Origin of the sequence: Listeria booriae, from assembly GCF_000766865.1 — a bacterium.
GTDB lineage: Bacteria > Bacillota > Bacilli > Lactobacillales > Listeriaceae > Listeria_A > Listeria_A booriae.
The window spans coordinates 57672-115342 of sequence record NZ_JNFA01000003.1; the positions used below are offsets into that span (position 1 = coordinate 57672).

Below are 57671 nucleotides of genomic sequence, written 5' to 3' on the forward strand. Positions count from 1 at the left end.
TCATTGCAAAAGACTAGGAAGAGAGGTTGGACGGCACATGGAAAAAAACTTGATTGTTCGCGGTGCGCCGCAGGAATTTGAATGTAAAATTGGAGCTTGGAATGACTTGGAAGGGCATTTGGCGCGGCGGAATGTGACGCGTGTTCTCGTTGTGCACGGCGGTGTTTCGTGGGAGAAGGCAAGACGGTTTTTTCCTGAGCTTGCGGATGTAGTGGCTGTTTTTGAGCAGTATCGCGGGGAATGTTCGTTTGAGGAGCGGGACCGGATTGCGGAACTTGCGACGGCGGCGAATGTGGATGCGATTATTGGCGTTGGTGGCGGGAAAGTCGCGGATTTAGCGAAAGCAATTGCGGTACATTTGGAACTGGCGGTCGTTATTTTGCCAACGCTTGCTGCGACGTGTGCGGCTTGGACACCGCTTAGTGTGATGTATGACGCGCATGGCGAGATGTTGCAATATGACATTTTTGCGCGGAGTAACGGGCTTGTCTTAGTTGATCCTGAGGTGATTTTAGATTCGCCAGTGGAATTGATGATTGCTGGAATTGGCGACACGCTCGCGAAATGGTATGAGGCAGACGTGATTATTTCGCAACTCGAAGAACGGTCAGTCGAGATTGATATATCATTATATACTGCAAAACTTTGTCGGGATATTTTACTGGAATCGAGTGCTGCGGCGCTTCAGTCCATGCGTGAAGGAACGCTGAGTGAGGCGTTTGTAAAAGTGGTCGAGACGAATATTATGGTCGGCGGCATGGTCGGCGGATTTGGCGATGATTACGGTCGAACTTCGGGTGCACATTCGATTCATGACGCGTTGACAGTACTTTCAGAGACACATCATTTGCTGCACGGGAACAAAGTTGCGTACGGCGTTTTTGTGCAATTAATGTTGGAAAACAGGCAAGGCGAAATCGCCAAATTAGTTCCGTTTTATACAGAGCTTGGCTTGCCAACGAGTTTGAAGGATATGGGGCTTTCTGATTTATCAGATGAAGCATTGGTTCGCGTCGCGGAACGAGCAACAGCACCAGATGAGACGATTCATTTGATGCCGGGCGTGATTACCGCGGACATGGTACTGGCGGCGATGAAAGACTTGGAGTTGTTTATTGCGAGTTTGGAGATTAAGTCGAAATGATAACTAATACATCGTTTGGTAGCATACCACAAAAATAGACAATAAAAAGGAGCAAAGCAGTTCACCATACTGCCTCGCTCCTTTTTGATTTATAAAGAATTCTGTAAAAGCTTCTGCGCATTCTCAAAAAACAGCTTTTGTTTAAACTCCGCAGAGTACAAATCCGTGTCTTCCAACACTTTAGCCAAGCTCAATACTGCAGGCGTTGGCGTGTAAGGCGTATCAGACGCATACACGATTTTCTCAACATCTATAAAATCCATCAATGCCGGCAATTGTTGTGGTAATACAAATCCTGCCACATCAAAATATAAATTTTTCATAACATCCTTAAGGTTCACTTGCGCGTCTGTTAATGCAGGATTCAGCGCTTGTGCTAAACCAACACGTTCAACAAGTAGCGAGAGAACGGCGCCACCATGCGGAATAATGAAACGAATATTGGGGTAGCGAGTGAAGATTTCATTTTGAAGCATATTCATTACTGTGCGTGTTGTATCAAAGAAGAACTCCATAATCGGTGTTGGAATCTCTCCAGCAACGTTTTTGTCACGTGTCCACGGTTCGTTAGGGTGAATAGCAACAATAGCAGATCGTGCATTCAACTTAGCCATAATCGCGTCCAACCTCGCATCACCAAGATAGACCCCATGTGCGTTTGTCGGAAGTGTAAAGCCAATCGCATGTTGCTCATCTAACGCAGTATCAATGGTTTCTAAGCTTGCTTGGATGTATGGAATAGGCAACGATGCAAAAAAGCCAATCTTGTCTGGGTAGGTTGCTTGTTGAAGCGCGCCGTAGCTGTTCACTTCTTGAATCAGGGCAATCGTACTTTCCTTTTCGCCGGTATTAGGGTGGGGAGAAGAAATCGAAATAACGGAATAATCAATATTAGTTTGTGCCATAATATCTAGCGTTGTCTCAATTTCATACGCTGGCGTTTTGACACCATCGCCCAAGTCGTCAAAATAATCGTGCAGAAATTGTTTGTAGCCAGGGGAAAGATAATGCGCATGTAAATCAATTTTTTTGTAAGTCATTTGTTAAACCTAAACCTCCTTTTAACGGAAAAGCGCCATTAGTGTTGTTGTAAAGCCTTCAGGTTTCTGAATGTAGCCTAGATGTGCACCTGGAATATCGTAAATAGGTAAATCTAAATAATCACTGATACCATGCATAACGTCTTGAGGGAACGAACCTTTTGAATCGGTACCATTTAATAATCGGATTTTGTTACGGTGTTGTTTGAAAGCATTAAAATCTATTTCACGACTAGTATATTGGCGAATTTCATATCGGAACCAATAATCCATACCTTGCACTTCAGGGTTGTCCATATCACTTAAATCAACGCCAGGTCGGGACATCATTTTTTGGTCTAATTCTACAGTACGCATAGCTGCCGCGAATTTTTCCATACCAAGGGCAAAGTTTTCTGTTAAAGCAATAGTCACAATTTCAGCGTTTATGTCTTGCCATTTCTTCGCATCAGGCAAAAGTGTGTTGATAGGTGATTCATGGAAGGCTATTTGCTTCACAATCTCAGGAAAATCTTGCAATGTCTCCATGGCTACAATAGAACCTGATGATGATCCCATGATGAATACCTGTTCTTGACCACTTACGGCTTGTGCTAATGCTGCAACATCAGCGGCATCTGTCTTCAAGCGGTATGTACTGTGTATATCAGTCACTTCCTGTGGCATATCTTCGGTTAACTTGCTTTGACCAAAACCGCGACGATCATAAGTAACGACAGTAAAATGCTCTTTCAAGAACATGCTAGCAGGCTTAAAAATGTCACCAGTTCCATTAGCTCCAGGGATTAAAATTAAAGTAGGTCCTTGTCCAGCTGTTTCATAAAATAAATTTGCTCCATCACGTGTTAAAATTGCCATAATATAGCGCTCCTTCTAAACTTTTTGTAAACCAACGTCAAAAACTCATGCCATGAGTTGAATGATTTATAAACGTAGTATACACTCATGATATGAGTTAGTCAACATATTGTATTTTAGGGGGCGGAGAATAATATGAAACGTCGAGGATTGACGCGTGAAGTAGTTTTAGAAAAGGCGCTAGAAATCGCTTATCAAAAGGGATTTCGCGAACTTACCTATAACGGATTAGCGCGTGAACTTGCTGTACAACCACAATCACTCTATCGATGGGTTAGTAATATTGCGGATGTTAAAAGCAGTGTTTTGGCCAATTATTTGGGTAGTTTAGTAGATGCGCTCCAAGCAGAGTTAGAGAATTATTCTGGGAAAGAGGCGTTAGTAATTTTTGCGAAGCGTTTTTCTGAATTTGTAGAGGCAGACTCGATGGATCGTTTCAATGTGATAGATATATTAAGCGGTTTGACGGAATATGGGGATATAGAAATAGTGAACGAAGTATTGGTGAATTTGCGGGAACTTGGGCTTAAATCGGTGAGGGAGCTAACGAAGGATCCGGCTAAGACTCATTTGAACGAGTTACTTTTTCTGAATGTTGTCATTGGATATATCACACTGGCGAGCACGGGGCTACAACCAGCGGATTCCAAACATGCTTTTCAAGAAAATATTCAACGCATTATCGCGTTATTCTGACTCGCTAAAACTTAATTATTTTCTTCAAAATAAAGCAACAAAAAATCACGAAACAATGTTTCCGATGGCGACATGTTTCGTTTTTTTGTCGTGATAATCCCAACCGAGCGCCGTAATTCCTGATCCATCAACGCAATGCTTCGAGTCTCTTTAAAAATCGCCCCATCTAAAATCATCTCTGGCAAAATGCTAATGCCAAGCCCAGCCCCAACTAACCCCTGAATCGTATGGAAATCGCGGCTTTGAAAAATAATCTCCGGCGAAAATCCCTTACTTCGCGCAGATTCGTCCACCAAATGATACAAATCAAAATCTTGCGGGTACAAAATAAACTTCTCCTCCGCCAAGTCTTTCAGTGCTACGGAATGTTTCTTTGCTAACCGATGCCCGCTCGGCACAATCAATTTCAATTTCTCATCAAAAAAACGATGCGGCATAATTTCCTCATTTTCCTCAGGAACGGGGGACAAAAACGTCACGTCTAAATCGCCAGCAATCAACATTTGCTTTAAATCACGATTCGAACCTTCCATAAACTGATACGTAATTCGCGGGTATTTTTCACGAAACGCTGAGATGACGGCTGGTAATACTTTCGTTGCAATCGAGTTTGGTAAACCGACGCGGATTTCGCCAATTGTTGGGTCAGCATATTCTTCGACGATGGCTTGCGCTTTTTGCAGTTCGTTTAGTGCGATTTTGGCTTGTTTTAAGAAATCCTCACCTACTGCTGTTAGTTGCATATTGCGGCCGATACGGTCAAACAGCTTGATTCCCAGCTCTTCTTCTAATTTCGTTATCTGTCTACTGACGGCAGATTGCGCAACGTGTAATTCCTCCGATGCTTGTGTCATATGTTCTGTGCGCGCGACCTCAATAAAGTATTTTAATTGTCGTAATTCCATAACGTATCTCCAATCTATCTCAAAACGAGATTGTTTTATTCTATTATATATATTGTTTCGATAAATGAAAAGTATTAGAATAGACATTACATCAAAACGTTATAAGTTAGAAAAAACTGGGTACTAATAAAGAAGCGGCCTACATAATCATAACTTAAATTATCTGAAATCTTAAAATACGAGTTTTGCGGTCCGAGGAGGAATTAGGATGAAACAGACAAATATGCCTGAAAAACATGGATTGTATGATCCAAAAAACGAACATGACGCTTGTGGTATTGGTTTTGTGGCGAATATTAAAGGGCGCTCTTCGCATAAAATTGTCGAACAAGGAATTCATATGCTTTGTCAGCTGAAGCATCGCGGTGGGGAAGTTGGCGGTGATACAGGAGATGGTGCGGGAATTCTTCTTGAAATTTCTGATGATTTCTTCCGCAATGCTTGTGTCGAAATCGATATTGTGTTACCTGAAAAATACCATTATGCAGTGGGAATGTTTAATTTCCCGCAAAACACGGAGCAACGTAAAATTTTGCAGGCGGCGACGGAATGTTTTATTGAACAAGAAGGGCAAACGTTCTTGGGATGGCGCAAGTTGCCGACGGATGTGACGAAGGTTGGTCTAGGCGCGCAAAAAACGGAACCGGCTGTGTATCAGCTTTTCGTGGCGAAAGATGAGGCGCTGGATGAGGAAGCGTTTGAACGAAAATTATACCTTATTAGAAAACAAGTGGAGCGTTTTGCGGTAGGCGATGCGCGGATTACGGAAACGTTTTATGTGCCGAGTTTGTCGACGCGGACGGTTATTTTTAAAGGGATGTTGACGCCGGAGCAAATCAATCAATATTATTTGGACTTGGCGGACCCTGCGTATACGTCGGCTTACGCGCTGGTGCATTCACGTTTTAGTACGAATACGTTTCCGAGTTGGGAACGGGCGCATCCATATCGTTATTTGATTCATAATGGCGAAATCAATACGCAACGCGGGAATTTGAACTGGATGAAAGCGCGGGAAAAACGTGCAGAATCACCTTTGTTTGGGCAAGACTTGGCGAAGCTGTTGCCAGTTGTAGACGAGAGCGGGAGTGACTCGGCGACGCTTGATAATGCGCTGGAGTTTTTAGTGCAGACGGGACGGTCGTTGCCACATGCGGCGATGATGCTGATTCCTGAACCTTGGGATAAAAATAAAGCGATGACGGATCCGAAACGGGCATTTTATGAGTATCATAGTGCTTTGATGGAGCCATGGGACGGACCGACATCGATTTCATTTACGAACGGTCGCGTGATTGGGACAATTTTGGATAGAAATGGGTTACGTCCAGCGCGCTATTACGAAACGAAGGATCACACGATTATTTATTCTTCGGAGACGGGCGTTGTGCCTGTGGAATCGGAGGAAGTGATTCGCAAAGTGACGGTTGGAGCGGGAACGATGCTTTTAATCGATTTGGAAAAAGGCGAGATTATTTCGGATGATGTGATTAAATCGGAATTGACGACGGAAAAACCGTATCGGGAATGGCTGGATCAAGAGATGACGGAAATTGGGACATTGACGGATCAGGACCGTTTGGAGTACATTTCGTTGAATAAGAAGGATTGTTTCAAACTGCAACGAGCGTTTGGCTACACGCAGGACGAGTTGAGCAAAATCTTGATTCCGATGGTAACGGAGAAAAAAGATCCGACTGGCGCGATGGGTTATGATGCGCCGCTAGCTGTTCTTTCTTTCCGACCGCAGTTGTTGTTTAACTATTTCAAACAATTATTTGCGCAAGTAACAAATCCGCCAATTGACGGGCTTCGTGAAGAGTCGGTTATTTCGACGATGACGTTGCTTGGAAATGAAGGCAATATTTTGAATCCGACGGCTGTAAATGCGAATCGAATTCGTTTGGAAACACCGATTTTATCTCGGAAACAGTATGCTTCGATTGCGTTACAGAAAAAATTTGCAAAACCGACCGCGTTTATTAATGCGTTGTTTAAAGCGGAGGACAAAGAGAATTTGGCGGAAGTTTTGGCAGCACTTTTTGCAGAAGCGGATGCGAAAATTGAGGCTGGCGCTGAGCTTTTAGTTATTACGGATGACGGTACGAATGATGCGTTTATCGGGATTCCGGCGCTGTTAATCACGAGTGGATTGCATCATCATTTGGTACGAAAAGGAACACGAACAAAGGTTAGCTTAATTGTGAAAACGGCTGAGGCTCGCGATGTTCATCATTGTGCGATGCTGATTGGTTATGGCGCCGATGCGATTTTCCCATATTTGGCGATTGATGTGTTCGCGAACTTGATTAAAGATGGCCGTATTAAAGGCTTTACGGTGGATGAGGCGGAGTCACGCTATATTCAGGCGATTACGGACGGGATTTTGAAAGTGATGTCGAAAATGGGTATTTCTACGGTGCAAAGTTATCGTGGTGCGCAGATTTTCGAGGCGATTGGGATTGGGAATGATGTGATTGCGGATTACTTCCCAGGAACGGCTTCGCAACTTGGTGGGATTCCACTGGAAGTCATTGCGCAAGAGTCTTGGTTGCGTCACCGCGAGGCATTTCACGATATTGGTTTCCAAGAATTCACGCTAAACACTGGCGGTGAATATCAATGGCGTTCCAACGGTGAGTATCACGTGTTTAACCCGCTTGCGATTCACTCTTTGCAGTCAGCAACACGCGAGAATAACCGCGAAACGTATGATTTGTATTCCGATTTGATGCAGAACCAAAATAACGCGTTTTTGCGGGGGCTGTTAACATTTAATTCCCACGGGCGCAAGCCGATTCCGATTGAGAAAGTAGAGCCGGCAGAAGAAATTTTCAAACGGTTTAAGTCGGGGGCGATGTCTTACGGGTCGATCAGTCAAGAGGCGCACGAGGCGTTGGCGATTGCGATGAACCGGATTGGCGGCAAAAGTAACAGCGGTGAAGGTGGCGAAAATCCAGATCGGTTTGAGCGAGATGCAAACGGAGATTGGCGTCGGAGCGCGATTAAGCAAGTTGCATCAGGACGTTTCGGTGTGACAAGCCATTATTTGGTGAATGCGGACGAGCTGCAAATCAAGATGGCACAAGGCGCGAAACCGGGAGAAGGCGGTCATTTGCCTGGCGAGAAAGTCTATCCATGGATTTCGAAAACGCGCGGATCGACTACGGGCGTAGGGCTCATCTCACCACCACCGCATCACGATATTTATTCCATCGAAGATTTATCCCAACTGATTTTCGACTTAAAAAATGCCAATCATGACGCGCGAATCAATGTCAAACTCGTATCAAAAACGGGCATTGGCACGATTGCAGCAGGCGTTGCGAAAGGGTTTGCCGATGTTATTTTAGTAAGCGGATATGAAGGCGGGACGGGAGCCGCGGCGCGAAGCAGTATTCGCCACACGGGTGTTCCATGGGAAATCGGACTTGCTGAAACGCATCAAACATTGTTGCTTAACGGCTTGCGAAATCAAGTCGTTGTCGAAACGGACGGAAAATTGATGACCGGAAAAGACGTACTTGTTGCAGCAATGCTCGGCGCTGAAGAATACGGTTTTGCAACAGCACCACTCGTAACACTTGGTTGCGTGATGATGCGCGTTTGCCATATGGATACGTGTCCGGTTGGCGTAGCGACGCAAAACCCTGAACTTCGTAAAAAATTCGGTGGCTCCGCTGATTATGTCGTGAATTTTTTCAACTTTATCGTGGCAGAAATGCGCGAGACGATGGCTGAACTTGGATTCCGCAGTTTGGAAGAAATTATTGGCCATAAAGAATACCTAGAAACACATGAACGCAAAGAATCTCATTGGAAAGCGAAACATCTTGATTTTTCCAATATGCTATACACAGATGAATTTTACCAAAAGCAAGTCCAGTTCTGTACGAAAGAACAAGATCATAAAATCGACCAAACATTGGATATGCGCGAGTTGAAAGCTGTTGTGGCGCCGGCGATTGAACGCGGGGAGAAAGTGACAGGACGGTTTGCTATTCGCAATATCGATCGCGCGGTTGGAACGATTACGGGTTCTTATGTCAGCAAGAAATACGGCGCGGCAGGTTTGCCAGAAGACACGATTGACCTTACTTTTGCGGGGGCGGCGGGTCAGAGCTTTGGCGCTTTTGCTCCAAAAGGAATGACGCTACGTGTCGAAGGCGACGCCAATGATTACTTCGGAAAAGGACTATCAGGCGGGAAATTAATCGTTTCCCCAGACGCCCAAACTCCAATTGTAGCGCATGATTCGGCGATTGTCGGAAACGTCACATTGTATGGCGCAACAGGAGGCGAAGCTTACATTCACGGAAAAGCCGGCGCTCGTTTTGCCGTTCGTAATAGTGGCGCAGACGTTGTTGTCGAAGGCATTGGCGATAACGGTTGCGAATACATGACAGGCGGAACGGTCGTTGTACTCGGCGAAACCGGAGAAAATTTTGCAGCAGGCATGTCTGGCGGTGTGGCGTACATCCATAGCCCAAACAAAGCCATTTTCGAAGCAAAAGTAAATCAAGAACTTGTGACATGTCGCAGCTTGATGACACCGCGTGAAGAAGCGAAATTGCGCGAGCTAATCGAAAACCACGTGCGCTACACAAACAGCGAGTTCGCCCGCAACATTTTAGCCAATTGGGAAACCGAACGCAGCAACTTCGTCTTCGTGATTCCAAACGAATTCGAACTCATGCTAAACCGTATCGAAAAACTAGAAGGCGAAGGCCAAACACATGACGACGCAGAATTACAAGCGTTTTATGAACATAAAGATGGAAACTTGAACCGTCTTGTCCAACTTTAAAAAAAGGAGCTGACCAACCATGGGAAAAGCTACAGGATTTATGGAATACAATCGCATTCCAAGTCCAGTCCGCGATCCGAAAAAACGGACGCGCGACTGGAATGAATATAGTTTACCGATGCCAGAAGTCGATTTACAAATACAAGCGGCCCGTTGTATGGACTGCGGTGTCCCATTTTGCCATACCGGTGAAGAAATAAAAAACGGCGTCTCTGGTTGCCCGCTACACAACCTAATTCCCGAGTGGAACGACGCTGTATACCGCGGCGAATGGCGTGAAGCGCTAGACCTGCTTTTAAAAACCAATAATTTCCCAGAGTTCACCGGTCGCGTCTGCCCAGCACCGTGCGAAGGCTCCTGTACCGTAGCCATTTCAGAACCAGCAGTCGGCATCAAATCCATCGAAAAAGCCATCATTGACCGCGCATTTGAAGAAGGCTGGATTAAACCCCAAGCCCCACTAAAACGCACAGACAAGCGCATTGCCATCATCGGCTCCGGCCCAGCAGGTTTAGCGTGCGCCGATCAACTAAACAAAGCCGGCCATACCGTTACCGTTTTTGAAAAAAGCGATCGCATCGGTGGGCTACTCATGTACGGCATTCCAACGATGAAGCTAGAAAAAGACTCCGTCAACCGTCGCGTGAACCTAATGGCCGAAGAAGGCGTTGAGTTCGTTACCAATATCGAAGCCGGCAAAGACATCACGATGGAGCAGCTACAAACCGAATACGATTCCGTCGTGCTAGCAACAGGCGCAGGCAATGCCCGTGACGTCCAACTTCCAGGCCGCGATGCCAAAGGAATTCATTTTGCGATGGACTATTTAACCCAAAGCATCAAGGACAATCTCGACAACAACGGCGTCCAAACCATGTCAGCAGAAGGCAAAAACGTCATCGTTATCGGCGGTGGCGACACAGGAGCCGACTGCGTTGCAACAGCCTTACGTCAAGGCGCCAAAAGCATCTACCAATTCGGACACCGCGACAAGCTCCCAGATGCCCGCACCATCAAAAACCCATGGCCACAATTTCCAAAAGTATTCCAAATGGATTACGCACACAACGAAGCCAAAGCGGTTTACGGCGATGACCCCCGTCAATACCTAGTCAGCACAACCGAATTCATCAAAAATGATCGTGGCGAACTGACTGGCCTGCGTACAATTGACGTAGACGACATCGACGCTGAGCGCAACATCAAACCAGTACCGAATTCCGAGAAAATTTGGGATGCGGATATCGTATTAATTGCCGTCGGATTCGCAGGCACAACCAAATCAGTATTCGAAGACTTCCAAGTAGCAAAAACAAACCGTCACACAATCGATGCTAGAAAAGGTTTTTACCGTACCAACGTAGAAGGCGTCTTCGCATGTGGCGACGCAAGATACGGCCAAAGCCTTGTTGTAACAGCGATTAACGAAGGAAGAGAAGCCGCCCGCGAAGTAGATTTCTATTTAATGGGCGAAACATTCTTACCATGATAAAAAATCTGTCGACCTCCAGTAGCGTAAAAACTAGGGGACATCGACAGATTTTGTTTTTGCTTAGGGGGAGAAAGGGGTAGGATGGTTTTCGAGGAGGCGAAAAAAATAAGTAGATCCAAAAAAGACAAATTTCTTGGAGGTCGACAGATTTGGGGTGTTGAGGTATGATGGGAGTAAGAGTTGAGAGGGTACCTGTTTTTATCTAAGTAATGTGTAATGTAAATAGAAGAAACAATGAAAAAAGCTTCTGATGATTTATCAGTTTTTATCTAAGTAATGTGTAATGTAAATTGGGAAAAGTAACGGATGAACAATTAGCGCTGTTATGTGTTTTTATCTAAGTAATGTGTAATGTAAATCAATTTGAACCAGGTCTTTATCTTCTCTATCGAAATGTTTTTATCTAAGTAATGTGTAATGTAAATAGTAAAACAGGATTCAATCCTAATAAACTCAATCCAGTTTTTATCTAAGTAATGTGTAATGTAAATAAGCTCCAGTGCTAGTTAGGTATGTACGGATTGACAGGTTTTTATCTAAGTAATGTGTAATGTAAATTGAAATTAATGCGTATCTTGAACAAAATGGGAGCTTGTTTTTATCTAAGTAATGTGTAATGTAAATTCTATTGTTCAGCGTGGATATATCTTTATAGCCACGTTTTTATCTAAGTAATGTGTAATGTAAATATATCTAAAATGGATAAGTTGCTTCTCTTCATCGTGTTTTTATCTAAGTAATGTGTAATGTAAATTTTGATGCATCGGAAACATACTTAAGCCAAGTTGAAGTTTTTATCTAAGTAATGTGTAATGTAAATGTTATTATAATGCGAACGTTCGTTCTAAACCTCTCAGTTTTTATCTAAGTAATGTGTAATGTAAATGCTTCACCTTGTCGCGGTTCTTCCGTCCGAATTTACGTTTTTATCTAAGTAATGTGTAATGTAAATAATGAAGACACATTGAAAGAGCTTTATAAAGGTGCTGTTTTTATCTAAGTAATGTGTAATGTAAATAAATCTGAAAACAAAAATTACGAATTAGGAACAAGGTTTTTATCTAAGTAATGTGTAATGTAAATCCGCTTTATGTCTTCCAACTTTTCATAATCCAAGATGGGTTTTTATCTAAGTAATGTGTAATGTAAATAAATATGGCGGTTTGAAATAGAAACCGATGCCGTCAAGTTTTTATCTAAGTAATGTGTAATGTAAATAGGGACATACCTGTTATAGCACCAACGCTATTCACCGTTTTTATCTAAGTAATGTGTAATGTAAATTTGGATATGAGTTAGGAGGAATTTACATGATAGGGGTTTTTATCTAAGTAATGTGTAATGTAAATGCGTTTACGGCGCTACAAGAGCAAAAAATAAACAATGTTTTTATCTAAGTAATGTGAAATGTAAATTTTCAAATGTGGTACACCTGTTGGATTGACAGTCGCAGTTTTTATCTAAGTAAAGTGAAATGTAAATCGATTAAATGATTGTGTATGACCTAAAAACTTGATCGTTTTTATCTAAGTAATGTGAAATGTAAATATGAAGAAAGCAGATAGCAGGCCTTCCGTTTGCGGTTTTTATCTAAGTAATGTGTAATGTAAATAAAAAAAGAAGAGTCAATTGCTCTTCTAGGTTTTGCGTTTTTATCTAAGTATTGTGTAATGTAAATTTCTCTTTTTATAGCTGCCCTAATTGTCATCAAAGTTTTTATCTAAGTAATGTGGAACATAATCCCCAAAGAAGGAGAGACACCAAATGACTGTGGAAAAATTAAAACTACGAGTCACCATAGACAGACCTATCGGATTTAAAGACGGCTACGGAAATACCTACCCAATAAACTACGGATTCGTTCCCGGTGTCATAGCCGGAGATGGCGAAGAACAAGATGTTTACATAATTTCTAAAAATGCAACAACTCCACTCGACGTATTTGAGGGAATACTCGTCGCGGTCATACACCGGAAAAATGATACCGAAGACAAGTGGGTAGTTACCTCAAAAAATGAATTATTATCCAAACAAGAGATATCTGAAAAAACGGATTTTCTAGAGCAATACTTTGATTCCGTTATCGAACTCCTTTAACAAATACAACGGTATAAACGCTCACCTTCTCGTAAAATACCTAAATAAAAGATGAATCACTATTAAAAACAGCACACTAACCATGAAAAGACCACTCGATACCCAGTCCATAAAAAGGCATACAAATACTAAAATTACGAGAACCACAAAACCAACATAGAATATAATATTTCTGTTCATCATCTGCCTCCTCAAATGTATTCGCTTACAAACAATATATTACATTACCACCATGAAACCGTCAATGCCGGATTTAGACTAAACCTACACAAATAATCCAATTTTTATCCTCTCCTGTCAAATTCATGACACAAACCAATGCTATACTAACCCCAACACACAAGGAGGATGAAAAAATGAAAAAAGCAATAATCTACATCGGGATATGCATCGTACTAATCAGCATCGCATCACTATTCACACAAACTACCAAAGGCGAAAAAGTAACTGGCAAAGAATCCGACAAACGAATCAACTACGCAAAAAGCGACTTCACATTCCAAGTCACCCCAGAAACCTTCGCACTCTCCATCACCAAAGACGGCAAAACCGAAACCATTTCAGAACCGCAGAAAAAACGCAATATTAGCAATTTTAAACAATCAGCCACAGAAGCAAGCTGGGACTATCCCGACGACAAAATCCACGTAACTCTCAAGAAACAAGGCGATTCCCTCGACGTTAGCATCCATTCCACCAACCCATCGACCAGCAAATTCGAATGGCCAAGCGTCAACGCACCGACCTACACACTACCAATCGCAGAAGGCAAGCGCATTCCACAAAACGACGCTGATTGGAAAAAACATTTTGCCGACGAATCCGAGCAAACCATGAACGAACTATTCTCAATGAAATTTTTCACATTAAATAAACCCAGCTTTGCGGTTTCCTTCATCATGCCCGATATGTACAACAATGACCTCGTTTTCAAAGCCGAACCCGCGATTCATTTCAGCGCGATCCACACATTCCCATCTATTAACAAAGACAAGAAATACGAATACAAAATTTTTATAACCGACAATAATCCCGTATCCATCGCCAAAAACTATCAAAACTACATCAAAGACACAAACCAGTTCAAAACACTCGAACAAAAAGCAAAAGAAAACCCCGAAATCCGCAAATTATACGGAGCGCCACACGCCTATCTTTGGAACACACGCGTTTTAACAGCCGCGGACATGAACTGGCAACAACTAAAAGCCAACATCGACAACCCATTGTTCCCGTGGATAAGCGAACTCCTAACGAAATACAATCCAGACGGCTCTGAAGAATTCCAACAAGCACTCACAAATATCGCAAACGGAGAAATGTACGCCTACGAGAAAAATGTTGTTTTAAACGCTTTCCAATATATTTTACAACTACCGCAACTCTACAACAAAACCATTTTCAAAAATCCGGACGCGGCGGCACAAGCTTACATTGACAAAGGCGTGAACAAACTACACGAACAAGAGCTTTACGACTTGAACAAACACCTAATTTTCAGCCATATTTCAGGTCTTACAAAGCCACTAAACACGTGGGGCGACTCCAACGCGACCGATATCATCGAAGAAATGCACGATGCAGGCATCAAGAAAGCGTGGATTGGCCTACCAAACTGGGTGAACGGCCTAATGAATCCGAAATCAGTAGACACCGCGGTGAAAGCCGGCTATCTTCTAGGCCCTTACGACTCCTACCAATCCATCCAAGAAAACCCGAGCATCGACTGGAACACCGCCTCATTCCCAGACAAGACCTTATACGAAAACGCAACCGTTGAAAATGAACAAGGTAAAAAACTGACTGGTTTCTTAGGGCTAGGCCGCAAACTAAATCCAGCCGTTGTTTTCGATGCCGTAAAAACACGCGTAGATGGCATTTTAGCAGACGATATTGCTTTTAATACGTGGTTCATGGACGTAGACGCAGCAGGCGAAATTCATGACGACTACTCCAAACAGCATCCAACAATACAAAGCGAAGACGTAGCAGGCCGCATGAAACGGATCGGCTTTTTGAATAAGAAAGGGCTTGTGGTCGGTTCAGAAGGCGGGAATGATTATGCATCGGAGCACATTAGTTTTGCGCACGGCATTGAGACACCAGTCATAAAGTGGTCTGATCCCGATATGCGTGAAAACGAGGACAGCGAGTATTTCGTAGGAAAATATGCATCCATGGACGGCTCGATTCCAACAAAGTACAGCAAAATAGTGCCAATAAAAGAAGAATACAAAGCAATATACACAAGTCCAGTCTATTCCTTACCATTATTCAAACTAGTATATAACCGTTCCGTCATCACAACGCACCATTGGGAATGGGACAGCTACAAAATCAAAGGACAAACAGGCGAGCGCCGCTTAAAAGAATATTTATACAACACGCCACCAATGTTCCATCTTGATGAAGCCAACTGGAAACTGCATAAAAAAGACATCATCAGCAATTCGAAAAGCTGGGAACCATTCCAAAAAGAAGCATTGCAACATGAAATGAGCAGTTTTGAAGTGTTGGATAAAGAACGCCTTGTTCAGAAAACAACATTCGGCGCGAATCTACAAGTCATAGCGAATTTCTCGAACAAGAATTTTGAGTACGAAAAGAAAACCATTCCTGCGAATAGCGCGATAATTGTGCAAAACGGGAAGAAAAATATAATTTCTACAGATAATCTAGATTCGTAATAACAGGAAGAAAATCTGTCGACCTCCAGTAGTGCAAAATAATGGGGGCATCGACAGATTTTTGTTATGTATTGATACTAAAGAGGTTAAGCCTGTTTTCGAAGTTTGGGCTGTAAGGTTTGAGGGCAATAATTTAGCATTTTGTTGTCGGTCGACAGATTTGGGAGTTTGAGGTATGATGGGAGTAAGTGTTGATGGGGTACCTGTTTTTATCTAAGTAATGTGAAATGTAAATACACGACGTGAATACATCTCAAATTATACAGCTAGGTTTTTATCTAAGTAATGTGAAATGTAAATTATGGAGAGGGAGATTATAAGATTGCTTTTCGTGCGGTTTTTATCTAAGTAATGTGAAATGTAAATCAGGGTGAAGTGCTTACTTTTGTTACAGGTCGTTACGAGTTTTTATCTAAGTAATGTGAAATGTAAATAAGGTAAAATCTCCGCAATGATAAACGACGTCATCGGTTTTTATCTAAGTAATGTGAAATGTAAATTTCGAATTAATGACGCTGGTAAACCGTACTCTGAGTTTTTATCTAAGTAATGTGAAATGTAAATATCGTGTTTAAACACTTCAAAGTCATAAAATATCATCGTTTTTATCTAAGTAATGTGAAATGTAAATATTTGCTGGATGGATGATGGTTGATTATCTAGGTCGTTTTTATCTAAGTAATGTGAAATGTAAATCAACGAATACTAAAAAGTGAATCATTGTTAGCCCTTGTTTTTATCTAAGTAATGTGAAATGTAAATTAACCACCTCCTCCAACTTCTGCGCGTTGAGGATTTAGTTTTTATCTAAGTAATGTGAAATGTAAATATAAACGGGCTGACATTTTTAGCAGTGTTAAATTCAGTTTTTATCTAAGCAATGTGAAATGTAAATGATTACGATGCATCAAATCATGTTATTGCCAGTATTATTTTTATCTAAGTAATGTGAGATGTAAATGTCAGCGAGGCATATTTTTCAGAGTTGCAAAACAGGTTTTATCTAAAGTAGGAGTTAAAACATAATAAAACGAATTGAATAACAAGAGGGTTAATATCCATTTTTCAGTATTAATGGATATTAACCCTCTTAATCTATTGGCCTATCTGATGAAAATTTTTAGTATGCAATTATCTACTCAAACTAACTACTTTGGTATCAAGCACGTTACCATTGATATCGTAGGCAGTGATGTGCGCGCTATCTGTCGTGTTAAGGATGGCCGTTTTCGCGTAATATTTAATAGCTGGTGCAGTAACAGGGATTTTAACGCCCTCTACACCATTTACAGTAAGGCTAATTTTCGCTACGTCTCCAGAGAATTGACCAGTAACATAGCCTTCTTTACCAATTACAAATGGAGCAAGCGTGGTGATAGAACCGGTTGCTACTATTTGATTTGCAAGAGTGACAGTTTTTGTGTCCAGTACTCTACCATTGGCATCATATGCAGTTAATGTGATATTGTCCGTATTTTTTAAAATCACTCGTTTTGCATAATACTTAAAATCTGGTGAAGTAACGTCGATTTTACTACCTTCAACACCATTCACAGTGAGGCTGATTTTCGCTACGTCGCCTGAATATTGCCCTGTCACATAGCTATCTGTACCAAGGTTATATGGTGTGATGGAAGTGATAGAACCAGATGTCGTCACTTCTTGTTTTTCAACAACGACTTTTTTCGTACCTAGTACATTGCCGGCTGCGTCATAAGCAATTAGTGTTACATCGTCTGTGTCTTTTAAAATAACCGTTTTCGCGTAGTATTTAATAGCTGGTGCGGTAACAGGAATTTTAACGCCTGATGCGCCATTCACAGTAAGGCTAATTTTTGCCACGTTACCAGAGAATTGTCCTGTGACGTAGCTATCTTTACCAAGTTTAAATGAAACTACGGACATATTGAAAGTAGGCGAGGCATTCAGCAAGCTTTGTGCTTTATCTAACTCTTGTTGTAAGCTTGCTTTTACAGCTGCAGTTTGAACGACATTAATCAAACTTTGAGCATAATCAATTGTTTTTTGAGTAGTCGCTGGGTTTAGTGTATTGGAGGTAGGATTGTTATTTTGGAACAGAGCCATTACAGCATTTGACGCCATGGTTTTGGCTAGCGCTTCATTTTGCCCTGGTGTGAGTGGTGCTGCATTATTACTAACTTTTACTGTTTTTCGTGCGACTTCATTTGTGCTGTTGTATCCTGCTACTTCTACTTGCGAACCTGGAGTAATGGAATCACCTACAAGAATGCTGTAAGTTCCGTTGACTATCGTTCCAGTTGCTTTTACGACACCATCTACTAGTAGGCTGACACGTGTAATTCCTGTGCCGACTATTCCGGTTATGACTGATGATGTAATATCTGCATCATTCGCAAATAAACTATAATCTTGTGGTGTATTTCTTAAATCCAATAGGGCTCTTGCTTGGGTGATTGCTGCTTGTGCGTTTGCCTTTGTAGTATCAGACATACCTGTAACTGCATCCAATAACTGCTGTGCCGCATCGATTGTTTGTTGATTAGTTGTTGTTTTAAGAACGTTCGTGCTTGGGTTATTATTTGCAAAAAGTGCTGAGATTGCATCAGTTGCTGTTTTTTCACTGACAGATGCTGCTTGTGCGGATGTCGTAAAAGGAACGTTAGGTGGCAGTACAATACTTGCTCCAATTATGGACGTTGCAGTCATTACGCTGACTAGCTTTTTCAAGGAATGCTTCATTTTATTTATAACCTCTCTCATTTTTTATTTGATTCGAAAATTTGTATTTCACCTTCTTTTCTAGAATTTTCAAAAATAAAATACTAACATATCTTAGCACGATGGGGATGAAGAAGAATAGCTTAATTGATCAGTTGTCACTAAATAGTAAGAATACTACCTATATTCCTAACTATCATACAAAAATCTGAAAAAAAGTACGCTAAAAAATAACAGTAGGTAATATTTGACATTAGCGAACGAAGCACTAAATCAATAGAAAAATGCTCGAATTCCAGCACAAATCACCAAAATACGCTATACTAAAAAGGTAAAGAAAATCGAAGGGAAGTTTTGCGAATGAAGCTTGGTATTATGGGTACGAATTGGATTACAGATGCGTTTGTTGAAGGGGCGCTTAACTCGAAAGAATGGGAACTCACGGCGGTTTATTCCCGCACATTGGAGAAAGCATATGCCTTTGGTGAGAAATATAAAGTAGAGAATTATTTTGATGATATTGAATTGATGGCAGCATCCGACGTGATTGACGCGGTTTACATTGCTTCGCCAAATGCGATGCACTACGAACACGCGCTACAATTTTTACGTCATAAAAAACATGTCATCGTTGAAAAACCGATTTTCTCCACGGTTGCAGAATTAGAAGATGCGCATAAAGTTGCGAAAGAAAATGGTGTTTATTTATTCGAAGCAGCGCGCCACATCCAAGAACCGAACTTCAAAATCCTTCAAGACAGCATTCAAAAAGTTGGCAAATTGCACGGTGCGACATTGGCTTACATGAACTATTCATCTCGCTACGACAATGTTTTAGCAGGCGAAGAACCAAATATTTTTTCACTAAAATTCTCTGGTGGTTCGCTCGTTGATTTAGGTGTTTATCCGATGTACACGGCAGTTGCTTTGTTCGGTGTTCCTGAGAAAGCTACGTATTTCGCGACGAAATTACGTACAGGTGTGGACGGCGGCGGCCCAGTGATTTTCGAATATCCGGATTTCACAGTGACCATTTTACATGCAAAAATGTCGCAATCATTCTTACCGAGCGAAATCTACGGCGAGAAGGGTACGCTAGTTATCAACCCGCTGACAGGCATTAAAGAAATCAAATACATCGACAACCATACGAAAGAAACAGAAGACTTGGCGATGCCGACAATTCCAAACGACATGGAATTCGAAGCTACAGAATTCGCCCGTATCATCGCAGAGCAAGACACATTGGCGTACGAAGACCTAGAAGACCTAAGCAAACAAGTTCTCCAAATCTCCAACGATCTGCGCCACCAAAACGGAATTTGGTACAAAGTAGAGCAATAAGTAGGAAAGAGGATGGGACAAAACTCAAGATAAAGCAAAACCGCCGAGCCATTTACCTTTGGGTAGGACGAAAAATTTTGCTTGACACAAATCGAGCGAAAGCGTTTGTATTCAGGAAGTTTGGTGGAAGCCGGAAGCGGAGCATACTTGTGTATGTGATGACTGAAAGCAGGGAGGGAGTATTATCCCCGACCATGCGAGAAGTTAAGCGTAGCGTATGCGAAGTAGAACCGGAAGTCCGCCAAACTTCCTGAATGCGAGCGCTTGTCGCCGATTTATTTGGGTTATGTCCCAGTCTCTTTGTTGATTATGCAAAAACATGGTATGATAGGACTATCTAAAGCGAAATAAAGGAGTTTATCATGGAAATAAAAGAAGTACCTGAAATCTGGGCGGAGCAGTGGCAAGCGCATCATTACGAGGCAATGACGGAGATTCAGCAAAAGCTCTACACGCCAATCAAAGAAGGCAAGGATATCATCGCGGTTTCACCAACGGGAACGGGGAAAACAGTTGCCTACACATTACCAGCCATCGAGAAAATCGAAGTAAAGCCACATACGCAATGGCTTATTCTAGCGCCATCTCATGAGTTAGTTATGCAAATCGCGGACGTTGTTCGTTCTTGGCTTCCCGCTGGTTTGAAAGTTGTCGGTATTATTGGTAGCGCCAATATTAAACGCCAAATCGATAATTTGAAGAAGAAACCGCAAGTCATCGTAGGCTCGCCGGGCCGTGTTTTGGAACTCATTAAACAAAAGAAAATCAAGATGCATGAAGTGAAAATGATTACGCTAGACGAGTGCGATCAACTGCTGATTCGTGAGCATATTCCAACGGTGCTTGAAATCGTGAATAGCGCGATGCGTGACCGTCAATTAGTTATGGCTTCAGCGACGAAATTGGAAGATCCGATGATGTTTTATCGCAACAGCGAAATCGAGCCAATCACGATTGAAGCGCAGGCCGAAGAAAGCAATGCGAACGTGAATCACCTGTACATGGACGTTGAACCGCGTGATAAAGCGATGTTGCTACGCCGTATTTCCAATGTGGAAGATATGCGCGCGCTTGTTTTTGTAAAAGATAAAGTTCGGATGGACATTATTTTGGAGAAATTGCAGTACGACGGTGTTGCGGCGGCTGGACTTCATAGCGAAGTGCGTAAAGAGGACCGCAAGAAATTTTTACAAGCCTTCAAAAAAGGGGAATTGACTTACCTTGTTGTGACGGATGTTGCAGCGCGTGGCTTAGATATTCCAGATTTGCCGTTTGTTATTCATTGTGATGTGGCGATGGACGCGAAGCAATACACACATCGCTCGGGACGGACTGGGCGGATGGGCAAGGCGGGTACTGTGATTTCCTTTGTGAATGAACGCGAAGCCCGCACGTTACGCCAGTATTTGAAAGACCTGAACAAAGAAGCCATTAAAGTTCGTTATTACGAAGGTGTTTTGACGGATGATTTTGAGCATAAAGCAACGAAACGTAAATAAATAAGCAAGCTATGAAGTGAGTCGAATGATAAAATACGATTCGCTTCATAGCTTTTTTTGAAAACGTTTTAGCAATAATTGTCACAGTTAGAAATAAATTTCACAATAGCTAGTTTTTTAGATTGCCGAAAGCGTATATTTACAGGTATAATGGTGGAAGTAGAGCTTTTTAGTAAGGAGTCGAACGCATGCTTAGTAGAAAAGAAGAAGTATTGAAGCTTCTAAATAGTGTGAACGGTAAGTTGACGGCAAACGATGTTGCTGAAAAATTACAAATGGATCGTGCTAATGCAAGTCGTTATTTAAATGAACTTTTTAAAGAAGAGCAGATTGAGAAACTTCCTGGAAAGCCGGTCCTTTATCAAGCGTTTACAAAAAAGGAAGAAGTGGCTGGAATCGGGAGTGCACAGACGGCTTTTGATCGATTAATTGGATCGTCGCAAAGCTTGAAGGTCAGCATTCAGCAAGCAAAGGCGGCTATTTTATATCCACCACATGGTTTACATACATTAATTCTTGGGAAAACTGGTACTGGTAAGTCTTTATTTGCGGAGTGCATGTATAAGTTTGCGCGCGAAGCCGATATGGTTGGCAAAAAAGCGCCATTCGTGTCTTTCAACTGTGCGGACTATGCGCAAAATCCGCAGCTTCTCTTTGGTCATATCTTTGGGGTTATCAAAGGGGCATACACTGGGGCAGAAGAAACACGTCAAGGCTTGTTAGCGAAAGCAGACGGCGGGATTTTGTTTTTAGATGAAATTCACCGCTTACCACCAGAAGGGCAAGAGATGTTGTTTACCTTTATCGATAAGGGCGAATACCGACCGCTTGGGGAAAGTGCAACGGTACACACGGCGCAAGTCCAAATTATTGGTGCAACAACAGAATCACCAGACAATTTCTTGTTGGAGACATTCACAAGACGTATTCCGATGACAATTACGTTGCCACCACTTGCAGAACGGCAATTAGAGGAACGTTACCAACTCATCGAATTCTTTTTAGCGCAAGAAGCAACGCGTTTACACCAAACGATTCGTGTGCATCGCCAGGCGTTGATGGCATTTTTGCTGTATCATGCGAGTGCCAATGTCGGGCAATTGCAACGGGATTTGAAACTTGCTTGTGCGAAAGCATTTTTGCATTACAAAACGAAAGCCGCGAACTACATTTTAATTGAACAAGATGATTTGCCGATTTATGTCCAAAAAGGTTTATTGCATTTAAAAGATGAGCCAGAGAAGATGAACCGGCTAATTGATGTGAACAAGACGATTTTCAAGTTTTACGATACGAGTGAGGCCAATGATATCGCGATTGAAGATGTGGATGATGTGTATCAGGCGATTCAAACGAAGGCTGACCAGCTAATGAAAGAAGGCAAGGATCAGCTAGAACTTGAAAAAGCGCTATATATTGACGTTGACCAATATTTTCATGAGTACATGGGACAATTGCCAACGCAACAATCGGCGAAAGATATTATCGGTCCCGAAATTTGGCAACTTACCGATCAAGTGTATCAGATGGCTGAGAAACGTTTAGATCGCAAGTACAATGAAAAAATGCGGTTTGCCTTCGCACTTCATTTACAGAGTACGATAGAACGTATTCGTGAGCAAAAACATATTGTGCATCCAGATTTGAACAATGTCCGTAAGAAATATTCGAAGGAATTCCAAGCTGCTATTGATATTTCTGCTTTATTAGAGCAAGAACTTGGTATTGAGATTCCTTTCGATGAAATTGGCTTTTTGACGATGTTTTTAACGGAGGAAGTTGTCGAATCGATTTTTACGCAAGAGGCACAAGTGGAAGTTATCGTGATGATGCATGGCCGATCTACTGCGACAAGTATGGTAGAAACCGTGCAGGAATTGCTTAATATTGAGACGGGAACGGCGATGGACATGCCACTTTCTGTTGAAGTCAAAGCAATGTATGAGAAAGTTAAAGCAAAAGTAAAACAACTAAATCCGACAAAAGGTGTGCTTATTTTATCAGATATGGGTTCCTTGACGTCGTTTGGCAATATGATGACCGAAGAGCTTGGCATTCGCACAAAGACGGTTAGCATGGCAAGTACGCCAGTCGTTTTAGAAGCGATTCGTAAAGCATCATTAGGACGCGGTTTGGAAGATATTTACCAAAGCTGCCAACAACTCTTTGAAAATAAATACAAAGCCCAAATTTTACGGGCAAAACCAACGAAGAACGCGGTTATCTTCACGTGTTTCACAGGAGAAGGTGTCGCCGAACAATTGCGAGCCCGCGTAGCTCCAGTTATTGATGAATCAAAAGTAGAAATCATCGTCTTGCAATTTTTGCATAAAGAAGCTTTCAGGGAGCGCATTGATCAGTTGATGGAAGACTATAATATTTTAGCGATTATGGGTTCGGTGGAATTCCAGTACCGCGATATTCCGTTTTTCAGCGCCATGGAAGTGTTCTCAGATGGCGGCCTAGACATCGTGAAACGCATTATTAACGACGAAGTACCATACGAACAACTCATTTCCTCATTAGAAGGTAACTTAAAAGAAGTCGAATCACCAGAGCAGCTTGTATACTTCCTGCGCAAAATCATTTCGGAGCTACAAATCCAAATGAACTTAGTGCTAGAACCCGGCGTTGATATCGGAATCATCCTGCATTTAGCGTTCCTAGTAGAGCGTATGAAACTAGGCGGCGTGGATCGCGAGTTTCCGAACATTGATGAATTCACGAAGCAACATATGATAGAAATGCAAATCACGCAACAAATGATGGAGAACGTCAACATCGAGTATGATATCCTTGTTCCACAGTCAGAAATCGCCTATTTAACGCAGATGATGACCGCAAACAAAGTAATTCTAGATGAAAAATAACGCAACGAGACAAGTGTGTAACAGAAGTACACACTTGTCTTTTGTTCATGTGTAAGCATGAAATGGCGTAAGTATGCGTTTTCCTGTATTTTAAAAGTTGGCACGGAACTTGCATTTATATAAGCGAGGGTTAAGAAATAGCGTTAAGAAAGGGTGAATCGAAGTGAAAACAATCATGTTAGTTTGTTCCGCGGGTATGTCAACTAGCTTACTTGTTACAAAAATGGAAAAAGCGGCTGAGGAGAGAAACCTCGAAGCAACAATTTTTGCAGTATCTGAGGCAGAAGCGCCAGATAATATCAACAAGATCGACGTCTTATTACTTGGACCACAAGTGAGGTTCTTAGAAAGCAAGTTCAAGAAGAAATTAGAACCACTAGGCAAGCCAGTCGCAGTCATCAACAGTATTGATTACGGGATGATGAACGGCGAGAAAGTTTTAAATCAAGCATTATCTTTACTTGGGGAATAGGAGTATGCGCACTAGTGAATAGCGACAATAGCGAGTTTTTTGTGTCTACTTGGGTGAAGACGTAAAGCGCTGTTGTAACTAGCCATTAAGCGAAACTCTTAAATATAGGAGGGGACAAACCGTCTCATCCAAATTTAAATTATTGGGGGAAATACAAATGAATGGTTTTATCGCGTTTATGGAAAAGTATTTTATTCCGTATGCAGCAAAAGTTGGTGGACAACGTCATTTAGTTGCCATCCGTGATGGTTTCATTTCAACGATGCCATTAATGATTTTGGGTTCATTGGGTACATTGATTAACAATTTACCTATCCAAGCTTATCAAACATTTATGAATAACTTATTCGGAGAAGCTCTCTGGAAATCTTTCGGGGGAAACATTTGGAACGGTACTTTCGCGATTCTAGCACTTTTAACTGCTTTTACTGTAGCTTATAACCTAGCGAAATCGTATGATAAAGATGCTTTATCAAGCGGTGTTGTATCCGTTGCTTCATTCTTTGCCATTGGTGGATTAACAGGTCTTAGCTCATCAGGTCTATTTTTAGCACTTCTTGTAGCTTTAATCTCTACTGAATTATTCACACGTATGAGTGGAAATCCAAAACTTATCATCAAAATGCCAGATGGTGTTCCGCCAGCAGTATCAAGATCGTTTGCGGCACTATTCCCAGCGATGATTACAGTAAGTATTTTTGCAATGTTTACAACGATTCTTTTCGGTCTTGGAGTAAAAGATATTGTTGGTGAATTCTACAAACTAATTCAAGAACCGTTCATGGGTCTTGCGAATACTTTACCAGCAGCATTATTATTAGCATTTATTTCTTCATTCCTATGGTTCTTTGGTTTACATGGTGCGAACATTATCGAGCCATTTATGCAAACAATTAACGTTGATGCAATTGCTAAGAACGTAGAAGCTTTGAAATTAGGCTTAGACGCTCCTTACATCGTTAACAAACCTTTCTTTGACTCTTTCGTTAACCTAGGCGGAACTGGTGCAACGATTGCGATTATTATTTCGGTATTCCTATTTGGTCGCCGCAATAAGCAATACGTTACTGTATCGGGTCTTGCTTCAGCTCCTGGTATCTTCAACATTAACGAGCCATTGATGTTCGGTCTACCGATTGTGTTAAATCCAATCTTGTTTGTACCTTATATCTTAGCTCCTCTAGTGCTTGTTACAATTGCTTATTTTGCAACATCACTTGGTTTAGTACCAGCAGCAACAATCGTAACACCTTGGACTACACCGCCAATTATCGGTGGGGTATTAGCTACACAAAGCTGGACTGGTGGCGTTCTAGCAGCGGTAAATATCGCCGTAGCAGTTCTAATCTACGCACCATTCATTAAAGTAGCAGAAATTCAAGAAATCCGTCGTGAAAAAGCAGCAGCAGCTGGTGAACCGACAGAAGATAATTTTTAAGATTGATAGAAACGCTAAAATAAAAACATACGAGGATGTGGAACTAAATGGAAGAACTAGAACTTACAATTATGAATTTAATCATGTTTGGTGGTAACGCGAAAAGTGACGCGATGCTAGCAATCGACGCAGCGAAAAAAGGAGACTTTGCTTTGGCGGACGAACAAATCGCAAAAGCAGAACAATCTTTACTAGAAGCACATCATTCCCAAACAAAACTAATCCAAGGTGAAGCACGCGGCGAGAAAACAGAAGTATCTCTACTTCTAGTTCACGCGCAAGATCACTTGATGAACGCAATTACTTTCAAAGATTTAGCGATTGAAATTGTAGAATTATATCGTTCGAAGTAAGACAATGGGGGTGAGGATTTTTCCTCATCCCTATTTTTAATAATGAATAAAGAGAGGAAGTATCATTTATTATGAGAAAATTAGGTATTTCAGTATTTCCACAACACGCGCCACTTGAAGATTCTTTGAACTACATCGAAACAGCTGCAAAATATGGTTTTAGTCGTATTTTTACATGCTTGATTTCTGCGAATGATGAAGCGGAGTTTGCGAAATTAGAAACAATTTGCCAAACTGCGAACAAGCTAGGTTACGAAGTTATTGCAGATGTTGATCCTGGTGTTTTTGCGTCACTTAATTTGACATATCAAGATTTAGGTCGTTTTAAAGAACTAGGATTGTCTGGATTGCGTCTTGATTTAGGTTTCTCTGGATCAGAAGAAGCGGCGATGTCTTTTGATGATAATGATTTACAAATCGAACTTAACATTTCTAACGGCACGAAATATGTAGATAACATCTTGTCTTATCAAGCGAATGTGGCGAATATTATTGGTTGCCATAATTTCTATCCGCGTCGTTATACAGCGCTTTCTCGCGAACACTTCCTTCGCACGAGTGCCCAATTCAAAAAATATAACTTGCGTACAGCCGCATTTGTTTCATCTAACGCTGGTAAATTTGGTCCTTGGTTTGTTGTGGATGGCGGACTTCCAACGCTTGAAGAACACCGTGGTATGTCAATTACGGTACAAGCGAAAGACTTATGGAACACGGGCTTAATTGACGATGTGATTATCGGAAATATGTATGCGTCAGAAGAAGAACTAAAAGCATTAGGCGAGCTAAACCGCAATGAATTGGAACTTGCTGTTACATTCTTAGACGGTGCAACAGACGTTGAAAAAGAAATCGTGACAACACAAAAACATTTCAATCGTGGCGACGCTTCTGAATACGTGCTTCGTTCTACAATGACACGCGTTCATTTCAAACAACACGATTTCCCAGCGCATGATACCGACACAATCGAGCTTGGTGACGTGACAATCGATAACAATGGCTACGAACGTTACAAAGGTGAGATGCAAGTAGCACTTCAAGAAATGGAGAACTCGGGCAATACAAATATCGTCGCTCGCGTCATTCCAGAAGAACGCTACCTTCTAAAAACAATTCAACCTTGGCAACATTTCCGCCTAAAAGAACACAAATAAGAAGTCAAACAAGCTAATCGCGATAAAAGTGGTTAGCTTGTTTTTTTGTGATTTCCTTCTTGTTTGCAGTCCCTGTTTTTGCCCTGTATAATCAAGGTTGAAGATTAAGAGAAGGGATGTTAGCGGGAATGAAAAAGATTTGGGGTATTTTTATACTCGACTGGCGACGACTTTTTAAAGCACCGATTGCGTTATTGCTCGTGCTAGCCTTAGTTATTTTGCCGTCCCTTTATGCGTGGTTCAATATCGAAGCGCTCTGGGACCCATATTCTAACACATCAGGCATTAAAGTAGCGGTCGTGATTGAAGATAAAGGCGCCGAAATTAACGTACCTGGAAAAAGCCCGCAGAAAATCAACGTAGGTACAGAATTAAAAGCACAACTAAAGAAAAATGATTCACTCGGCTGGGTTTTTACAACAGAAAACAAAGCAAAAGAAGGCGTTAAAAAAGGAGATTACTACGCAGCTATCTTTATTCCTGCCGATTTTTCAAAAGACATTGTTTCGGTAGTTGGCGGGAATCCTACAAAACCAACGATCAATTACACAGTCAACGAAAAAATCAACGCCATCGCGCCAAAAATCACAGATAAAGGTGCTTCCACGATTGTTGACCAGATTAGTAATGAGTTCGTCGATAAAGTGAGCCATTCCGTGTTGTCTGAGTTAAACCAAGCAGGCATTGATTTGGAGAAGGAACTGCCAACGATACGCCATATTAAAGATAAAGTTTTCCAAGTGAAGGCGAGTATGCCGCAAATTAAAGAGATGGGCAAGCAAGCCGTGATTTTAGAAGGAAAACTGCCGGATTTGCGAGAAAAAGCAAACCAAGTGAACGAGCTAAGTAAAACAATGCCGGAAATTAATGCCGCGGCGAGCGATTTACTCCGTATTGAAGCGGCGCTGCCTCAATTGGACAAGCTTGGCGAAGAAGTCCTTGTTTTACAACAGAAGATTCCTGAGATTCAGCAGATTGCGACGGATGTCAAGACGATAGACGCTAATTTTGGAACGATTGAAAAAACAGTGAACGATGCGCTAGGCGAGTCGACCAAAGCTCTGGCGATTATTTCAGAAGCGGAAGCCGCGTTGCCAACCGTGAAGAAAATTGCCGATGATGGTGCGAACTATGCCGGAAAAGTCGCCGATTTTTCGAAACAAGTGAATCAATCTTTCCAAACGGTGGCCCCAGCAATCAAGCAGAATTTGATGCTCTTGCAACAAGTGACAAACAATGTGTACGCATTGACAGAGCAACTGCAGAACGGAAGTATTGACCCAGAAAAAATCGTTTCGGTCATCGGCCAAATCGAGACGCAGTTAAACAGCGCAAGCGGCATGCTAGCCAAACAAATCGAACTTCTGAACACATTGAACGACACACTGCCAGACAAGCCGCTAACAGGCTTTATCGGCGATTTAAAGGCGATACAACAAGATATAACGAAGCAACAACAAACACTTGCCAACATCAAAGAGATTATTCAGAACGGTGAACAACCAACCCAAGCGCTACTCGACCAACTAAACAGTGAAGCCAAGAAAGTAAGCGACAACTTAACGACAGTCATTGGCAAGTACGATAGCGACATTGTCCCAACGATTAATGCCGCGTTAAAAACTATCAGCCAAGACCTCACGAAAAGCACAGACTTACTAAACGCCGCCAAAGATAAACTACCAGACATCGACGCGATTCTCAAAAATGCGAACGAAACCTTGCGTACAAGCCAAACCTATTTACGCGAGTTCCAGCAACGTTTACCAGAACTAAGACAAACACTCCAAGATGCAACAGCGTTCATTAATACGAAGCTAGACACAGTCATCGACGGCATCAACAAAGCCGCGCTATTTTACAAAAATGATTACCCAGCAGTCAAAGTCAAAATTCATAAAGCAGGCGATTTCATCCGCAATGACCTACCAACCTTAGAATCAGAAATCACAAATGCCGCTAAACTAATCGAACAAAAATTCCCTGATTTTGAAAAAGCAGTGAAAACAGCAGCCGACTTGTCTCGCAATGAACTGCCACAGTTTGAAGAAGCCATCAACAAGGCTGCGGGAAGAATTACGGAGTTTGACCAAAGTTATGACATGCAACAAATCATCGCCTTTTTAAGAAATGATGTAGAAAAAGACAGTGATTTTATCGCACATCCGATTCAGCTGAAAGAAACGAAAGACTATCCAATCCCTAACTACGGATCAGCGAGTTCGCCATTTTATACCGCGCTTTGTTTATGGGTAGGAGCATTGTTACTCATTTCCTTATTACGTGTGGACGTCGAAGTTCCAAGAGGCATTTTCAACCACCACCACGTGTATTTCGGACGATTACTAACTTTCCTATCTATCGGCTTAGCCCAGGCACTCATCGTCACACTGGGCAACATTTTCATACTAGGTGTTTACATCGCCAGCCCGCTGTATCACGTTTTGTTTAGCATGTTCATCAGCATGGTCTTTATGATGATAGTCTACACCCTTGTCTCGCTATTCAACAATGTCGGAAAAGGCATGGCGATTATTCTCCTCGTCCTCCAAATATCCGGAGCCGGTGGGAATTTCCCAATCCAAGTATCACCACCATTTTTCCAAGCGATATACCCGTTCTTGCCGTTCACATACGCCGTTGGACTCATCCGCGAAAGCGTAGGCGGCATCTACTGGCCAAACGCAACACACGACATCATCATTCTAGCGATATTCGGAATTTCCTTCATACTGATAGGCACATTACTTAAAAAACCATTAGACAAAATCATTCCAGGGCTTTCGGCTAAAGCGAAGAAGAGTAAACTAATTCACTAACAAAAAAAGGACTTGGCGCATAAAACCAAGTCCTTTTTCCTATGTGGAAAAACGTTCGTAACATTTCAGAAATATTTTTGTAATAAAATATGATTAACGCTTTATTTTTGAAATAAAAAAAGTTATAATGAAATAGTACATGAAAAAGGTGAGTACTATTTCTTACATAAATGTTCGAAAATGTAATGTCGTTCTCATTTAGTGCGTGTATAATGTTAGGTGACAGTGTAAAGAATAGTAATGTCCTGAGAGGGAATCGAACCCACGGCCTACAGCTTAGGAGGCTGTCGCTCTATCCTACTGAGCTATCAGGACACGATGAAAATTTACCAACGTCACTATTCTAACACAAAACAGAGATGGGGAGCAATCTGTTTGCAAAAATCATTAAGAGAGGAAGGAAATGGATTGAAAAAAGTAGTAACAGCATTAGTAGGTATCTCACTCCTAATCGGATTAACAGCATGTGGCAAAGAAGGCATCGACAAAGTTCAGAGCGACAATTCATTGACAACTATCCAGAACGTGAAGACAGATTTGAAAGATTATCAGCTAGCATACGTGAAGGACGACGATGATACAACTGGAGTGCTCGAGTTTTACAAAGACACGAATGGAAAAGATATCTCGAATATACAACTAAACTCCGCACTCAAGAAGAAAGACGACAAAGTAAAAATCAATCTCATGAACGGTCTAAACGGCCTCATCGCAATGGTTGAAATCAATGACGACCAACTTGCCAAAGAAGCGACAGAACTCGTATTATTAGACAGCAACAAAGAAGTAGACGAAGCAATCGGTGTCGCCCTAACAAACAAAGGCAAAAGCGATAACGGGAAAACAGTCGCAATCGTCGAAGTACCGTCCCTAGACGCCAAAACAGCCGAAGCATTAAAAGCCGTTGAATTACGCAACAAAGACCACAAAGCCATCTACGAAAACAGCATTCAAGGCAAAGATATTAAGAAACAACAACTCTCAGAACGCGCCAAGAAAAATAGCTTTTTCCCAGCCGTAAATAAATATATTGCCGACAAGAATTGGAAAGTTGTCAGTAGCGCAACACAGAAAAAATCACTTTACGCGGCCATTTTACGCGATCAAACCGGTCGTTATCACCTCGTAGAATTCACTTACCCAGACAACAAGTTAGTAGTAAAAGAAACAAACGAAAATGCCAACCCACAATCAGACGACGAAGCACTATTATTACAACTACAAGGCGACAAAAACCAATACATCGGCGTTGTCTCCGAACTAGAAAACATCATTGCAAAGGGCGCCACAGTCACACTCAAGTCCACCGACGGCAAAGAATACACCCAAAACTTACACACCGGCTACAACGACAAAAACGCCCTAATCCAACTAACAAAAAAAGCCAACATGACAATCACCAACATCGCCACCCTAACAATCAAAGACAACACCGGCAACGACCTCTACAACATGGACTTGAAATAAAAAACACACTAAAAAGAGTAGGAAAAACCACGACCACGGTTTTTCCTACTCTTTTAATATAGTAATCTGAGATGACAACAAAATACGTTAGAGAAGCACAAGTTGTTTATTTTTCGGGTAGGACGTAAATTCTGCTATACACAAATCGAGCGAAAGCGTTTGTATTCCAGGGATTTGGTGGAAGCCGGAAGCGGAGCATACTTACGTATGTGAGAACCGGAAGTCCGCCAAATCCCTGGAATGCGAACGCTTGCCGCCGAGTTACTCAGCGTATGCACTACTTCACAGGTTTAGCGAGTTTGTCGATATACTCAAGCGACATACCAGTCCCAATTGCGACTGATTCCAGTGGACTTGGCGCCATATGTACTGGAACATCGATTTCTTGAACAAGCCATTCTTGGAAGCCTTGAATTAAAGAGCCGCCACCAGTTAGCACGATACCGCGATCAACAATGTCACCGCTTAGTTCTGGGGGACAGTTTTCTAACGTATTGCGAATTGCTTCTAGGATGCGTTGCAATGTTTCTTCTAAGGCTTTTTGAATTTCGGTGGAAGTTAGTGTTAATGTTTTAGGTAAGCCGGTAAGCAAATCGCGACCTCTGACATCCATTGTTTTTTCTGGATGTGGGATTGGTGCGTAGCCGAGTTCGAATTTGATGCGTTCAGCTGTTGCTTCTCCGACGAGTAGGTTGTAATTTTTGCGGATGTATTGGATGATTTCTTCGTCCATGTGATCGCCGCCAGTTCGTACGGAGTTGCTGGAAACGATGCCGCCGTAAGAAATAATAGCGATTTCGCTTGTTCCGCCACCGATATCTACAATGACATTGGCAATCGGTTCATCTACTGGTAACTCAGCGCCAATGGCAGCGGCTACCGGTTCTTCAATAAGCGTGACAGACTTTGCGCCCATAGACTGAACGGCATCTGAAATCGCACGACGCTCGACAGATGTTGCACCAGTAGGGGTACAAACAACCACATTGGGCTTTCTAATCGAATTACCTGAAATAGTGATAATTCGACGCATTATTTCGCGAAGTAATCCCGCTGTGACATCGAAATCAGCGATAACGCCATCTTTTAATGGACGCACTGCCACGATATTTGTTGGTGTTTTTCCAATCATTTCTTTTGCTTCTTGGCCAATTGCAAGTACAGATTTCGTATTGACATCCATGGCAACTACAGAAGGCTCATTTAAGATAATTCCTTTTGATTTACTATACACTAAGATGTTTGCAGTACCTAAGTCGATACCAATTGTTGTATTACCAAACATTTTTTACCCTCCATATCTCCTTTTTCATGCGTTAATGGCACAGTTTACAGTATAAAGGAGTTTTTTGTGTTGTGGTGCGTTATAAAGAGAATGATATAAAAAGGTAACATAGGAAAGGCTAAGCACGGCTCTTTTTTCAGAAACCGTAATTAGGATGTAAAGAACTTAATATAACTCCAGAATTTAACTTAAGAAAAGAATGGCAGGTTTAGCCGAGGAGTTGTCAGTTCTACATCGCCTGAAAAATTACGCTGACTGTAAAAATGAATGCGCCCAGTTCCGATTGCGGTCGATTCGAGTGGATTTGGATCTAAAATGACCGGGAAATCAACTTGATTTGTTAGCCATTCTTTGAAACCGTTTAATAAAGAGCCACCGCCAGTTAAAATAATACCTTGATCCATGATATCGCCGCTTAATTCGGCAGGGGATTGCTCGACCATCACGTGAATCGCTTTGACAATTTTGTTTAAGGCATCGGTGAAAAGCGGTTGTATTTCTGTGGAAGTGACGAGGGCTAGTGCTGGCAAGCCGTTAAGAAGACTGCGACCGCCGACTTCCATTGTTTTTAAGACGTGAGGAAGGGGTGCGTATCCTAGCTCTTTTTTGATTTTTTCGGCGGTTAGGTTGCCGATGAGAAGATGGTGTTTTTCGCGGAAGTATTGGATGATTTCTTCGTCCAGTGTGTCGCCGGCAGAACGGATAGACAGGTTTGCCAAAATGCCACGATAGGAGACGATAGAAATTTCGGTGATGCCCGCGCCGATGTTAACGATCATGTTTGAGACTGGTTCATTGATTGGGAGTCCAGCGCCAATTGCGGTTGCGACAGGGGCTTCGACGATAGTGACGACTTTAATGCCTGTTGCAAGCACAGCGTCGCGAATAATATTGCGTTCGACGATAGTTGCACCAGCGGGGACATTGATGCTTGCCGCGGTTTTGCGAATAGGGACATGGGTTATTTTAGTCACGCGCTCTAGAATAGCTTGCAGTAGTTTTACGGTATTATCAAAGTCAGCAACGACGCCATCCTTCAATGGTTTAATCGCTGTTAAAGTGGTGGGAGTCTTTCCATACATTTGCTTTGCGGGTGTTCCAATGGTGTAGACTTCTTTTGTTTTTGCGTCCAATACGATGACGGCAGGTTCATTGAACATGATTCCTCGCAATTCATTATAAACGACAATGTTTGCGGTTCCTAAATCAATACCGACAGAAGAATGACTAAACATGAGCACACACCTAACTTTCCTTTAAATTTTTGAAAGGTTTAAGTTCTTAATGATTTTATTGCCTTAAAGTGCTATATGTAAACCTAAATCACAAAAAAAGCTATACCAAGAAGGCATAACTTTTTAAGCTTTCGCACGATTTTGTTTTTCGTAAAGACTGTACATATAAAAATAAATGAAACCACTGATGACGGCAAGTACTGCGATGGTTGCGAATGTGGCGAAATAGCCAATCAATGTGGAAATTGTAATCGCAAACGGCGCAATAACTTTACCGAATGTGTAACGAAGTCCAGCCGCCGAGAAGTACATCGCACGTTTATCGTCTGGAGCAATTTTGGCCACGAAGTTTTGTTGAATACCAACTGTCATTAGTTCCGCAAAACTAAACAAGATTATTGCTAAAATCGCGCCCCAAGGACCTGTCGAGATGCCGAAAAGCAAGATTGCAACGCCGTAAAGAAACGAAGAATTCATAAAAACAAGCTTCTCACGATAGCGGCTCATCATGCGTGTAAAGAACACGGTTAGCAAGGCAACACAAAAGCCGTTAATCGATACAATCACGCCAAAGAGTTGTTCTCCGGTAAGTTGTAGCGAGAATATCGACGCATCCCCAATCACTTCTGTAATGTAAAGTGGGAATAATAAATCCAATTGCATAAATGATTGCGAAATGATGACGCCAGCAACAATATACAAGAAAAATACTTTATCGGTAAAAATTAACTTGTAATTCTTCAACTGTTCTAGGAGCACCGTACCAATCTTTTTTTGCCGTTGTGCTTGGCGAAGTTCAGGATTAAGAGCAAGCGGCGCCGTTTCGCGACCGAATTTTGTCAAAAGAATCAGTAGTAGTAAATCAGCAAGTACAATGGCAATCAATGTTTGCGATGTATAATTATTAAATACCATCGCACCAATAATCGGCCCAATCACGACCGCAATATTAATCATCATGTAAAAAATCGAATACACGTGACTCCGATGTTCCGGTTTCACAACATCAGCAATCATCGCTTGGCTCGCCGGCTGGTAAAAGGACATGAAAATACTAGCCACCATAAATCCAAAAAACGCAACATATGGCGAATAAAACATCGTTGACGCAGCAATCGCAAAAATCAGAAAACCAGCACCTTCGCCAATTACCGAAATACTCATCATTCGCTTACGCCCATACGTATCCGCAAAATACCCACCAAGAAGTCCGGTAATCACAGATAACGCCTGCGAAACGATTAAGAGTAAACTCGTTGTTTGACGACCAATAGAATCAGAAAAATAAATCGTTAGAAAGGGGAATACCGCCCAAAAAGAAATATCGAGCAGCGCTTCCCCGAATAATCGCACTTTGAGATTAATATCCCAAGTCTTGAATTTCATCTTAGAAAACACCCTCTTTAAAAAACAGCTAAGTCGCTATTAGATTTAGTTGTAAAAAAGCCCATGAAACGTCGCATTCCATGGGCTAGTTGTGTTAAAGAATGGTGGTTTTTAAATGTGTGTAGAAATTAGAACGCCCAGTCGCCATTGCGGAAGACAGGAACTTTTTCGCCAGATGCTGTAATGCCGTCGATGTTCATTTTATCAGAACCGATCATGAAATCAACGTGTGTCATACTTGCATTTACACCAGCTTTTTCTAACTCTTCGCGACTCATTTCTTCGCCACCTTTAATGTTGAAGGCATACGCGCTACCGATTGCTAAATGGTTAGAAGCATTTTCGTCAAATAGCGTGTTGTAGAACAGAATACCAGATTGCGAAATTGGAGAAGGGTCTGGAACTAGCGCCACTTCGCCTAAATAATGCGAACCTTCATCTGTTGCTACTAAATCTTTCAAAATTGCCTCGCCTTCTTTAGCTACAACGTCCACGATGCGACCATCCTTGAACGTGATTTTGAAATCATCGATAATGTTACCGGCATAGCTAAGCGGTTTCGTACTTGAAACATACCCATTAACGCTATGTTTTTCGGCACAAGAAAAGACTTCTTCGGTAGGCATGTTCGCCATGAACTCTTTGCCTTGTTTGTTTTGGCTACCAGCACCAACCCATACGTGATTTTCAGGAAGACCGATCGTTAAATCAGTTCCAGGAGCCGTGTAATGCAGCGCTTTATATTGTTGCTCGTTCAAATAAGCAGCTTTGCTATTTAGCGATTCATCATGGTTTTTCCATGTTTGTACAGGATCAGCTGTGTTAATACGTGTTGTTTCAAAAATTGTTTCCCATAAAGCAGGAACTTGTTCATCCGCAGGCAAGTCTGGGAAAACTTTTGCTGCCCAGCCCACAGATGCGCCACCGACAACTGTCCAGCTCACTGCGTTTGACTGAATCATTTGGCGGAATTCTTCCAACGCTTGACCTGTTGCTTTTTGGTTTGCCGCGATTTTTTGACCGTCGACACCTTTTAGCAAGTCTGGATTTTCAGATACAATCGATATAAACGCTGCATTTTCGCGCGCATACTCAATACGCTCTGCTGCACGATGTAATGCCGCCTTTTCGAAAATTTCGATTGGTGAGTGCTGATAACGAAGCAACGTGATTTCATCATCCGCCCAGTTAATAATAACGTCGCTAGCTCCAACTTCATACGCTTTTTTCGTAATCAATCGGCTTAACGGCGCGCTTTCTACAGAACTGTTAATGAATACTTTCTGGTTAGGCTGAACGTTTACCCCAACCTTGACGATCAATTCTGCATACTTTTCTAATTTCTCATTAAATGTTGCCATATGTAGCACCCCTTTTCTATTCAATAAAGGCATTGTATCTCAAAAAAAGGCGTAAAGCAAGTGATTGCAACGCTCGGTAGGGAGGATTATCCAAACCAAAGTTACCTAAAAATTCTACTCAAATTCAATCTCAGCCAATGCCTCGTCCATTGAATCTAAAATCTCGTATTTCGTAAAATAATCGAGCCAAGCTTGGCGTAAATCGGGCGCGTCACGCTTAATTGAGGGCTTTATTTTATCGTACATTGTTTTCATAATATCTTGCCACATAGCGTTTACTGCCCGCTCTAATTTCACGTCTTTCCAACGTTTTGCAGGAGGGCGCTTCTTATTTTTCTCGTTTTGGAACTCCATTGCTTTTTGATAAAATGTAGCTTTACTCGTTAAGTTTTCGGACATATAGATCGAAAATTCGTTGAAAGTCATTGTAACACTCCTTAAATACTCAATCTATTAACCTTACCATATCCGATTCGGAGCGTCTACCACCTCTAAAAATAGAAAACTAAGTTCTGTCATCTTTTCATGAATTTTATCTGTAGCAAAACATGATTTCAAAGACCTATTAGTCTATTTGAGTTAGGAGACTAACTAGGGCGCAAACCTTGTCTACCAATGGCTAATACATCATCTTGCAGCGCATTCAAAAAGCGATTTCCAAATTATTTTCCCCACAAAAAAACACGCAACCGTCATTACGACAGTCACGCATTTTGGGCGATTTATTTAACCTAATAACGCATCCGCAAATGTTTTCGCATATGCTTCAGCACGAACAACGTCATCTTCATCAGGATCTAAGTCTACTTTTAGACCTTCCACTGGGACCGTTGCGCCTTGTTCTTTCAAGCGTTTCTCAACAAGATCAACCGTTAAGCAGAACTCGTCATAGAACGTGTCACCTGAACCGAAAGAAGCACAAATTTTGCCAGAAAAATCAACGTCTGCCATATCTTCGTAGAAATCTACAAACTCATCAGGAAGCTGACCATCATCGTACGTATAGCCGCCGATTAGCGCGCCGTCATACTCCAACAATGCTTCTGGCTCCACCGAGATACATTCCTCAATTTCGACTTCAATATCGTATTTCTCTAACTCTTCGCCTAGAATATCTGCAATTTCTTCTGTATTTCCAGTCATGCTGGCATATACGATCATCACTTTTGCCATTATCTACATCACCATTTCTTTCTATAAGTTCTTAAGTTCAAACAAAAAGCACATTTGACATCAAAAAATGCTTGTTTCATCATTCACTAATACCTCCATTATAATGAATTTCAGAAAAACTGCAAGAATTTCCGTCAAAATTAGCTAAATCGTCATATTCACACTTTCAAAATGTGGGGAAGCAAGCTATAATGGTAGAAGTGAGAATTTCTGTATGAAGAGAAGGGATGTAAAAAATGATTACACTAAAATCAAGACGCGAAATCGACGAAATGAAGCGCGCGGGAGAAATCCTTGCTGCGACACATAAAGAAATTAAGAAATTAATCAAACCAGGCATCACAACATGGGACATCGAAGTTTTTACAGAAGAATTTTTGCGTAAAAATGATGCAACACCAGAGCAAAAAGGATTCGAAGGCTATGAGTACGCGACATGTGCCAGCATTAACGATGAAATTTGCCATGGTTTTCCGCGCAAACAACCGCTAAAAGAAGGCGATATTGTCACGGTCGACATGGTTGTTAATTATCACGGCGCACTTGCTGACTCTGCTTGGACGTATGCAGTTGGGCAAGCGACACCAGAAGTAGAGCGTTTGCTAGAAGTAACGCGCAAATCAATGTACTTAGGTATTGAACAAGCCCAAGTTGGCAATCGCATCGGCGACATCGGACATGCGATTCAAACCTACGTAGAAGGCGAGAACTTATCTGTTGTTCGTGAATTCATCGGTCATGGCGTTGGCCCAACATTGCACGAAAAACCAGATGTACCACATTTCGGCACTGCAGGTAAAGGTTTACGTCTAAAAGAAGGCATGGTTATCACGATCGAGCCAATGGTCAATATCGGCGGCTGGAAAGCAAAAATGGATGATAACGGTTGGACGGCCCGTACAGTTGACGGTTCACTTTCCGCACAATACGAGCATACAATCGCGATTACAAAGGATGGTCCAGAGATTTTGACATATCAAGGAGAAAACGATTAAACTCCAAGCTTAGGTGTGTTGCTTAACAAGGCGATGCACCTAAATTTTTCGATTTTTAACGAAGGGTGAAAAAAATGGGTGAAAAAAGAGCAATCAACAGAACGAAGATACCAAATACAGTAGACTCGATTTGTAAAGAGTTACATACACTAGGCATCACAGCAGGGGACACCGTTATTCTGCATTCGGCGCTAGGCCAAGCAGGATGGGTGTGTGGTGGCGATGTCGCAGTCATTAAAGCATTTCAACAAGCCGTGACAGAGCAGGGAAATCTAGTCATGCCAACACAAAGCACGAATCTTTCAGACCCAGCAACATGGCGCAATCCAGCCGTTCCTAAAAGCTGGTGGCCGACAATCTACGAAGAAATGCCAGCATATCATCCAGACGAAACACCGACCTTTTTCATGGGTGTCATTCCTGAAACATTTCGCAAAATGCCAGATGTAAGGCGGAGTCTTCATCCGAAATATTCCTTCTGCGCATGGGGAAAAAACGCAGCACTCATCACAGAAAAACACGCGCTTAACTTCGGTTTCGGTGAACAATCACCACTTGCCAGACTTTACGAACTAAAAGCCAAAATCGTCTTATTAGGCGTTGATCACGATAAAAATACATCCCTCCATTTTGCTGAACATCAAGCAGGCATCCGCAAAATAAGACAAGAAAAATCGCCAATCATCAAAAACGGCGTGAAAGTTTGGCAAGCCTACGATGAACTCGCATATAACAGCGATTCCTTCATCAAAGTCGGCCGTCAGTATGAACAAGAAAAAGGCCACCAACCGACGACGCTAGCTGGTGCACCTACTAAAATATTCGATATGTGTGACTTAATCGATTACGCGGCACTCGTTATTTCCGAATAGTCCGCAATTCTTCCGCAAAAAGTTGCATTTCACGCAAGCTAATCGTTTTTTTGCGATGAATAACCGTATAAATATCCACGAGAGACTCATAATGAATCGACTCTAATGTCAAATTTTCAAAGACAGAAGCATTGACCATCTTTAATTTGGCAGTAATTTCATTCAACATATACGTCACATTTTCTTGTGATGGATTTTCTAAATTCATGTTTGGCACACCCTTTCATACTTCAAAAATTGTAGCATAAAGAGGGGGAAGCGCGCCACAAATAGTATTTATGGGGAAGGGGGAAACAAATGTTTAAAAAACTGCAAAATAATCACTTAGTTCGCTTCGGCATGATTATCAGCAAGCGATTTACCGCCAATGACGTGTCGGGAAGTGCGGCACAACTGGCTTATTATATGCTATTCTCCATTTTTCCGATGTTGCTTATTGTGGCATCTTTACTGCCTTACTTTAATATCGATCAAGATCAGTTATTTACAACGATTAAACAGTTTGTTCCAGAAGAAATTTACGATTTTATTAATACGAATTTAGACCAGCTTTTAAATAGTCACACAGGCGGATTGCTTTCTATCGGAATCTTGGCAACATTGTGGTCGGCTTCCAATGGCATGAACGCAACGACAAAAGCTTTAAATAAAGCGTATAGCGTGCTCGATCGCCGCAACTATCTTGTGAAACGCCTGCTTTCTGTGTTGTTTACCATTGGGATGCTAGCGGTTATTACCGTGACGTTGCTCTTACTCGTATTTGGTCAGCAAATCGGGATGTTTATTTTTAATCATTTGCATGTGTCACAAGATACGTTAGACATTTGGAATAATTTCCGGTGGGTCGTGACACTAGCTGTTATTTTTATCGTATTTACATTCATTTTTTGGATTGCACCGAATAGAAGAAGTCGCTTATTTAGTATTTTGCCAGGTTCAGTTTTTGCGACGATTGGTTGGGCGGCGGCCTCTTTTGGCTTCGCTTATTACGTGAATAACTTTGCGAATTACTCGGCAACTTATGGCAGTATTGGAGTTATCATTATTTTGATGTTATGGTTTTATCTGACAGGCATTATTTTGATGATTGGTGGCGAAATTAACGCAGCACTCAGCATTTTGAAACAGAAGAAATTGGTCGGCGAGATTAACTAAGACAATAAAGGAGAGAGTATTTTGAGCGAAAATCCAGTAACACAAGGACAACAATTTCCGCTAACAATTAAGCGAATCGGCATCAACGGGGAAGGTATCGGCTATTTCAAACGTTCGGTCGTCTTCGTTCCAGGCGCGCTAACTGGCGAAGAAGTCGTGGTCGAAGCAACAAAAGTGAACCCACGATACACTGAAGCAAAAATCCGTAAAATCCGCAAAAAATCACAACATCGCGTCACAGCACCATGCCCAGTCTACGATGCATGCGGCGGCTGTCAATTACAACATTTAGCATACCCAGAACAACTCAAAATGAAAAAAGACCTTATCGTTCAGGCGATTGAAAAACATACCCGTTTCCATTTGGAGCAAATCAACATCCGCGACACGATCGGCATGGGGAACCCTTGGGGCTACCGCAACAAAAGCCAATTTCAAGTTCGCGAAATCGACGACACTGTAGAAACAGGACTTTTTGGCGCAGATAGCCACGAACTTGTTCCAATCGAAAACTGCATTGTGCAGCACCCAGATACCGTCAAAGTAACGAATCTCGTGCGCGATTTACTCGAAGAACTAGAAATTCCCATCTACGAAGAAGAGCGCAATAGCGGCATTGTACGTACCATCGTCGTGCGCACAGGCATCAAAACCGGTGAAATCCAACTTGTTCTCGTAACCAACAGCAAGAAGTTGCCACGCAAACGCGAACTTATCGAACGCGTTCAAACGATGATTCCCGAAGTTGTCTCCATCATGCAAAACGTTAACCAAGCCAAAACATCGATTATTTTTGGCGAAGAAACAATGCATTTAGCAGGCAAAGAAAAAATCACCGAAAAACTTGCCGAAATCGAATTCGATCTTTCTGCCAGAGCTTTCTTCCAACTAAATCCATCACAAACAGAGAAACTATACCGTGAAGTAGCCCGCGCAGTCCGCCTTACTGGTAACGAAAAAATCGTCGATGCGTATTGCGGTGTTGGAACAATTGGTTTATCTCTAGCAAGTAAAGCCGCCGAAGTCCGCGGTATGGACACGATTGCCGAATCTATTACCGATGCCAATGAAAACGCGAAACGAGCAGGCATTACAAACGCGACTTTTGAAACCGGAAAAGCAGAAGAAGTTTTCCCGAAATGGATCAAAGCTGGCTTCAAACCAGATACAATCATCGTCGACCCACCACGCGTCGGCTGTGAGGAGTCATTAATACAATCCATCTTGAAAACAGGCGCAAAACAAGTCATTTACGTATCGTGCAACCCATCAACATTGGCGCGCGACATCCAACTACTAGCAAAGAAATACAACATCAAATACATCCAACCACTCGACATGTTCCCGCACACGGCACACGTGGAAAGCGTGACCTTACTAACGCTTAAATCGTAATATGTTAAAGTTCTAAAACATCAAGTAGGAGGCAACAATGAAAATATTCATCTACCCATTTGTCGTTATTTTACTGTTGTTAACTGCATGTAGTAACACAGCACCAGAACAAAATACGGTCTACAGTGCAACTATTTATGACATCAATTTACGAGTAAACAAAATGAAATGGATTAGCGGCGAGAAACTAAATCTTTCAGCTGGAAATTATGAATTAGCCGAAATAAACAACATATTCAATCAAAAAGGCGATAAAATAGATCCGTCAGATTTAAAAATTGGAGACAAAATTAAGATTTACTTAAAGCCTCCAGTCATCATAAAAGAAACCGAACCCGCTCAGATTTCCGCTGAATACATTCTTAAAATCATCAAATAAACACATAGAAAAAGCCCTTGAATCCACAAACTTCAGGGCTTTTTTATTTCCTACATATCTGCTATACTTAATCCATAATTAAAGAGAAAAAAGATCCAAAAATTAACAAACGGGAGTGATTCATTTGTCACTAATTTTACAGCTTTTCCAACAATCCGAAGCTGAACTTCAAGCGCTTTCCAACTACACATTAACAAACGACACATTTTGCGCCCATCCAACGGCAATTATCGATCTTAAACCAAGCTACCACAGCGTTCTTGTGTACGACGCATCCGATATCGTCGGTTTCTTCGTCCTAGATAATGGCGAAGATGTCGCAATCTACACCGACCAACCAAACACAATCTTACTGCGCGGCTATTCCATTGACACAAACCAACAAGGAAAAGGCTACGCGAAACAATCCTTACAACTGCTACCTAGTTTTGCAAAAAAGCATTTCAGCGATATACAAACCATCGTCCTAGCAGTCAATGTTCGTAACATTCCCGCCCAAAAAGCCTATTTAAAGAGCGGTTTTACCGATACGACGCGTACTGTCATGGGACCACGAGGCGAACAATACGTTTATGCCCTGCACATATAACTACCAGCTTGGAGTCTTTTCGTAATTGCTCCAAGCCTTTTATATACAAACCTTGCAATAATGTAAGTTCCTATTACACAGGATATTTGTTACACTAAAATGAGACATTTCGTCGATAAGAAAGCGTGGCACGAATACATGAAAAATGACAAAATACGGTTTCTCGTATTACTGATTCCGTTTTTATATATCGCATATGGGGTATACTTAGCTATCGACTTCAGTAGTGAATCGGAATTAATAAACGCAATCACGAACGGCTTGATACTAGGAGGGATTTCCCTTTTTATTACGGCAAAAGCAATAGTAAGAAAGAATATCGACATCATTTGGCTTGCTGTTTTTATCTTATATTTATTTGTGTTACATCACTTAGTTACATACATTTCAGTAGGAGACATTGTTAACAGTACGTATACAGGTGCGTTTCATATTCAACGTGAAATGGTAAATCTGGTCCCATTCACGACTATCGAAAACACGCTACACCAAACATTTGTTACAATGCCAACCATTATTCAGCTTGTCGGCAACGTTTTACTACTAGCGCCACTCACGTTTTTCTTACTTTATTTCCAAATTCTAAAAAAAATCGGCCCAGCTTTACTAACCGCCGTACTAGTCTCAACAGGAATTGAACTTATCCAGTTCCTACAAACAACGATTATTACTGGCTTTGCAGGCCTTACGCTACCTGAAAATCGTTCCACAGACATCGACGACATCATTTTAAATACGCTCAGCGGTTTAATTGGCGTTTTAGCCGCTCTATGCATCCCGAGTGTTCGCAAACGAATGAAATAACAGCAGTGAAGGAGAATGAAATAATGAAAGAACGCTTCGCAAAAATAGTCGCATGGTTCCAACAAAATAGCCTAAAAGTAAAAATCATCTTCGTTTTATTTGTGTTGGCCTTCGTGGCTTATGAAATTATAAGTATCGGAACGACAACCGATTTCGGTACACTAAAAGAAAACTTAACATCACAGAGCCCCCAAAGTATTCTCATCATGATTATTGTAGGGCTAATTGCAGTAACACCAATGCTTTTATATGACTTTGTAATCGTGAAACTCCTTCCAGGAAAGTTCCCAATCAGCCATATCATCACGTCAGGCTGGATTACAAACACATTTACAAACATCGGCGGCTTCGGCGGGGTGCTAGGCGCTTCCTTACGCGCGAGTTTCTACGGCAAGAATGCGAACCATAAACAAATTCTCCTAGCCATTTCAAAAATTGCGTTATTTCTAGTTTCTGGACTTTCGATTTATTGTCTCGTCGGCTTAGTCACGCTATTCATCCCTAACTTCGCGGATCATTTCCGGAATTACTGGCCATGGCTACTCGCTGGAGGTTTGTATTTCCCAGTGCTATTCATCATCACGAAATGGAAAAGTAAGACGTTATTCGAAGATTTACCGCTAAAACGCGAACTATTGCTAATTTTGGCATCCTTGTTAGAATGGGCTTTTGCGTTCGGGTGTTTTGTGATTATCGGTGTTTTAATGAACGAACCAGTCGACGTCGCAAAAATTTTCCCATTGTTTGTTATCGCGTCCGTTATCGGGATTGCCTCGATGGTTCCTGGTGGTGTCGGAACATTTGATGTCGTGATGATTCTAGGGCTAGAACAACTAGGCGTTTCCACAGAACTAAGTGTCGCGTGGCTCTTGTTCTACCGTATTTTCTACTACATCATTCCATTCGCGGCAGGACTACTATTCTTCGTCCAAAAAGCAGGGAAGAAGTTCAACGACTACTTAGAAGGCCTACCAAGACTGTTCCTACAAAAACTAGCACACCGATTTCTCGTCTTGTTCGTCTATTTCTCAGGACTTATGCTTATCATTTCCGCGGCGATTCCAAATGCGATTTACCATTTGCCATTGCTTTATAAATTAGCACCATTCAGCTTCTTCTTCGTATCACAGATCACGATGATTGCGTTCGGTTTCCTGTTGCTAGGTTTGGCACGTGGGATTGAAAGCAAAGTGACGAAAGCATACGTGACAACGATTGTCGTACTTGGTTGCGCGATTTTCAACACGTTGGCGCAAGGTTTCTCCGTCAAGGCAGCCATTTTTCTTGGTATCGTCCTATTCTGTGTCTACTTAGCACGAAACGAGTTTTACCGGGAAAAGCTCGTCTACACATGGAGCAAAATCATTTTCGATAGCGCGCTATTTCTCGTATGTCTTGTTGGCTACGTCGTGATTGGGATTTATAACTCACCACGTGTACCGCATCACAAGAAAATTCCCGATTTCCTATTAATCCCGTCAGAACACGTCTGGATTACCGGATTTATCGGAGTTGCCATCGCCGTCATCAGCTTAATCGTGATTTTCTACTATTTCTCAGGAAAAAATATCACAATCGGCGAACCGTTCGATGCAAGACGTTTACGCAAACATCTCGCGCAATACAAAGGCAACGAAGTCACACACACCATGTTCCTACGCGACAAACTATTATTCTGGTCAAAAGACGACAAATTACTATTTCCTTTCAAAGTCGCAGCAGATAAAATGGTCATCATGGGCGAACCCGTCGGTGATCCCGATTATCTCGAAGATGCGCTAGAAGAACTCATGACATACGCCGACCGCTACGGCTACCGTCCAGTTTTCTATGAAGTAGACGTCGACATGCTAGCATTCCTCCACGATCACGGTTTTGACTTCATGAAAATAGGAGAAGAAGGCTTCGTATCCTTACCAGAATTCACATTAACAGGTAAAAAACGCAAAGGTGAACGTGCTTTAATGAATAAATTCGAGCGTGAAGGCTACACCTTTGAAATTATTCACCCAAGCTTCGACGATCGCACAATTCAGCGACTGCGTGATATTTCCGATGATTGGCTGGATGGCAGAACAGAAAAAGGTTTTTCACTAGGGTTCTTTGATGTTTATTACTTAGAACAAGCCCCGGTTGCCATTGCCAAAGATGCAGAAGGCGAAATTATTGCTTTTGCTTCGATGATGCCATGTTACAACGACGAAATGACATCCATTGATTTAATGCGTTACGGCAAAGATGCACCGAGCGGCATTATGGATTTCCTTTTCATCAACCTTTTCCAACACGGACAAGCAGAAGGCTATCAAATTTTCAATGCTGGTATGGCGCCACTATCGAACGTAGGCTCCTCACAGTTTGCCTTTTTAGGAGAACGATTAGCCGGATTAGTATATCGCTACAGCCAAGGATTCTACGGTTTCCAAGGCTTGCGCAACTACAAATCCAAATACGTCACCACCTGGGTCCAAAAATTCGTAGCCTTCCGAAAACGTAGTTCCATCGCGTTCACGATGCTACAGCTCATGGTATTGGTAGGCAAGAAACGCCCACTACCTAAAGCACAAATCATCGAAGAACGGGAAGAAGAGATTCTGGAAGAACTTATAGCCGAAGAACCAAAATAAAAATAAGGCGTCAGAGATTTCAAGAGAAGTCTCCAACGCCTTATTTTTTATTCCTCTATCAAATTCGTCAACGCGTCCTCAATTTTCGGAAATGTAAATTCGAAATTTTGATTGAGTAGTTTTTGCGGATATACGCGCTGACCTTCTAATACTAACAAAGCACGCTCACCTAAAACGAGCCGAATCATCGCGGCAGGAGTTGCAATTTTTGCTGGGCGTCTCATTGCTTGGCCGAGAAGTTCTGCGAATTTTTTCTGTTGGACAGGGTGGGGAGCCGTAATGTTCACTGCACCTTCCAACGCATCCGTTTCCATAATGAACAGCAACGCCCGAACCACGTCATCAATATGAATCCAAGAATACCACTGATTCCCGTCACCAAGCGGTCCACCAGCAAGATATGCAAACTGTTTCGTAAGTAGCGGCAATGAACCACCGTCCGTTCCTAAAATCAGCCCAAACCGCGTAAATACCGTCCGAATACCCGAAGCCCGCGCCGCTTTTTCCCAAGAAATCACGGTTTCAGCTAAGAAATTATCAGCCGCCTCATGTTCTTCCGTATCCAAAAAGAACGTGGTTTGCGAAGTCGGATAAAAGCCAATCGCACTCGCATTAATTAACAGTTTAGGCTTCGGTTGTAAGTCATGAATAATCGACACAAGCGCTTCTGTCGCCATTTCCCGGCTTTCTAAAATCAGCTTTTTCCGACTTTCCGTCCACCGTTTATCCGCAATCGCCGCACCCGCCAAGTTAATACACACATCTATGGAAATCCCCGTCAAATCAGGCTGTTGACCATTTAGCCAAGTGAGATAATGTATTTTTTCCGAATCTGTCCGTTCCTGCCGCGTCAAAATATAAACCGTGTCGCCTCGCGCAACAAGTTCCTTCACAAGGTGCGTACCTACAAAACCAGTACCACCAGTCATTAAAATATTCATATTGTTCACCCCTATGTTAGTTTTATAATACATTTCCCTTTTAGATAGCTTTAAAACGAGTTATTGCGTATGATAGAATAGAGAATAGGAGGCGATAACAGTGAAAATATCATCCGTTTCACAACAGCAAAAAAATAAAGAACGATATAACGTCTTCGTAGCTGGGAAATATTTGTTTAGCGTGGACGAGGTTGTCCTTGCCAAATACCAGCTTTTTAAAGATCGCGAGCTAACCGAAGCAGAATTGGCCGAAATTCAAGAAGAAGACGCAATTCGGCGCGGTTTAAATAAAGCCATTCAGTTCCTAGCACACCGCGTCCGCTCAGAAAAAGAAATACGCACACACTTGGCAAAAGCCGAAATGGAAGAAGATGAAATCAACATCGTCATTACACGCCTGGCAGAAATGAAGTACATCAACGACTTGGAGTTCGCGCATCTTTATGTCCGCACCCAAATGAACACAACATCCAAAGGACCACGCCAAATCGAACGAGAGCTTGTCGGAAAAGGCATCGTCCGCGAATACATCGAAGAAGCCCTACTTGATTTCAAAGACGATACCCAGCTAGAAAATGCGGTCAAACTCGCCACGAAAATCGTCAACCGCAGCCGCAAATCCGCCAAACGCCAGCTCCAACAAAAGCTAATGACGGAACTATTGCAAAAAGGCTACACGACCGAACTTGCCCAAGAAGCCACCATCATCGCTCTCGAAGAATTCTCCGAAGAGCAAGAACAAGATATTCTAGGTGAACAAATCGCCAAACTCATACGCAAGAACTTACGTTACGGTCCAGCGAAATGCCGTCAAAAAACAATCACATCACTACAACAAAAAGGTTTTTCGTATACGACCATCCAAGATTATATGTTAGAACATGAAATCAATTTTGAAGAGGAGCAAGATTAATGCAAGCCTATTTTGAGAAATTACAAACCGAACTAATGGAAGTAAACCCGAATTTAACCGCAGACGAAGCCTTATGGTGGGTGGAAATGCTTTGGTCAGACTTTGAAGCAAGCTATGCCAAAGCAGGTTACCCGTACCGCGGAGAAGAATACGCCAGTGATTATGTAGCAAAACAGATCAAACAACACGGTGCCTCACTTCATTTAGTAGAACGCAAAGATAGAAACTAAAAAACAGACCTTCTCTTACATTTCAAGAGCGGGTCTGTTTTTGTATTAGTTTGTAACGGGGTGTAATTTCTTGTGCAGTTTCTCGTCGCTGAAAATCCAGCCAGTATAAGAAGATATGATTTGTAAATCGTCGTCTAACTTCACAACGGCAACGAACGGATAATGGCCATTACTGCGATATCTTAAATCGGTAAATGTGACATAAGTGCCGTCCATTTTTTCTTCAATGCGCCAGTTATAGACTTTAGAGAACGAGACAAACGCCGCTAAATTCTTATCTTTCATCGCCGCATGGATAATATCGTTATCAGGAACCGGTAAGCGATCAAATTTCTCATAAATCGAGATATTGCGTTTAAACGCGCGACCCACGTAATAATGATCTTTCGTTGTTACAGCAACGCGCCACTGGAAGAAACGAATCGTAGAAGCAACAATGACTTCCTCCGAATCCGGAATCAAATTCTTCACGGCATGCGTGATAACTCGCTGCGTAATATACCTCGCGACATAATAAACCGCAAGTATCGCATAGAGCGTAAAGAATGTTGTCGTTGCAGGCGCACCAAGCAACCAAATAATAATCGCAACAACATGAGAAGCGAAAATAAAGATATCAAAGGTATTTATAAACCCGAAGGCGACCCAAGTATCCTTAAACGGCCTGATTGCCTGTGTCCCGTACGCGTTGAAAATATCAACAAAGATGTGCAGACAAACCGCGACAAACGTCCAGAGTAGCAAATGCCAGAACGGCGCCGCTGGAAAGATTAAATATAGAATAACAGAAAGCAACAATGGCCAAATCGCTAGACCTGGAAGTGAATGCGTTATTCCTCTATGATTGCGAATATAATCCGCGTTATTTTTTAATTTCAGAACAGTATCAATGTCCGGTATTTGTGAGCCAATAATGGTGGCTGTCATGATACCAATGGCAGCGGAACTACCGACGATAGCAGGGTCAACAGCTGTAGCAACTGCACCTAAGGCAATCCCCATTACGACATGTGTACCAGTATCCAATGTATTTCCTCCTCAAAATAAGACTAGCATTCCATCAACAACAAAAAGCCAATATTGAGATGTCTTCAAACAAGGCTTCCAATCTTATTTTTCAATTTACGAAAACTTCCTCATAAAGCAATTGGCTGTCCAATTAAAGCTCGATTCTGTATAATAGAAACGTTGCTAAAAATTGAGGCGGGGGAAGTTTTTTTCCTACTTACATTATACTACAGAATCCGTCCAAACGTGCATTAGAAAACTATGAGAATATACACAGAAAACGAGGAGTAATACACGATGAATTGGAATGATGAAAAAGTAATCGCGTTTAGGAAATCCCTAATCGACTGGTATGAAACAAATAAGCGTATCTTACCGTGGCGTGAAAATACGGAAGCTTATCGCATTTGGGTCTCAGAAATTATGCTTCAACAAACAAAAGTCGACACAGTTATGCCATATTTTGACCGTTTTATGGAATGGTTTCCAACGATGAAAGATTTCGCGGATGCCCCAGAAGAACGGATTTTAAAAGCCTGGGAAGGACTTGGCTACTATTCGCGTGTCCGAAATTTACAAGCCGCAATGAAAACGGTCGTCTACGAAATGAACGGCATTGTTCCGAATGATTTAGAAGGAATTTTAGCATTAAAAGGGGTTGGACCGTACACAGCAGGCGCCGTTTTAAGCATTGCCTATGAAAAAGCAGAGCCAGCCGTCGATGGTAATGTCATGCGCGTCATCTCCCGAGTGCTGGAAATTGATGAAGACATCATGAAACAAAAAACACGCAAGACCTTCGAAAAAGCCTTGTACACACTGATTGATCCAGACAAACCAGGCGAATTTAATCAAGGTCTGATGGAAATCGGCGCACTTGTTTGCACACCGAAAAAACCGATGTGTCTCATCTGCCCACTGCAATCCTTTTGCGAAGCCCACCAAAAAGGCGAAGAAGAGAAATACCCAGTTAAAATCAAAAAAACAAAAGTCAAAAAAGTCTTCTTATCTTCCGTTATTGTTAAACAAGGCGAGGAGCAATTCATCATTGAACAACGTCCAGACACAGGCCTGCTCGCAAATCTTTGGCAATTTCCAACCGTCGCAAAGACCGATAACCAAGAAGCGCTCAAACTAGCATTTCTCCAAGAATACGGCATCGAGCTAGAATTAGAACCAGAGCCAATTACACACGTCAAACATATTTTTTCACATCTCGTTTGGGAAGTCGATGTTTTCGTAGCGCAAGCGATTACCACCCAACCAAGCGATTTAAAATTAAAAACCGTCACAAAAGCAGAGATGGAGCACTTGGCATTCCCAGTCCCATATCAAAAAATGTGGCAAGCATTTCAAAAGGGGGAAACAATGTAATGAACAAAGTAGCATTAGTAACAGGAAGTAGCCGCGGAATCGGACGTGAAATCGCGTTAGATTTAGCCAAACAAGGATATGATATCGCGATTAATTTTGCTAGAAGTAGAAGTAAGGCAGAGGAAGTAGCAAAAGAAGTAGAAGCACTAGGCCAAAAAGCCGTCTTAGTACGTGCCAATGTAGGAGATGTCTCGAAATTAAAAGGCATGTTCGAGGAGATTGATGAAGCGTTCGGCCGTCTGGACGTATTAGTAAACAACGCAGCAAGTGGTGTATTGCGTCCCATCATGGAATTAACCGAGTCGCACTGGGATTGGACAATGGACATCAATGCCAAAGCGTTATTGTTCGCAAGCCAAGAAGCAGCAAAAAGAATGCAACAAAACGGCGGTGGAAAAATTGTAAGCCTAAGCTCAATCGGAGCCATCCGTTATTTAGAAAACTACACGACAGTAGGCGTCTCAAAAGCCGCAGTAGAATCATTAACTCGCTACCTAGCCGTAGAACTAGCTCCGATGGGAATTTCCGTCAATGCCGTTTCAGGCGGATTGATTGAAACAGACGCGTTAGATCATTTCCCGAATCGTGAAGAATTGCTAGCAGATGCCGTATCTAAAACACCTGCAGGACGTATGGTTGCCGCATCGGATTTAGTGAAAACCGTATCGTTTTTAGTAAGTGAGCAAGCAGATATGATTCGCGGGCAGACGATTGTGGTAGACGGTGGCAGGACTTTGTTGGTTTGAGTTGAGAGTTTAGAGCTTCAATGGATTTCATGTCCATCGAGGCTTTTTTTAATTACTTTGTACATCACTTCTCGCAATCGTTTACAAAAAACTCGGAATATGTTACCATTTTATAGAAGATGACTTACATTTATTACAGCATAAAAGGAGGTTCATGATGCAAAAAAAATACATATGGTTGATTTCGATTGCTGCTGTTATCGTAATTATTTTGATAGGAGGTAAAATTTATATGAATAGTTTGGATAAGAAAGAAGTTGAGCATGAAAAAAAAGCACAACAAATAGTAAAGGCTGAGGAATACATGGCACTATATTTGGTTCGCAATTATGAAGATGTTCGTACTATAGAATTTCATCCAGTTACTCAAACAAAAGAAACAGGGTTTTGGCATGGATCTATCGATGTAAACAATGGTAGTACATTGACCTTTTCGATGCGTCATCTATCTGATTTTGATGATATAGGTATTCGGGTTAACCCTAAGACATTCGATTTAAATAAGAAAAAAACGAGTTCAAATGAAAATTTGGAGAATGTTAAAATAAAGTATTGGAGGGGGAATAATGGCGACGGAACGGGATTATAATGTCTTCGCAGATGAAGCATACCAAATAGATAAGACACGAGCAAAAAATGAAGACAGAGCTCCATTGCAAAAAGGTGATATCTTAGAAGGAACAAAATTATCGCAGTCTTATATAGTGTTGGAAGTAGCAGACAACAATAAAAATGGTATGCAGGCAATGGCTGTGGCGCCGATTAAAGATGGCATTGCGGATACATCTGAAGTAATAATTGCATATGCAGGAACCGATTTTGATGACAAATTAGATGTGTTAACAGACGCCACCACTGTAGTTGGAGGAGATATAGATTTATCCATCCCACAATGGTGGAGCGCCCCTAAAAAAATCGACGGACAAGCCATTTCAGCGCAAAAGTTCGCAACAAGTATTAAAAAAAGCTACCCTAATGCAGTAATTTCAACAACAGGTCATTCTCTCGGTGAATATTTAGCGATTTACATAGCAGCAGAAAATAAATGGAAGAATACAGGCTTCAACGGACCTGACCCATATAACATTCTATCTGATGATGCAAAAAAATGGATTAAAGAAAATCCAGGTTTACTAGCTAACTATCGAAATAATTACGATAAAATTGGTAATTTTGGTGGCAATAAAACTGGCGCGGCAATTTTACTAGATGTATCAACAGGTGGCTATAATCCGGCGAAATCTTTAGACTATCACGGTTTAAGTACATGGCAGTTTGACAAAAGTGGCAACCTGATAGCGCCAGGTCGTTCAAGCAGGGATTCACGTTTGGCTCAAATGGAAGCCACCACACGGTATCAATTATGGAATCTTTCTGTTCTATCAAATAAACTACGAAAAAGTCATGGCGGACTATCTTCATCGGAAGAAATATTCATCAATAGCGGAGAAGCATTGATTGTAGTAAACGGCGTTTCAACCATGATGCAGGATGGTTTGAATACTGTCATCAAAGAATACCAACAAGCAATCACTGAAGCAGAGGCACTATGGAAAGAAACTGTAGAGCGTGCGCAGGGAATTGGTATGGATTTAAGTTATGAGGAAGTAATTGGAGCTTTAGCTAGTGGAGGAGCGACCCAAGCAAATATTGTCGGCGAACCAACCGCCTTTTATGAACAAAGAATAGCTAGTGCTAAGCAAATGCTGGAGGAATACACCACATTAATCAGTGAAATTCAAACGAGCATTGACCAGCAATTAGCGAAGGATCAGCAGTTAGCAAAAGACATCCAATTTTGAAAGAGAGGGAGCTAAAGATGGACTCGCAACAGCGTTTAGAGGACAATTATTTACGCGATAAGAAGCGATTGGCAGAGAAAGAAGAGAGATTGTACCAACAGAAAAATAAAGGAATGCAGGCTTTAGACGCTATTGCAGAAGCAAGTCATTATTATTTAAAGGACTTCGCACCAGATACGATGGATATACGTCGAGGCATGCACCAATTAGAAGAAATAAAAGAGGAACTAGCTGTGCAACATAGTAAAGAGCAGCAACGTTTGGATTATGAGATGGAAGAATTAACTTTGGATTATCGCAAACAACAACGAACTTCTAGTGAACAGGAGGCATCCTTATGACAGAAACATCAATACTAGATGAACAATTCATTCTACAACTAAAAAAAGAGACCGAAAAAATGATGATTAATTTAGCAGTAGCATCATCAGCGATACACAAGAGCCAAATTAACCAGCAAGATGTAACACAAAAGAGCAAGGATGTTATCAAAACTACGCAAAACAGTGTAGAACATATAACAGGAAGCATAAGTCACAATTTAAAAGGGCAGTTTGGAGATAAAGTAAAAGAAACATTGGCTATCCATCATAAGAAGCTTCAACAGCTTGTATAAATACTAAATAAAGTAAGTCTCGAGGTTTTCAAAAACCAAAAAGGATTTTGAAAACTTCGACTTCAAGCTCTTTCAGGCCTCACAGTTTTTAGTAAATCCTGCTCCATACGCCAGTCCTTCGGAAACTCCAGATCCCTCAAAAAGGACTTTTCCCGCGACTTCTCCAGTTTCTGTCATGCCTAAACGCACGTGTTCCGCTTTTTAGTTAACCCTTTTCATTTTTTATACAACGAATTGCATGGTATAATGGAAGCGGATGTTAGATCGATAGTACATGGAGAAAGTAGGATATTAGATGTACTTACCTAAAGAAAAAGAAATAATTCAAATCAAAAGCTACAAACACGACGGTTCACTTCATCGTACTTGGAAAAAAACGGTTGTATTGAAATCTACGGAGAACGTTATTATCGGTGGGAACGATCACACTTTAGTGGTTGAATCAGATGGTCGGAAATGGGTAACCCGCGAACCTGCCATTTGTTATTTTCACAGTGAATATTGGTTTAATGTGATTTCAATGATTCGGGAAGACGGGATATATCACTATTGCAACTTAGGTACGCCTTTTGCCTCGGATGAGGAAGCGGTGAAGTATATCGATTATGATCTGGATATTAAAGTGTTTCCAGACGGGCGATTTCACTTGCTTGACGAAGGGGAATACGAACAACATAGACGACAAATGAAGTATCCAGACGCCATCGACCGAATTCTGCGCCACAATGTCGACGTACTCTCACACTGGATTTTGGATAAAAAAGGTCCATTTTCTAAAGACTACATCGATATTTGGTATGAAAAGTATAAAGAATATCGCTAAGAAGTAGCAAAAACACGCAACATATGGTTTTAGATTCTAGAAACCATATGTTGCGTGTTTTATTTGTTTAAAGGACAACTTCTACGTGCGCATCTAATGACTGGCGTGTTTTATCTCGAGTTGGCTCTGTGGCGCGATATCCAAAAGCAAGCATGGCTGAAACGCCAAATTCATCCGTGTTTATCAAACCCTTACGCGCCAACAATTGTTCGACATCGGCTTTATTAAAACCTTCAATCGGACAAGAATCAATACCAATCGTTGCTGCACTTGTCATCATGTTTGCCATCGCTAAATAAGCTTGACGGCTTGCCCATTCAAAAACAAGACGGTCATCAGATAGCAAATCGAAATCATCTGCTAAGAAGTTTTTAAAATGATTCGTGTAGCCTGCGACAACATCATTCGGCATTTTTGCAACATTTTTCAGGTGGTTCTGGATGTATTCTGATTCTGGTTGTAGGGAATTCTTTGTGCGCGATAATACGACCAGAAACTTATCCGCAGTTGGTAATTGTGTTTGCGCTCCCCAAGCGAATTCCTTTATTTCATCGCGCAACGCTGTATTCTCAATCACTAATAACTTCCAAGGCTCGAATCCGAACGAAGACGGAGACAAGCGAGCGGTTTCTAAAATAAATTGGAAATCCTCATCCGAAATTTGTTTCGCCGTATCGAATTCCTTACAAGCAAAGCGATATTTAAAAGCATCTAAAACCATTTCTTTTTTTGACATGTTGTAAATCCCTCCTAATTTGTTTGACATTTTCAGTATACCAAGTAAAATAAAAAAAGTAAGTATGCACATTTTTGTTAGGTAGGCACAATTTTTATACTATCAAAAGGAGGATTCAACCATGCCAAAACGCAAAACAACATTTTCCTGTGGCGCCGATGTCACAGCATCCGTCATTGGTGGCAAGTGGAAACTACAAATTTTATATAAATTAATCACAAAAACAATCCGCTTCAATGAATTCAGGCGTCTCATTCCAGAAATCACCCAGCGAATGCTCACATTACAACTGCGGGAGCTAGAAGAAGATGGCATCGTTCACCGCGAAGTCTACCCACAAATCCCGCCAAAAGTAGAGTACCGCTTAACCGAGCTTGGCGAAACATTGATTCCACTCATCGAAGCAATGTGCACCTGGGGATATGAAAACGAAGAAACAATTGCAGAAAATCGCAAAGACATAGCAAAAGAACCGATTTAGCGTTTCAAATCGGTTCTTTATTTTAAATATCATGCACATCAATATCAATCTTATTCTCATCATGATGTCGCAATTTAAAGCTATGCACTAATTTCTCCAAGTAATCAATCGTTTCCTGATAAGCGAAGACACAGGCGATAATCCGCATTAAATGGTACTGGTCAATCCCTTCATCATCGTCTTCCTTATCCATTTCTTTCATTTCATTTAAAAACAACCGCATCAAATCTTGAGGATCTTGCGCCAAATGTTTCTCCGCATAATGTAAGTCCACTGAAACCTTATCAATATACGTCAGTAACAACTGCTCATGTGTATCCGTCAAATAATCAATTTGCATCCGAATCAGCTCTTGTTTTTCAGGAGGCAACTGCAAAAAGTCGTTTTCATAGCGATGCAGTATTTTTAATAACTCGTATCCTTTTTGCGAACAGAGAATCATTTGCCTGTATACCGCAATTTTTCGCGACTTAGAAATATTGGTTCGCCGGAGGAAAGTGCGTTCCTCGCGGTATAACTCATAATAGCTACTCATTTGCGTAATCTGTTTTTGCATCCACTTCATATCTTTTTTCAGTAGCGGAAAATCAGCAGCATGGCGTAAATTTAGCTTTATCCAGCGCATAATTTCATCATTTGTCGTATAAATAAACTGGAAGAGCGTCACTTCGTATTTCGGCGGCAAGAAGATGAGGTTCACGATGAATGCGGCCACAAGACCGAGCATAATCGTTCCAAATCTAGTGAGGGCAACCATTAGGAAGTCACTATTCGGCGAATCCATCACGATAACAAGCGTTACAAGCGCCAAGCCAATCGTGTTTTCCAATTTGAACTGAATGAGGAGCGCCACACAAATAATCGAAGCAATCCCGATTAAGATGAAGTCATTCCCAATAT

The 57671-nt window shown here is 41.7% G+C and carries 47 protein-coding genes, 1 tRNA gene, 2 pseudogenes and 2 CRISPR repeat arrays (2 of these 52 cut by a window edge); of the genes and pseudogenes, 34 read left to right on the top strand and 16 right to left on the bottom strand.

The features are described from left to right. Positions 1–17, top strand: partial view of a sensor histidine kinase gene (locus EP57_RS01585; protein ID WP_036083563.1) — the end only. The gene continues 1027 nt to the left of window position 1, outside the view; only the last 17 of its 1044 coding nucleotides appear in the window; its start codon lies off the left edge, out of view; the stop codon is at positions 15–17. A 20-nt stretch (positions 18–37) separates the two neighbouring features. Further along, positions 38–1144, top strand: a complete 1107-nt coding sequence (locus EP57_RS01590) for an iron-containing alcohol dehydrogenase family protein (protein WP_036083565.1) — start codon at positions 38–40, stop codon at positions 1142–1144. Positions 1145–1233: 89 nt separating this feature from the next. Here EP57_RS01590 and EP57_RS01595 read toward each other — a convergent pair whose 3' ends face one another. Further along, positions 1234–2184 (bottom strand): amidohydrolase family protein, encoded by a 951-nt coding sequence (locus EP57_RS01595; RefSeq protein WP_036083567.1) that lies wholly within the window; start codon positions 2182–2184, stop codon positions 1234–1236. Between the two features lie 21 nt (positions 2185–2205). Beyond that, positions 2206–3042: an alpha/beta fold hydrolase gene (locus EP57_RS01600; protein WP_036083569.1), complete on the bottom strand. Its 837-nt coding sequence runs from the start codon at positions 3040–3042 to the stop codon at positions 2206–2208. Positions 3043–3177: 135 nt separating this feature from the next. Here EP57_RS01600 and EP57_RS16300 point away from each other — a divergent pair, with 135 nt between their 5' ends. After that, a complete protein-coding gene (locus EP57_RS16300; RefSeq protein WP_052167471.1) occupies positions 3178–3738 on the top strand; it encodes a TetR/AcrR family transcriptional regulator in 561 nt (186 codons plus the stop codon). An 11-nt stretch (positions 3739–3749) separates the two neighbouring features. Here the strand turns inward: EP57_RS16300 and gltC are convergent, their stop codons facing one another. After that, positions 3750–4643, bottom strand: coding sequence for a glutamate biosynthesis transcriptional regulator GltC (gene gltC, locus EP57_RS01610; protein ID WP_036083570.1), 894 nt, complete (start codon positions 4641–4643; stop codon positions 3750–3752). 208 nt (positions 4644–4851) lie between these two features. On the opposite strand from gltC, the gene gltB reads away from it, so the two are divergent. The 4 genes and pseudogenes from gltB (at position 4852) to EP57_RS01630 (ending at position 15726) form a co-directional block, all read left to right on the top strand. Then, positions 4852–9450, top strand: coding sequence for a glutamate synthase large subunit (gltB, locus tag EP57_RS01615; RefSeq protein WP_036083572.1), 4599 nt, complete (start codon positions 4852–4854; stop codon positions 9448–9450). Between the two features lie 19 nt (positions 9451–9469). Further along, complete coding sequence (locus EP57_RS01620; RefSeq protein WP_036083573.1) at positions 9470–10939, top strand: glutamate synthase subunit beta; 1470 nt, start codon at positions 9470–9472, stop codon at positions 10937–10939. A gap of 197 nt (positions 10940–11136) precedes the next feature. After that, a CRISPR array of direct repeats spans positions 11137–12684; the repeat unit is 30 nt; unit sequence GTTTTTATCTAAGTAATGTGTAATGTAAAT. Positions 12685–12694: 10 nt separating this feature from the next. After that, a pseudogene (locus EP57_RS01625) lies at positions 12695–13039 on the top strand (inorganic diphosphatase); the annotation flags it as partial. 356 nt (positions 13040–13395) lie between these two features. Continuing rightward, positions 13396–15726, top strand: a complete 2331-nt coding sequence (locus EP57_RS01630; protein ID WP_036083575.1) for a glycoside hydrolase — start codon at positions 13396–13398, stop codon at positions 15724–15726. Between the two features lie 205 nt (positions 15727–15931). Further along, positions 15932–16687: direct repeats of the CRISPR family, unit length 30 nt; unit sequence GTTTTTATCTAAGTAATGTGAAATGTAAAT. 170 nt (positions 16688–16857) lie between these two features. Here EP57_RS01630 and EP57_RS01635 read toward each other — a convergent pair. After that, on the bottom strand, positions 16858–18447 hold the full coding sequence (locus EP57_RS01635; RefSeq protein WP_036083577.1) for an immunoglobulin-like domain-containing protein: 1590 nt from the start codon (positions 18445–18447) through the stop codon (positions 16858–16860). Between the two features lie 339 nt (positions 18448–18786). Here EP57_RS01635 and EP57_RS01640 point away from each other — a divergent pair, with 339 nt between their 5' ends. From EP57_RS01640 to EP57_RS01675, 8 genes are all read left to right on the top strand, one after another. Further along, positions 18787–19770, top strand: coding sequence for a Gfo/Idh/MocA family protein (locus EP57_RS01640; RefSeq protein ID WP_036083579.1), 984 nt, complete (start codon positions 18787–18789; stop codon positions 19768–19770). Positions 19771–20132: 362 nt separating this feature from the next. Next, positions 20133–21269 carry a DEAD/DEAH box helicase gene (locus EP57_RS01645; RefSeq protein ID WP_036083581.1) on the top strand — a complete coding sequence of 379 codons (1137 nt, stop codon included), beginning with the start codon at positions 20133–20135 and terminating at the stop codon, positions 21267–21269. Positions 21270–21457: 188 nt separating this feature from the next. Continuing rightward, entirely contained in the window at positions 21458–24139 is a 2682-nt protein-coding gene (locus EP57_RS01650; protein ID WP_036083583.1) for a sigma-54-dependent transcriptional regulator, read from the top strand. A 163-nt stretch (positions 24140–24302) separates the two neighbouring features. Then, complete coding sequence (locus EP57_RS01655) at positions 24303–24611, top strand: PTS sugar transporter subunit IIB (protein WP_114983041.1); 309 nt, start codon at positions 24303–24305, stop codon at positions 24609–24611. 157 nt (positions 24612–24768) lie between these two features. Beyond that, the gene (locus EP57_RS01660; RefSeq protein WP_036083586.1) at positions 24769–26049 is read left to right on the top strand and encodes a PTS sugar transporter subunit IIC; all 1281 of its coding nucleotides are present in this window, start codon (positions 24769–24771) and stop codon (positions 26047–26049) included. A gap of 47 nt (positions 26050–26096) precedes the next feature. Then, the gene (locus EP57_RS01665) at positions 26097–26402 is read left to right on the top strand and encodes a PTS sugar transporter subunit IIA (protein WP_036083588.1); all 306 of its coding nucleotides are present in this window, start codon (positions 26097–26099) and stop codon (positions 26400–26402) included. Positions 26403–26473: 71 nt separating this feature from the next. Next, on the top strand, positions 26474–27559 hold the full coding sequence (locus EP57_RS01670) for a DUF871 domain-containing protein (RefSeq protein ID WP_036083590.1): 1086 nt from the start codon (positions 26474–26476) through the stop codon (positions 27557–27559). Positions 27560–27687: 128 nt separating this feature from the next. Continuing rightward, complete coding sequence (locus EP57_RS01675) at positions 27688–30378, top strand: YhgE/Pip domain-containing protein (protein ID WP_036083660.1); 2691 nt, start codon at positions 27688–27690, stop codon at positions 30376–30378. Between the two features lie 241 nt (positions 30379–30619). On the opposite strand, the gene EP57_RS01680 is transcribed toward EP57_RS01675, so the two are convergent. After that, positions 30620–30693 (bottom strand) — tRNA-Arg (locus tag EP57_RS01680). A 60-nt stretch (positions 30694–30753) separates the two neighbouring features. Here EP57_RS01680 and EP57_RS01685 point away from each other — a divergent pair. After that, positions 30754–31845, top strand: coding sequence for a hypothetical protein (locus tag EP57_RS01685; protein ID WP_036083592.1), 1092 nt, complete (start codon positions 30754–30756; stop codon positions 31843–31845). Positions 31846–32122: 277 nt separating this feature from the next. Here EP57_RS01685 and mreBH read toward each other — a convergent pair whose 3' ends face one another. The 6 genes from mreBH to EP57_RS01715 form a co-directional block, all read right to left on the bottom strand. Continuing rightward, positions 32123–33130, bottom strand: a complete 1008-nt coding sequence (gene mreBH, locus EP57_RS01690) for a rod-share determining protein MreBH (RefSeq protein ID WP_036083594.1) — start codon at positions 33128–33130, stop codon at positions 32123–32125. Positions 33131–33318: 188 nt separating this feature from the next. Then, the gene (gene mreB / locus EP57_RS01695) at positions 33319–34365 is read right to left on the bottom strand and encodes a rod shape-determining protein (RefSeq protein WP_052167472.1); all 1047 of its coding nucleotides are present in this window, start codon (positions 34363–34365) and stop codon (positions 33319–33321) included. 123 nt (positions 34366–34488) lie between these two features. Beyond that, entirely contained in the window at positions 34489–35751 is a 1263-nt protein-coding gene (locus tag EP57_RS01700) for an MDR family MFS transporter (protein WP_036083596.1), read from the bottom strand. Positions 35752–35879: 128 nt separating this feature from the next. Continuing rightward, positions 35880–37112 (bottom strand): aminopeptidase, encoded by a 1233-nt coding sequence (locus EP57_RS01705; protein ID WP_036083598.1) that lies wholly within the window; start codon positions 37110–37112, stop codon positions 35880–35882. A 114-nt stretch (positions 37113–37226) separates the two neighbouring features. Then, the gene (locus tag EP57_RS01710; protein ID WP_036083600.1) at positions 37227–37538 is read right to left on the bottom strand and encodes a hypothetical protein; all 312 of its coding nucleotides are present in this window, start codon (positions 37536–37538) and stop codon (positions 37227–37229) included. Positions 37539–37838: 300 nt separating this feature from the next. Continuing rightward, positions 37839–38285, bottom strand: a complete 447-nt coding sequence (locus EP57_RS01715; RefSeq protein WP_036083602.1) for a flavodoxin — start codon at positions 38283–38285, stop codon at positions 37839–37841. 236 nt (positions 38286–38521) lie between these two features. On the opposite strand from EP57_RS01715, the gene map reads away from it, so the two are divergent. Then, complete coding sequence (gene map, locus EP57_RS01720; RefSeq protein ID WP_036083604.1) at positions 38522–39280, top strand: type I methionyl aminopeptidase; 759 nt, start codon at positions 38522–38524, stop codon at positions 39278–39280. Positions 39281–39354: 74 nt separating this feature from the next. After that, positions 39355–40211, top strand: a pseudogene (locus tag EP57_RS01725) (AAC(3) family N-acetyltransferase). On the opposite strand, the gene EP57_RS01730 reads toward EP57_RS01725, so the two are convergent. Then, entirely contained in the window at positions 40139–40360 is a 222-nt protein-coding gene (locus tag EP57_RS01730; RefSeq protein WP_036083610.1) for a DUF1128 domain-containing protein, read from the bottom strand. The pseudogene EP57_RS01725 and the gene EP57_RS01730 sit on opposite strands and share 73 nt — an antisense overlap. 89 nt (positions 40361–40449) lie before the next feature. Between EP57_RS01730 and EP57_RS01735 the strand changes: the two genes are divergently transcribed. The 6 genes from EP57_RS01735 to mprF all read left to right on the top strand — a co-directional run bounded on the left by EP57_RS01735 (position 40450) and on the right by mprF (position 47101). Beyond that, on the top strand, positions 40450–41307 hold the full coding sequence (locus EP57_RS01735; protein ID WP_036083613.1) for a YihY/virulence factor BrkB family protein: 858 nt from the start codon (positions 40450–40452) through the stop codon (positions 41305–41307). Positions 41308–41328: 21 nt separating this feature from the next. After that, entirely contained in the window at positions 41329–42702 is a 1374-nt protein-coding gene (gene rlmD / locus EP57_RS01740) for a 23S rRNA (uracil(1939)-C(5))-methyltransferase RlmD (protein ID WP_036083616.1), read from the top strand. A 37-nt stretch (positions 42703–42739) separates the two neighbouring features. After that, positions 42740–43081, top strand: a complete 342-nt coding sequence (locus tag EP57_RS01745) for a hypothetical protein (protein ID WP_036083618.1) — start codon at positions 42740–42742, stop codon at positions 43079–43081. Between the two features lie 124 nt (positions 43082–43205). Then, positions 43206–43670, top strand: a complete 465-nt coding sequence (locus EP57_RS01750; RefSeq protein WP_052167473.1) for a GNAT family N-acetyltransferase — start codon at positions 43206–43208, stop codon at positions 43668–43670. 138 nt (positions 43671–43808) lie between these two features. Next, positions 43809–44474: a VanZ family protein gene (locus EP57_RS01755; RefSeq protein ID WP_036083666.1), complete on the top strand. Its 666-nt coding sequence runs from the start codon at positions 43809–43811 to the stop codon at positions 44472–44474. Positions 44475–44497: 23 nt separating this feature from the next. Continuing rightward, positions 44498–47101, top strand: coding sequence for a bifunctional lysylphosphatidylglycerol flippase/synthetase MprF (mprF, locus tag EP57_RS01760; RefSeq protein WP_036083619.1), 2604 nt, complete (start codon positions 44498–44500; stop codon positions 47099–47101). A gap of 47 nt (positions 47102–47148) precedes the next feature. Here the strand turns inward: mprF and EP57_RS01765 are convergent, their stop codons facing one another. Further along, on the bottom strand, positions 47149–48042 hold the full coding sequence (locus EP57_RS01765) for a TIGR01777 family oxidoreductase (RefSeq protein WP_036083620.1): 894 nt from the start codon (positions 48040–48042) through the stop codon (positions 47149–47151). Between the two features lie 100 nt (positions 48043–48142). Between EP57_RS01765 and recX the strand changes: the two genes are divergently transcribed. Both recX and EP57_RS01775 read left to right on the top strand, forming a co-directional pair. Beyond that, positions 48143–48955 (top strand): recombination regulator RecX, encoded by an 813-nt coding sequence (gene recX / locus EP57_RS01770; protein WP_036083621.1) that lies wholly within the window; start codon positions 48143–48145, stop codon positions 48953–48955. Next, complete coding sequence (locus EP57_RS01775) at positions 48955–49185, top strand: YfhJ family protein (protein WP_036083622.1); 231 nt, start codon at positions 48955–48957, stop codon at positions 49183–49185. Before recX ends, EP57_RS01775 begins: the two co-directional genes overlap by 1 nt. Positions 49186–49230: 45 nt before the next feature. On the opposite strand, the gene EP57_RS01780 is transcribed toward EP57_RS01775, so the two are convergent. Then, on the bottom strand, positions 49231–50211 hold the full coding sequence (locus tag EP57_RS01780; protein ID WP_036083623.1) for a metal-dependent hydrolase: 981 nt from the start codon (positions 50209–50211) through the stop codon (positions 49231–49233). Positions 50212–50490: 279 nt separating this feature from the next. Between EP57_RS01780 and mutY the strand changes: the two genes are divergently transcribed. The 7 genes from mutY to ntdP all read left to right on the top strand — a co-directional run bounded on the left by mutY (position 50491) and on the right by ntdP (position 55554). Next, a complete protein-coding gene (gene mutY, locus EP57_RS01785; protein WP_036083625.1) occupies positions 50491–51567 on the top strand; it encodes an A/G-specific adenine glycosylase in 1077 nt (358 codons plus the stop codon). Further along, positions 51567–52313: an enoyl-[acyl-carrier-protein] reductase FabL gene (fabL, locus tag EP57_RS01790; protein WP_036083627.1), complete on the top strand. Its 747-nt coding sequence runs from the start codon at positions 51567–51569 to the stop codon at positions 52311–52313. Before mutY ends, fabL begins: the two co-directional genes overlap by 1 nt. Before the next feature lie 157 nt (positions 52314–52470). Next, positions 52471–52902 carry a hypothetical protein gene (locus EP57_RS16305; protein ID WP_052167474.1) on the top strand — a complete coding sequence of 144 codons (432 nt, stop codon included), beginning with the start codon at positions 52471–52473 and terminating at the stop codon, positions 52900–52902. Then, complete coding sequence (locus tag EP57_RS01800; protein WP_036083629.1) at positions 52880–54115, top strand: hypothetical protein; 1236 nt, start codon at positions 52880–52882, stop codon at positions 54113–54115. Before EP57_RS16305 ends, EP57_RS01800 begins: the two co-directional genes overlap by 23 nt. A gap of 17 nt (positions 54116–54132) precedes the next feature. After that, positions 54133–54456 (top strand): hypothetical protein, encoded by a 324-nt coding sequence (locus tag EP57_RS01805; RefSeq protein ID WP_036083631.1) that lies wholly within the window; start codon positions 54133–54135, stop codon positions 54454–54456. Beyond that, a complete protein-coding gene (locus EP57_RS01810) occupies positions 54453–54731 on the top strand; it encodes a hypothetical protein (protein ID WP_036083633.1) in 279 nt (92 codons plus the stop codon). Before EP57_RS01805 ends, EP57_RS01810 begins: the two co-directional genes overlap by 4 nt. A gap of 295 nt (positions 54732–55026) precedes the next feature. Beyond that, a complete protein-coding gene (gene ntdP, locus EP57_RS01815; protein WP_036083635.1) occupies positions 55027–55554 on the top strand; it encodes a nucleoside tri-diphosphate phosphatase in 528 nt (175 codons plus the stop codon). A 67-nt stretch (positions 55555–55621) separates the two neighbouring features. Here the strand turns inward: ntdP and EP57_RS01820 are convergent, their stop codons facing one another. Continuing rightward, positions 55622–56290, bottom strand: a complete 669-nt coding sequence (locus EP57_RS01820; protein WP_036083637.1) for an NAD(P)H-dependent oxidoreductase — start codon at positions 56288–56290, stop codon at positions 55622–55624. A 121-nt stretch (positions 56291–56411) separates the two neighbouring features. Between EP57_RS01820 and EP57_RS01825 the strand changes: the two genes are divergently transcribed. After that, positions 56412–56771 carry a winged helix-turn-helix transcriptional regulator gene (locus EP57_RS01825; RefSeq protein ID WP_036083639.1) on the top strand — a complete coding sequence of 120 codons (360 nt, stop codon included), beginning with the start codon at positions 56412–56414 and terminating at the stop codon, positions 56769–56771. A gap of 22 nt (positions 56772–56793) precedes the next feature. Here the strand turns inward: EP57_RS01825 and EP57_RS01830 are convergent, their stop codons facing one another. Beyond that, positions 56794–57671, bottom strand: the 3' portion of a protein-coding gene (locus tag EP57_RS01830) for an aromatic acid exporter family protein (RefSeq protein WP_036083641.1). It continues 211 nt past the right edge of the window; only the last 878 of its 1089 coding nucleotides appear in the window; its start codon lies off the right edge, out of view; its stop codon occupies positions 56794–56796.

Excerpts from the sequence above, each read along its gene's own strand:
- EP57_RS01590 (WP_036083565.1), top strand. The coding sequence starts at position 38 with ATGGAAAAAAACTTGATTGTTCGCGGTGCGCCGCAGGAATTTGAATGT.
- EP57_RS01595 (WP_036083567.1), bottom strand. The coding sequence starts at position 2,184 with ATGACTTACAAAAAAATTGATTTACATGCGCATTATCTTTCCCCTGGC.
- EP57_RS01600 (WP_036083569.1), bottom strand. The coding sequence starts at position 3,042 with ATGGCAATTTTAACACGTGATGGAGCAAATTTATTTTATGAAACAGCT.
- EP57_RS16300 (WP_052167471.1), top strand. The coding sequence starts at position 3,178 with ATGAAACGTCGAGGATTGACGCGTGAAGTAGTTTTAGAAAAGGCGCTA.
- gltC (WP_036083570.1), bottom strand. The coding sequence starts at position 4,643 with ATGGAATTACGACAATTAAAATACTTTATTGAGGTCGCGCGCACAGAA.
- gltB (WP_036083572.1), top strand. The coding sequence starts at position 4,852 with ATGAAACAGACAAATATGCCTGAAAAACATGGATTGTATGATCCAAAA.
- EP57_RS01620 (WP_036083573.1), top strand. The coding sequence starts at position 9,470 with ATGGGAAAAGCTACAGGATTTATGGAATACAATCGCATTCCAAGTCCA.
- EP57_RS01630 (WP_036083575.1), top strand. The coding sequence starts at position 13,396 with ATGAAAAAAGCAATAATCTACATCGGGATATGCATCGTACTAATCAGC.
- EP57_RS01635 (WP_036083577.1), bottom strand. The coding sequence starts at position 18,447 with ATGAAGCATTCCTTGAAAAAGCTAGTCAGCGTAATGACTGCAACGTCC.
- EP57_RS01640 (WP_036083579.1), top strand. The coding sequence starts at position 18,787 with ATGAAGCTTGGTATTATGGGTACGAATTGGATTACAGATGCGTTTGTT.
- EP57_RS01645 (WP_036083581.1), top strand. The coding sequence starts at position 20,133 with ATGGAAATAAAAGAAGTACCTGAAATCTGGGCGGAGCAGTGGCAAGCG.
- EP57_RS01650 (WP_036083583.1), top strand. The coding sequence starts at position 21,458 with ATGCTTAGTAGAAAAGAAGAAGTATTGAAGCTTCTAAATAGTGTGAAC.
- EP57_RS01660 (WP_036083586.1), top strand. The coding sequence starts at position 24,769 with ATGAATGGTTTTATCGCGTTTATGGAAAAGTATTTTATTCCGTATGCA.
- EP57_RS01665 (WP_036083588.1), top strand. The coding sequence starts at position 26,097 with ATGGAAGAACTAGAACTTACAATTATGAATTTAATCATGTTTGGTGGT.
- EP57_RS01670 (WP_036083590.1), top strand. The coding sequence starts at position 26,474 with ATGAGAAAATTAGGTATTTCAGTATTTCCACAACACGCGCCACTTGAA.
- EP57_RS01675 (WP_036083660.1), top strand. The coding sequence starts at position 27,688 with ATGAAAAAGATTTGGGGTATTTTTATACTCGACTGGCGACGACTTTTT.
- mreBH (WP_036083594.1), bottom strand. The coding sequence starts at position 33,130 with ATGTTTGGTAATACAACAATTGGTATCGACTTAGGTACTGCAAACATC.
- mreB (WP_052167472.1), bottom strand. The coding sequence starts at position 34,365 with ATGTTTAGTCATTCTTCTGTCGGTATTGATTTAGGAACCGCAAACATT.
- EP57_RS01700 (WP_036083596.1), bottom strand. The coding sequence starts at position 35,751 with ATGAAATTCAAGACTTGGGATATTAATCTCAAAGTGCGATTATTCGGG.
- EP57_RS01705 (WP_036083598.1), bottom strand. The coding sequence starts at position 37,112 with ATGGCAACATTTAATGAGAAATTAGAAAAGTATGCAGAATTGATCGTC.
- EP57_RS01710 (WP_036083600.1), bottom strand. The coding sequence starts at position 37,538 with ATGACTTTCAACGAATTTTCGATCTATATGTCCGAAAACTTAACGAGT.
- EP57_RS01715 (WP_036083602.1), bottom strand. The coding sequence starts at position 38,285 with ATGGCAAAAGTGATGATCGTATATGCCAGCATGACTGGAAATACAGAA.
- map (WP_036083604.1), top strand. The coding sequence starts at position 38,522 with ATGATTACACTAAAATCAAGACGCGAAATCGACGAAATGAAGCGCGCG.
- EP57_RS01730 (WP_036083610.1), bottom strand. The coding sequence starts at position 40,360 with ATGAATTTAGAAAATCCATCACAAGAAAATGTGACGTATATGTTGAAT.
- EP57_RS01735 (WP_036083613.1), top strand. The coding sequence starts at position 40,450 with ATGTTTAAAAAACTGCAAAATAATCACTTAGTTCGCTTCGGCATGATT.
- EP57_RS01745 (WP_036083618.1), top strand. The coding sequence starts at position 42,740 with ATGAAAATATTCATCTACCCATTTGTCGTTATTTTACTGTTGTTAACT.
- EP57_RS01755 (WP_036083666.1), top strand. The coding sequence starts at position 43,809 with ATGAAAAATGACAAAATACGGTTTCTCGTATTACTGATTCCGTTTTTA.
- mprF (WP_036083619.1), top strand. The coding sequence starts at position 44,498 with ATGAAAGAACGCTTCGCAAAAATAGTCGCATGGTTCCAACAAAATAGC.
- EP57_RS01765 (WP_036083620.1), bottom strand. The coding sequence starts at position 48,042 with ATGAATATTTTAATGACTGGTGGTACTGGTTTTGTAGGTACGCACCTT.
- EP57_RS01775 (WP_036083622.1), top strand. The coding sequence starts at position 48,955 with ATGCAAGCCTATTTTGAGAAATTACAAACCGAACTAATGGAAGTAAAC.
- mutY (WP_036083625.1), top strand. The coding sequence starts at position 50,491 with ATGAATTGGAATGATGAAAAAGTAATCGCGTTTAGGAAATCCCTAATC.
- fabL (WP_036083627.1), top strand. The coding sequence starts at position 51,567 with ATGAACAAAGTAGCATTAGTAACAGGAAGTAGCCGCGGAATCGGACGT.
- EP57_RS16305 (WP_052167474.1), top strand. The coding sequence starts at position 52,471 with ATGCAAAAAAAATACATATGGTTGATTTCGATTGCTGCTGTTATCGTA.
- EP57_RS01800 (WP_036083629.1), top strand. The coding sequence starts at position 52,880 with ATGGCGACGGAACGGGATTATAATGTCTTCGCAGATGAAGCATACCAA.
- EP57_RS01805 (WP_036083631.1), top strand. The coding sequence starts at position 54,133 with ATGGACTCGCAACAGCGTTTAGAGGACAATTATTTACGCGATAAGAAG.
- EP57_RS01810 (WP_036083633.1), top strand. The coding sequence starts at position 54,453 with ATGACAGAAACATCAATACTAGATGAACAATTCATTCTACAACTAAAA.
- ntdP (WP_036083635.1), top strand. The coding sequence starts at position 55,027 with ATGTACTTACCTAAAGAAAAAGAAATAATTCAAATCAAAAGCTACAAA.
- EP57_RS01820 (WP_036083637.1), bottom strand. The coding sequence starts at position 56,290 with ATGTCAAAAAAAGAAATGGTTTTAGATGCTTTTAAATATCGCTTTGCT.
- EP57_RS01825 (WP_036083639.1), top strand. The coding sequence starts at position 56,412 with ATGCCAAAACGCAAAACAACATTTTCCTGTGGCGCCGATGTCACAGCA.